This is a genomic window from Desulfoluna butyratoxydans (assembly GCF_900699765.1).
GTDB lineage: Bacteria > Desulfobacterota > Desulfobacteria > Desulfobacterales > Desulfolunaceae > Desulfoluna > Desulfoluna butyratoxydans.
This window is the reverse complement of the sequence record NZ_CAADHO010000009.1, coordinates 1-57,671: the sequence shown is the minus strand read 5'-3', so window position 1 is coordinate 57,671 and position 57,671 is coordinate 1. Positions and strand designations below refer to the sequence as shown.

Here is a 57,671-nt window from a genome sequence, read left to right as displayed (position 1 = left end):
ACGCCGCACGGCGCACCACAGGAGAAGCAGCACCGCTGCCAGGGAAAACCGATAGGTCACCGACACCATGGGGTCGATGCGCCCCAGCTGAAAGGTAATGGCCAGCCAGGTGGAGCCCCAGATCAGAATCGTCATCACATAAAACATTACATTTCGCATAGCATCCATCACGTTGTTGGTCGTAAAAATCGAAAAAAAAGGCCTCCGGCGGCCCTGCCGGGGGCTAAACTTTTAAAAAGTTTAACAAACAGGTTTTAAAAAACCGATATAACTTCGAGGTTATAAAGCAGCTAACATAAACCATCAGCGTTTATGTCGGGCGCAGCCCGAGCCGAAGGCCATTGCGCTTTGCCCTGAGGAACGAAGGGCAAAGCGCAATGGCTATAAGCTTTCGAGGTGGCTCACCTCGCCGCCGGAGGCACGCTTTTTGAGTCCATTACACCAGCGCATGGGCAGCGTCCCCAACGGCCTTGAGGGCCCAGCGGGTCTCCGGTGTAAAGGCGGCGGCGTTGAGGCGCAGGTAGTGCTGGTAGGTGTCGCCGAGGGAAAAAAGGGCGCCCGGGGCCACGGTGATACCCAGGGGCTCCACTGCGGCATAGAGTTTCAGGGAGTCCACGGCCTGGGGCATCTCCACCCAGAGGGTAAAGCCGCCCCAGGGCCGGGTGACCCGGGTGCCTTTGGGGAAGGTCTCCCCCACCATCTCGCCCATGGCGGCCACCCGCTGGGCGCAGGTACGCCTGAGGCCCCGCAGGTGGTGTTCGTAGCCCCCGTTGGCCAGAAACTCTGCCACGGCCAGCTGGGGAGGCAGGGCCGTGGCCAGGGAGGAGACCATCTTGAGGCGCTGCATGCGCTCCTGAAACCTGCCCGAAACCATCCACCCCACCCGGTAACCCGGGGCCAGGGTCTTGGAAAAAGAGGAGCAGAGGATCACCATACCGCTCTTATCGTAGGCCTTGCACACCCCGGGGCGACGGCCCTCAAAGGCGATGTCGCCGTTGATGTCATCTTCCACCAGGGGCACCTGGTACCGTGCCAGAAGAGCCACCAGGGCTTTTTTCTTCTCTTCGGAAAGGGACACCCCTAAGGGGTTGTTAAAGTTGGTCACCTGGAGACAGGCGCTCACCCGGTTTCGGGAGAGGGCGCGCTCCAGGGCGTCCAGATGGATCCCGTCCACGGGGGATGAGGGAATCTCAAGGACCTTGAGACCCAGCTCGCGGAAGAGCTGCAAAAAGTTGAAATAGACCGGGGCACCTGTGACCACGGTGTCCCCGGGTCGGCAGAGGACCTTCATGGCCAGGGAGACCCCTTCCGAGGCCCCGGAGGTGATGAGGATCTCGTCCGGAGACAGGGTCACCCCTGCATTGAGCATATGCCGGGCGATCTGGTGCCTCAGCTTTGGAAGGCCGCTGCCCATGGCGTAGTCGGTGCCGTGGCCCTTGGTGCGCCGCACCTCGGCCGCCATGATCCGTCCCAGTTTTTCAGACGGCAGAATGGCCGGATCAGGGATGGCTGCCCCGAACTGCACCCGCTTTGGGTCGTTGACATCCCGCATGATGCGGGAGACCATCTCTCCGGCCTCCACGGCTGCGGCATTGAGAATGGGACGCCGCACATCCGGCTCCCGGGGAATCTCGGGAAGCCGTGCGCACACGTAGTAACCGGACTGGGGGCGTGCTTCGATGACCCGCCGGTCCTCCAGCAGGCCGTAGGCGGTCTTCACGGTGTTGATGCTCACCTTCAGCCGCTGGCTCATGGCCCGGATGGAGGGCACCTTCTCACCGGGCAGGAACGTGCCCTCCCTCACCATGAGGGCCAGGCGCCCGGCCACCTCCTCGTAGAGGGGCTGCTCCCCCTTTTTCTCTGCAACGTTCGCTTTCATGACGATACCCTACCCCACTTGGCCTGAAGGCCTAAAGATACAGTTGGTTTCATTTTCAATGGATACAGTTTTTCATATCATTCATTGGAAGGACACAGATAAATACCAGGGCCAACGCATTTAAAAATTCAGTTGCCTCCGGCGGGTCGCTTTTTGAAAAAAGCTCCGCAAAAACGTTCCGGTAATCAAGGCAAAGCCTGTTTGTCAAACTTTTCAAAAGTTTGGCCCCCAGAAGGGCCGCCGGAGGCAAAATCTAAATGCGTTTGCCCTGAGATAAATGCACGCCCATCTTGACCGCCGGCCCGTTCTGATCCATCGTAGGCAGGGGGTAGCAAAGCCCCCCGGCCTTCGCGTGTGGCGCAGTAGCCCTGAATGGTGACACACAGCCACGGGTACAGGCGGATCTCATCTGCTGGCGACGGCCTGCTTGACCTGAACAGTGACCAAAAGGAAAAACATGAAAGAGCACCTCTCCAACACGGCATTCAGGCTCATGACGGTGGCCTTCCGGGTCAAGGACCTGTTCAGCAGGCGTACGGATATCCTGGCGGAATTCGAGATCATGGAGGGGATGCATGTGGTGGATTACGGGTGCGGTCCGGGCTCTTACCTCAAAGCCGCTTCCCGGCTGGTGGGGGATACAGGGCTGGTGACGGCCGTGGACATCCACCCCCTGGCCATCCAGGCCGTCAACGAAAAGGCCTTTCGCATGGGGCTCACCAACGTCATGGGGCTGCTCACCCGGGGGTACGACACCCCCCTGGACGATCACAGCGTCCACATCGTCTATGCCATGGACATGTTCCACATGGTCAAGGACCCCACGGCCATGCTCACGGACATCCGGCGCATCCTGGTGCCGGAAGGGGTGCTCTATATGGAAAGCGGCCACCAGCCCATGGAAACGGCGAAGCAGAAGATCCTCGACTCAGGGCAATTTGTCATCCAGAGATCCACGGACCGCTACGTTCAATGCCGCCCCGAGGCCTGATCTGCACCATGTAACCGTTGCCTCCGGCGGCCCTGCCGGGGGCTAAACTTTTAAAAAGTTTAACAAACAGGTTTTAACCAAAAGTCACACAGGGAGTTGTACCATGTCAGACGTCTTGATCACCCGCCTCGACCACGAAGGAGAGGCCGCCGATTTTCTCGCCCTTTTCACCGAATACACCCGCAGCCTGGGAACAGCCGGGACCCCCAGCGATGTCCCGATCCCCGAAAACCTTGTGGAGGCGATCCAAAAACGAAACGACGTGGTGGTCTTCCTCGCCTATGAAGAGAAGCAGCCCGCGGGTTTTGCCGTCACCGTGGAAGGGTTTTCCACCTTTCGGGCCATGCCCTCACTCAACATCCACGACTTAGGGGTAAGCAGCCGATTCCGCGGCCATGGGGTGGGCAAGACCCTGCTGAACGCCGTCCGCGACGAAGCCGAAAAGAGAGGGTGCTGCAAGCTCACCCTGGAGGTGTACGAAAACAACACCAGGGCCTTTTCCCTTTACCAATCCATGGGGTTTTCCACCCTGTCGGGCAACGACGACACCGAGCAGACCCTGTTTATGGCAAGCCCCCTGTAAGGGCTATGCCCTAAAATAATAATATATAACGATACTCCGCCTTAAATTCGTTATGTGTCGACGCAACGTTCAAAACATCATGCTGAGGACTTATGGGATGATCCCGTCATGTGTAATTTATTCTTGGCATGGCCCTAAGAAGAAAGGTCAGGGGCACATGGACCCGTTTGCCCCAGGAGGTGGCCGAGTGGTCGTGGCCTTTCCAGACACGGTTCATGCAGCTTTCCCCTTCCCGGTACCCTTTTCGGGCCAGGATGTCCCGGACGCGGCTGTGGTAGGGAATGTACTTGGCGTCCAGGGCTTCGGTGCTGATATCGAAGTAAAACCGGTGAGACGCGGGGTCGGGCAGGGTATCTGCCATGTAAGGAAGGGTGGAGCCCTCGTAAAGGGGCCAGTGGGAAGAGAGGCATCCGGCCCCGCAAAACAGGTCCGGGTGCTCGCACACCGCGTACAGGGAGATGATACCCCCTAAGCTGGAGCCCATGGCAAACCGCGCTTCGGGGCGAGTGATAAGGGGATAGGCCGACTCCATGTGGGGTATCAGCTCTTCGGTAAGAAATCTCAGGTAACGATCCGAGGTGGGGCATTTGCCCCGCCGCCGGATGGACGCTTTCTCCTTCTCGGAGACATACCGTTCCACGGGCTTTTTGGGAACGTACTCCCGCCAGCGATCCGGTGTGTTCCAGATGTTGGCCAGGATCACCGGGGGAATCACCCCGTCCTCGATGAGCCCCCTGGCCGTATCGCAGAGCCCCCAGCCCATGAGGTTGCTTGCGGGCAGGCAGTTGTACTGCCCGTCCTGCAGGTAGATCACGGGGTACCGGGCCCCTCCCCCCTTGTCATAGCCCGGCGGCAGCCACACGTCCACATGGCGCGGCGCCACAAACCGGGAGTCGAACGTGTCGATTCGCTCCAGCATCCTTCCTCCTGCTCACACCTCAACCCATGGGTCGGCACCTCCAAAAAAACGGTGCCTTATCCGGTTACACGATAACATCTCAGGAATAGATGGAGGTAGCAAAGAAGGAAGGACAATTCAAGGCAATCCGTGATAATACATTCAATTTCCAGCAAAATCCACAGCAAGCAAGGAAATTGTCAACCACCGATAAGAAGAGGCCCCAAAGACGGACACCCCGAGGCTTTGCCGCAAAACAAAAGCGCCGCACTGGCGTGCGGCGCTCCATAAAAAAGTAGCCATGATGGCCCGTGTTGCTTATCTCACCACGAGGTTGTCCACCACGCGCTTGACGCCCACGAGGCGATCGGCCAGGCGAACGGCTTCATCGCGCATGGCTGCGCTCTTCAGCACACCGGTGAGGGTCACCACCCCGTTGTTGACGTCCACATCGATGTGAAGGGCATCCACGTCCGGAGAGGCGATGAGCTCCGACTTCACCTTGATGCCCACCACCTTGTCGTCCAGGGCCTGCCCGATGCTGGTGGTACCCAGCTGAAGAAGGTTGTTGACGCCCTTTACCCCGGAGACCTTGCGGACCACGGCCTCCACATTACGCACCACCCCCTCGTTGTCCACGATGCCCGTAAGGGTCACCACCCCTTCGATGGTGTCCACGTCCACGGAGAAGGTGGGCACCTCCCGGCATTCGGCAAGGGCGGTCTTGACCCGGGCAGTGAGGGTGGCGTCGTCCACCTGGTTGCCAAAGGTACGTTCATCCGAAGCGCTTTTATAAACGCCTGTGGCGCCGGTTCCCACCACAACCGGGGCGCACCCCGCACACAAGAGAAAAAGAGATACCGCAATCCATCGCATCGGCATACAGCCAAACCCTCCAAAACAAGACACTGCCCGCCGACGGAAGGTCCGGAGCGGACCGACCCACAAGCGTATCGACAGGCGATTCAAACATTCCATCCATACCATGGTGCCTGGATCGTCCCCTGTGACGGAGATCACGCCTGTGGGAACAACCCACCATGTCAGCCCGACGATAGCCCACTTTTCAAAAAGCGGCAAGGACGAGGCTACTCATCCCCGAAGGCCCGGTTGTGCTGCTCCATGACCCGGATAAAGGTGGTGCGTTTGGAGAGCTCTTTAAGTTTGGCCGCGCCCACGTAGGTGCAGGTGGATCGAAGGCCCCCCAGGATGTCCAGGAGGGTGTCTTCCACCGGCCCCCGGTACGGAACCGTCACGGATTTGCCCTCGGAGGCGCGGTAGTCGGCCACCCCGCCGCTGTGCTTTTCCATGGCGTCCCGGGAGCTCATGCCGTAGAAGGTCACCACCTTTTCCCCGTTCTCCTCGAGGATCTCCCCGCCGGATTCGTCGTGGCCCGCCAGCATCCCCCCAAGCATGGTAAAATCGGTGCCCGCCCCAAAGGCCTTGGCAATGTCCCCGGCACAGGTGCACCCGCCGTCGGCAACAATGAGCCCCTTGAGACCGTGTGCAGCGTCCGCACACTCGATGATGGCCGAAAGCTGGGGATACCCCACCCCGGTTTTCACGCGGGTGGTGCAGACCGACCCCGGGCCGATGCCCACTTTGACCACGTCGGCCCCGGAGAGGATCAGCTCTTCCACCATCTCCCCTGTCACCACATTGCCCGCCACGATCACCTTGTCCGGAAAAAGGTCCCGCACCCTTCGGACAACGTCCACGAAGTTTTCCGTGTACCCGTTGGCCACGTCGATACAGATGAACTTCAGCAGCGGCAGCACATGAACGATCTGTTTCAAACGCTCCAGATCCGCATCCAGGGTCCCGGTGCTCACCATGATGTGATCAAAGATGGAATCGTCCTGGCGCGCCAGGAAGTTTTTGAGGTCCTCCGGCGAGTAGTACTTGTGAAGGGCTGTCATGGCCCCGTGTTTTGCCAGGGCCTGGGCCATGGCCAGGGTGCCCACCGTGTCCATGTTGGCGGCGATGATGGGCACGCCGGACCAGGTGGTCTGGCTGTGCCGGAACAGGTAGGTGCGGTTCATCTCCACCTGGGACCTGCTCTTCAGAGTGGAACGTTTCGGCCGGATCAGCACATCCTTGAACCCGAGCTTGACTTCGTTGTCGATTCGCATGGCACACCTCATTCTTCGTGTAAGGGTTAGGCGACATGGCAGGATGCCACACACAGCATGGGCTGGCGCAGCACGAGCAAAACCATCTGAAACAACGATCAAAACCAGTCTATCCAAAAACAGGAACTCTGCCAACCGGATGCGCCGGGCCGGACAAAGGGGAAAAGGATGCGGCGCCGAGGGCCATGGAAGATGGGATACGGCAGGCCAGTGCAAGGAAGGGTGTTGAGGGGGGCCTGCCGGAAAAGTCAGATAGGGAGGTGCGGCATGTTTTCATGCCGCCGGACCTCCCCGGCCAAAGAAAGCCTCAGCGGTTGTCCGATGCGGAGGCAACCTGCTTTAAAAGGGCGTCGGGAATATCCCAGCCCTCGGGGTTGTCCTGCACCTTCCAGCGCCTGTGGAACCACCACCACTGGTTGGGGGCTTCCCGAATCCACTCTTCTGCGATGCGGTTCAGGCGCTCGGTGTTGTGGCGGATGTTCTCCTCCATGTCCTCATGGGGCGTCTCCAGGTGGAAGGCCGGGGAAACCTTGACGTGGTGGTGGCCGTCCTTGGCTTTCCGGTTGATGACCGCCGGGATGATGGTGGCGCCGGTCTCAAAGGCAAATCGGGCAGGAGCAGGGGTCGTTGCCGCAAGCTCTCCGAAAAAGTCGCACACAATGGATCGGTGCTTGGCAAGGTGCTGGTCGATGACCAGGGTAACGATCTTGTTTTCCGCCAGAAGCTCCTTGATGTAATTCTTGGTGCCTTTGCGGTTGATGATGATAACGCCGGTGTTCTTGCGCACGCTCGATATGAACTGCTCTGCGGCCTTGCTCATCTCTTTGACCACCACGGCAATGGGAGCCCCCCGCATGGCCATGGAGCAGCCACCCAGGTCCACGTTATCAAGGTGCGTGGCCACCAGGATCACCCCTTTGCCACGGGCACGGGCGGCGTCCACGTGTTCCCAGCCGTCGATCTGGACCAGCTTTCTGTTCTCCTCAAGGCTCATATGGGGAATGCGGAGTATCTCCACGATGTACATGGCAAAATGGGCAAAGAGCTCCCGAATGGCGATTCGCTGCTCGTCCCTTGTGAGTTCCCTGCCCATGGCTCGGTTGATGTTGTGCAGGGCCTCTTTTCGTCGAATCGGGATAAGGTAATACCAGATCCATCCGAGGCAGCGGCCAAAGGCCATGGCCACGGGTAAGGGCAGGCGTGAGATAAATCGACTGAATACATTCAACATGTGGTGTGCCTTCTTCACTTAAAAATAGAGACTATCGTATGTGCTGCGTGTCCCCTGCGGGCACGGCCCGCAGGGGCAAAAAAAATGTGCCCCGAACATCAGGGCACATTCCGTGCGAAAATGCGGTGTAAAAAAAACTGAGGACTTATGGGATGATCCCGTCATGTGCTGTTTATTCTTGGCATGACCCAGAGCATCACGCCAGCTCTTCAAGGAGCATGCGCATGTGCTCTTTTTCGGCTGCGGCCACCGAGTAAAAAATCTCGGCGCCCTCTCCTTCCATGGTGTCGGCCAGGTTGCGGTACATCTCATAGGCAGCCACCTCCACCTCCAGGGCCACCTCAAAGAGAGCCCGCCATCCCAGGGTGCCGTCCTTCATGCGCTCAAAGAGCTGGCTCAGGTTCTCCCCGCCTTCCACAACGGAACCGGGCAGGGTGTTCACCAGGGTCACACAATCCGGGGCATGGGGGTCCAGGCGCTTTAAGTAGGCGTGGATGAGGTTGATGTGGGAAATCTCCACGGCGGCCAGTTTCCTCACCACCCCCACGGGCCCTTTGCCTTCCATGAGCTTTTCCAGGCGCTGATAAAACCGCCAGGCGCCCTTTTCCAGGTCCATGGCCGCCATGAGCATCCGCGGAAGGTCTTCGTGCTGGCGGATCACCCGGATCTTCGGCAGGCCGTAGGCCAGGCGCCCCAGGTAGGCATCCAGGCCCCCGACAAGGTTGAAGACCTCGCCCTCCGGCGCAACGTTCGTCTCGTAGATCAGCGCCACGGCAAGGGACTTGGCCCCGCGCTCGCAGACAAAAACCGTGGTGCGTTTCGGATCCAGCTCCCCTGCCCGTTTGTTGATGGCAAGGGCCGGAATACACACGGATCCGGGTATGTGTTCCTGCTCAAAATCCTCCTCGCGACGCACGTCCACGAGGGTTACCTCCCCTTCAGGGTGCCGGTCCAGAAAGGCGTCCAGCTCCTCTGGCCATAACTGCTTCATCGTCTTTTCCTCGGTATGCAGGTCGCCTCGCCTAAAAATTGAGGCCATAAAAAAACAATAGATTTACATCGTATCACTTGTTTTTTCAATGCACCCGCCAAAAAAACAATATTTCGCCGCGTGCACCCTGCTCACAGGCAAACCGGAAACGGCCCCTGAAGGACCTGCCGAGGGGCCGCTTTTTGCTCAGATAAACTGGGTCATGAGCTGGGTGATCACCTCGTCCACGTTGTCGGGGGTGATGGCGTACTGCCTGCAGGTGGCCTCCACCTGTTTCATGTGGGCCGAGCCCTTCATGCCCCCGATGCCGTGGAACAGGCCAAGGCGCCGCCCCACCTGATAGTGCATCTTCTCCACGGGATCCATGGCAAGAAACGCGCGGATCTTATCGCACATCGCCTCCCTGTCAACAGGAAAGCTTCCCTCCACGTCCTGAAAGAGGTTCAGGATGTGGTCGCTTGTGAGGGTGCTGGTGATATCCCCCAGGGATTCCAGAAAAAGGAGAATCTCTTCTGCGGCCTCCACATCGGTGATCTTCTCGAACCGTCCTTCCTTCCAGTCGGTATAGAGCTCGGTGTGCCCGGGGATGGCCAGGGTGCGGAGCCGGATGAAGTCCGGGTTGATCTGGGTCAGGGCGTCGGCGGTCTCCAGGGCGTGATCGCGGGACAATTCCTTTCCCCCCAGGCCGGGCATCACGTACTCGGAGAGCTCCATGCCCGCCTTCTTCACCTTCAGGCCGCCCTGAATGTGCATGGCCTTGGTGGAGCCCTTTTTCACCCGTTTGAGTACGGCGTCGGAGCCGGATTCCATGCCGATGTGGATCCGGTTCAACCCGGCTTCGGCCATGCGGGCCAGGTGCTCGTCGCTGATCCGGGCCACGGTGTGGGACCTGGCATAGGAGGTGATCCGATAGTTCCAGAGAAAGACGGAACGCATGTACTCCAAAACGCGGATCAGGTCCTCGGGTTTGACGATAAGGCTGTTGGCGTCCTGGAGGAACACCGAGGTCATCCGTCCCCGGGCCCAGTTGGCCGCCGCCTGGAAGGCATGGATCTCTCCCCCCCTGACCGTGGCCTGAACCGCCTCAAGGTCGGCACGCGTCACCCGGCCATTTGTCTCGATCACCCCATGGAGGGGGATCGCATACCGGGCCACCGCGTCGATGTCCCGCATCACGTCCTCCACAGGCCTCAGGGAAAACGTCTCCCCCTTGTAGACCGGACAGAAGGTGCATCGGTTCCACGGGCAGTTACGCGACACGCGAATCAACAGGCTCGCCGCTTCGCTGGGAGGCCGGATGGGCCCCTGCTCAAATCCTTCATACTCACGGACTGTCTTCATGGTATCCTCGCTTTTCAATCCATCCCGGAAATTTCATGAGAAAACGGCGTCACCAGAACATCTACTCGATTTTCTCAGCTTTACGGGCGAGCCGCATGCACCATCTGCAGTTCTGATCCCTTGTATATGGGTGCACTCGACGTGTGAAATGGTTGCCAGAGTCATTGTCAGTATTTCAAAAGTAGACATCCCTGACGGGAATGCAATGCGCAGGGCCTATAATTTACACCGATACCGCCAAAAGATGGGCCCGGCTTCCCTTTCCGTACAAGGCTCGTTTTGACAAACACACGGGCCTGACATATGATCGCCCTGGTAGGTCATTGCCTTGGGAATACCGGCAATACCATGGTTTGAATCAAACAATCGGGTACCCATGACGGAAACACACGCTAACCTTCGCAGGTTAAAGCTCATCTGGCCCCTTCTCCTTCTGGTGTTCATCCTTGTGGTGGGTACCGGCGGGACGGCAATTCATCTCTCCCGGTTTTACCGCACCCCACAGGGTGATCCGGCCACAACGCTCATCTACACCATCAAGCGCGGCCAGAGTTTCAACACCACCGCCCGCCAGCTGGTGAAGGCCGGACTCTGCTCTTCCGAGACCAAGTTGAGGTTCATGGCCACCGTCTACGGCCTCGACAAGAAAATCAAGGCCGGCGAATACCGCCTGTCCGGAGCCATGACACCCGAGGAGATCCTCACCGTTCTCACCAGCGGCAAGGTCCACCTGCGCAGGCTCACCATCCCGGAAGGGTACACGGTCAGGCAGATTGCCGATGTGGTGGAACAAAGCGGTCTTGGCGAGGCGGCCCTTATCATGGACCTCTGCTTTTCCGAGCCCTTTACCCGGCGCATGGAGCTGCCCGGGGAGGCCCCTTCCCTTGAAGGCTACCTCTTCCCGGAAACCTATCTTTTTGAAAAGGGCACCTCCGAAGAGGCCATTCTCGCCGCCATGGTCGGACGCTTCAAGGCGGTCTTCACAGAAGAGCTGCAGCAGGAGGGCAAAGCCCTCGGGCTTTCCCCCAACCAGGTGGTGACCCTGGCCTCCATCATCGAAAAAGAGACCGGCGCCCCATCCGAGCGCCCCATCATCTCATCGGTCTTCCACAACCGACTCAAAAAACGGATGCGCCTGGAGACCGATCCCACGGTTATCTACGGCATCAAAGACTTTAACGGCAACATCACCCGAAAAGACCTCCGGCGCAGGACCCCGTACAACACCTACGTCATCAAGGGACTGCCCCCCGGACCCATCGCCAGCCCGGGCCTTGCAGCCCTTACGGCAGCCGTCCGGCCCGAGGACACAGGGTACCTCTACTTTGTCTCCAAAAAAGACGGGTCCCATCACTTTTCCAGGACCTTCAAGGAGCACTCCCGAGCTGTACGCAAGTACCAGCTAAACAGATAGTGACACACCCCAGGACACGCACATGGCACAGATTTCCGATATGACACTGGACGAACAGGTGGGCCAGCGGCTCATCGTGGGTTTTGACGGCACCGACCTCACCGATGACCTGAAGTACCTCATCGACACCCTCAAGGTGGGAGGGGTGATCCTCTTTTCCCCCAACATCGACTCACCGGCCCAGGTGGCCGACCTGTGCCATGCCATGCAGGCGTACGCGGCCCACTGCGGCCTGCCGCCCCTGTTCATCTCCGTGGACCAGGAAGGGGGCCAGGTGGCCCGCATGAAAGAGCCCCTCACCCTCTTCCCCGAAGGCGCCCCGGCCCTGGGCACCCCTGAGGCGGCCCGTCACTTCGGGCGCACCACGGGAAAAGAACTCTTTGAGGTGGGATACAACATGGACATGGCCCCGGTGCTGGACGTCCAGCCCGAGGGGTTTTCAGGCATCATGGCAAAAAGGGTGTTCCCGGGTTCGCCCCAGGAAGTGGGCGCCCTGGGGGTCGAGGTCATGGAGGCCCTGGAGACCGAAGGGGTCCTGGCCGTGGTCAAGCACTTCCCGGGCATCGGCCGCACCACCCTGGACTCCCACCTCACCCTGCCCCTGCTGGACACGCCCCTTGAGGTGCTGTCCCGCACCGACCTGGTACCCTTTGAGATTGCCTTTGCAGCCGGAGCCTCGGCCGTGATGCTCTCCCACATCAAGTACACGGACATCGACGACCAGTGGCCCGCCAGCCTCTCCCCTGAGGTGGTCAAAGGGGTCTTGCGGGGCCGCATGGGCTTCAACGGCGTCACCATGACCGACGACCTCGACATGAAGGCCGTCACCTGCGATATGGAGACCGCCGCCCGGCAGATCTTCACCGCAGACGTGGACATCGCCCTGATCTGCCACCGAAGCGACCGCTACGAGACCCTGGCCAAGACCTTCAAAACCATGGCAACTCGCTTTCCCGGCGCCCACGCCCTGGCCGTGGGGCGCATCCTGGCCTTAAAAGAGATCATGACCCGAAAGGCCCCCAACTGATGGCGGGCCTGGCCTATCGCCTGACCCGGGGATACCTGACCTGGATCTCTCCGGCCACTCCCCGGGCCGTGAGGCTGAGAAACGCCCTGTGCTTTCTGCTCCTCATTGCCTGGGCCCCCTTCGGCCTGGCCGTTCTCTTTCTCTTTGACGCGCCCGGCTCCGAATCAGACCCCATCGCCTGGATCATGGCCGGGTTTGTCTGGCTCTACCCCCTGCTTTTCCTCATCTCCCTGCCCCTCACCTGGCTGGCCCTGCGCGCCAGAAACATCCCCCGAGCCGCCAAACGCTCAACCCTCCCCTTGTGGTACGCCAAGGCCATGGTCATGACCGGGGTGGGGTTTTACCTGGCCTTAAACAAATAGCGCCATCCAGCGCATCTTGCCCTCAAGAGGCCTCCGGCGGCCTTGCCGGGGGCCAAACTTTTAAAAAGTTTGACAAACAGTTCTTAAGCAAGCCTTTCCAGGCTCCGCCGAAATAATTTCCACTTTTTCACATTAGAAACGTTTTTTGCGGAGCTTTTTTTCAAAAAAGCGACCCGCCGGAGGCATGTTTTTGCTTTGATGTTTCCTTGCCCCCTCACCCGAACGTGGATGAGACAGACGAAGGCCCCAAATCACCTCACGGAAAATTTTTTCCCAACAGCATGGACTCCATCTTGAATTTCCACCAGCGGTTCGCTCCCCAGTCTCCGTACTGCGCGTCCAGAAACGGGGGAATATCCGTCACACCGTGGACGGCTTTCATGTACCCCCTCACCACGGAATCCACCGGGATCTCGCCATAAAAGCCCAGAAGGGTCATGAGATGAATCCGGGCGTACTCCCCGAATCCTTTGAACTTAGAGATCTGTGCCCCGGCTTCGCCGTGGCTTAGCCTCCCACCCGACAAAAGGGTTTCGAGCCCTGGGTTTGCCACAAAACAGTGGGCCAATGCCTTGAGGTAGACACTCCGGTAGCCCACGGGGGCAAGGGTTTTAAGCTCCTCGGCGCTGAAACGGTTCACCTCGGCAGGGGCGGGAAAGGGGCACCTGCCTGATGGGGCGGGCTCGGTAAAGGCCGTGCTGCACAGGGCCTCGGCCATCTTCCGGGTCAGGACCCAGGAGCAGTTGGTGGTCAAAAGGGTTTTGGCGGCGTTTTCCCAGGCCGTGGGAGCCGTGAGCAGCCGCCCGGCACCCTGGGCCACCAGGGTTGCGTGGGCCTCCGAGGTCTTATGGGCCAGGCGTTTGATGGTGGCGGTCTCCCTGTCCAGGGCCAGCATGGTGGTCAGGGCCGTTTTTAAAGCGGCCCTCTCTTCTTCGGCCAGGGGGCTGTCCCCGGTCACCTCAACGGCAAGGGTGTCACCTGCCTGGGAGATTAGCAGGTCCACGGACCGTGCCCCGGTGTGGAGCACATACCGGAGGAACCCGGCGTCCTCCTCCCAGTGGAAGGGACGAAGCTGGCGCCAGCCGTGGGTGAGGCAGAGGGTTTCAAGGGAATAGTCGTCGGGGCAGGTCAGGGAAAGGGTCGTTGTTGTCATGGGACTCCGGGCAATGGGTTAAGGGGCAGGGCCCCGGTTACGTGAAAGGCGGCTGCATCAAAGCAGACAATGCCCCCCGGGGCAAGCCCCTGAAATGCGTTGGCCCTGTTCCGCCGATTGATTTGCCCGGTAAACTGTGCTGTATATAGAAACGGAAAGGGAACATCGAAAAAGAAGGCCGCACTGAAGTCGCCCAAGCTGGTCACAAAACGCCAACCGGGCCACCGTGAAGACTGCCGGAGCCCTCGTCAAAGGGGATTTTCATTATGGGTCAGAAACATTCTCTTCACACCTTTGTCCACCGTACCCTGATTATCCGCCTTGTGGCCTTGGGGATCGGGCTCTCCCTGGTCATGGGCGCCGGGGTCCTTCTCATGGAGCGCGACCGGGTCAGCCGTGAAGCCATTGCCGTGGCCGTGGATCGCCTCGCCCTGTTCTCCGGACGCAACGAAGCCCTCCTGGCCGATCCCGACCAGCTGGATGCCGACGCTCTGCACCAGGCCGTCCTCGACTTCAGCGCCACCCGCACCCCCATCCAGTCCGGGGCCTTTGCCTTCATCGGTATTTACGATCTGAAAGGCGCCAAGGTCATCGATTTTTACAACGAAACCCACGACCGCTTAAGCGCCGTCAAGGAAGCCCAGCAAGCCTCTCCCCTGTTGATACCCGACCGGGGTGCCCCCCGGTACGAGATTGTCCGCATTGCCGGTCGCCCCTATCTCAAAAGCGCCCTTCCCCTGTCCAACAGCAGCGGCCAGAACGTGGGAATCATCAACGGATTTTTCGCCTTTTCCCCGGAGACCATCAAGGCCTTTCGCATGCGGGGGCTCAGGGCCATGATCGGGGCCATGCTCATTGTCCTTATTACCACGGCCGTGATCTATCCGGTGGTCTTGAAGCTTACAAAGCGCATCACCCGGTTTTCCGTCCGCCTCCTGGAGGCCAACTTAGACACCCTGGAGACCCTGGGCAGCGCCATTGCCCAGCGGGACAGCGACACCAACGCCCACAACTACCGGGTCACCATCTACGCGGCCCGCCTGGGCGAGGAGCTGAACCTTCCCGCCCAGACCATGCGCACCCTCATCAAGGGGGCCTTTCTCCATGATGTGGGCAAAATCGGTGTTCCCGATGAGGTACTCCTCAAGCCCGGTCGCCTGGACGACGATGAATATGAGATCATGAAGACACACGTGGACCACGGATGCGACATCATCGAACGGTCCACATGGCTCAACGACGCGTTGGAGGTGATCCGGTCCCACCACGAAAAGATGACGGGCAAGGGCTACCCCATGGGCCTTGAAGGAGACGGGATCCCCATCACGGCACGGGTCTTTGCCATTGCCGACGTGTTCGACGCCCTCACCTCCAGGCGTCCCTACAAAACGGCTTGGACCTTTGACGAGGCCATGGAGATCCTGGAGGAGGGCCGGGGCACCCACTTCGACCCGCACCTTCTGGACACCTTCAGCCACATCGCAAAGCCCCTTTACGATCAATACGGGGGCAAGGAGAAGATCTTTCGAGAGGAGCTCGACGAGATCCTCAAAACCTATTTTCATGAAGGCATGGACAGCCTGGACTACTGACACACACTGGAGACTCACATGAATTGCCCGAAGTGCACCACCACGAAACTGAAACAGACCGGTTACAACTCACCCTACTTCTGCGAGGCCTGCGGCGGTATGTGGCTTCTGCCGGGGAGCCGCGCCGAAGTGGCCGACATGACCGTCACAGAGGCAGACGGGGAACAGGCCCCGGAGGGCCAGGACAGCAAGACTGGCCTGTGCCCCTCCGGCCACGGCATCATGATCCGGGCTAAAATCGAGCTCGACGAGCCCTTTTTCCTGGAAAAATGCACGGCCTGCGGCGGGATCTGGTTTGACAAGGGAGAGTGGCAACGCATTGCCGAGACCAACCTGGCCGACAACTTAAGCGTTCTCTGGTCCTCCTCCTGGCAGCGAAAACAGAGCCGGGAGAAAAACCGGGAGAGCTTCCTTGCCATGAACCAGAACCTTTTGGGGGAGTCCGTCTTTGACGCCATCATGGAACTGGCAGAGCGCCTGAAAGATCACCCCGACCAGGATCGCGCCCTGGCCCTGCTCCGGCAGGAACTCACCCACCCGTAAAACACGGTGCGGGGTGCCGCCACAGGGCCGGTCAGTGTCCTGCGGTTCCCCGCACCAGTGTATCCTGGATCACGATCTCCACAGCATCCACCGGGCACACCGTGTAGCAGTCTCCGCAGACATCGCACCGTGACGGATCGATGACACACCGGTCCCCTTCCCTGCCAATGGCCGTAAAGGAGCACCTCTCCAGGCAGGCCCCGCACCCCATGCACACATCGGTGATGCGCATGCCCTGGAACGGCACCTGTTGCCCCCCGAAACAAAACCGGGTCCGCTCCAGCTTGTGGGGCCGGTTCTCCTTCTCGAAATCAAAATCAAACACCTCTCCCCAGGCCCGGTGCAGGCAAAACGTCGTCATGGCCGGGTATTTCTCGATGTCCTTGACACCCAGCATGAACATCTCATTCCCCTGAGCCTTTGCTTTGAGGGCCTCCAGGGGGATCTCCCTGACCTCTCCGGTGGCGCGGATGGTGTACCCGGGCTCAAAGGAAGGCATGCCCTCATCGTCATGGGCAATGGTGGTGGTGGGGTACATGCCGCAGATGGACACCAGCTCTGTGTCGTTGAGCTGCTTGTAAAACGCCTTGGTGACCATGGTCCTGAAGTAGAGACCCTCGTCGTCAAAGGCAAACAAATGGGCAATCCGGGTCTGGGGAACGCCCTTGTCCACGGTGGCAAACACAAGGCTGCCGATGGCATCGAATTTTTCATACACGTCTGCACGTTTCATCTTCATATATCCTTATTAATTTGGAGTTTCGGTGTAACCAATGACACCGTCCCAAAAGGCCCACAGCCCGTAGGGTGCCCTCTGTGCAGGTCACGGTTCAAACGATGATCAAGGCCACCGGAGTTCTTCCGGTTACAGGAAAAACCCCAGGGCCAGAAACATGAGAAAACTGATCACACCGCCGGTCAGGGCAAAGGGCATCTGGGCCCTGACATGATCCATGCCGTCCACCCCCGCCACCTTGGCCGACAGGATGGTGGTATCGGAGAGGGGGGAGCAGTGATCGCCAAAAACAGCCCCGGACCCGCAGGCCCCTAAAATCAGGGGGACACTGAGGCCCAAGGCCGCAGCCAGGGGGATGGCGATGGGAACGAGGATGGAGAGAGTCCCGCCGCCGGTTCCGCTCATAAAGGAGATCAGAGCCCCGCTCACAAACACCATGGCCGGTACAAGGGCCGGGTGGACATGGTGGCCGAATCCGGCCAGGTAGGCCCCGGTCCCCAACTGGTTCAACAGGTTGCTCAAGGCAAAGGAGAGGGTGAGGACCAGGGCGATCTCAAGGTAGGACGCCATGCCCTGGACGCACCAGGCAATGTACCCCTGGGTATCCACGACACCCCGGATCCTGTAGAAGACGCCGGTCACCGCCAGGGTCAGCAGGATGCCCGTAAAGATGGAGGTGGACCCGTCGCCTGTCAGCACCACAAGGCCGAAGACTCCCACGATAAAAAGCCCCAGGGGCAACAGCATGTTCACGGCGGCTGACGCCGGAGCGTCCGGGCTCCCCTCAGCATGGGGCACGGCACCTCTGCCCGGCTCAGCGGCCCCTGCCGCAGCCACCTTTCTTCTGCCGACAATCACCCCCCCTGCGATGACGATGGAGACCATGGGGTAGACCTGGAACGGCACGGCCCGAAGCACCAGGCTGAACGGGTCTCCGCCTATCACCCCCGTTGAAATCTGGACCCCGAGCAAGGCGGCAAGAAACGCCCCTGCAGCGGTGGCCGGAGACAAAAACGCAACGGATGCGGAGGTGGAATCGATGATGTAGGACAAGGTCTCCCGATTGCCTTTGTGGGTATCGTACAGGGGCCGTATGGCCACCCCACGGACCACAATGGAGACGGTGGTATCCACAAACAGCACCATGCCGAGCAGATAGGCCAGCACCTCCGCCCCAAAGGCGCTCTTCACCGCCCTTTGTCTGACCGTCAAAAGCCGCACAAAGCCCTTGACCCCGCCGGACTGCTCAATCACCTGGACCAGAGAGCCTGTCATCAGCACAAAGAGAATGGCCTTTGCGGACCAGCTGCTTTCAAACACAGCCGCGATGCCGTTGATCCCGGCAAAGAGCGTGCCTTGGGCGGAGTCCAGGAGAATCCCCCCGGCAAACACCCCGGCAAAAAGGGCCAGGATGATGTTGCGGGAGTAAAAGGTCAGAAGCAGGGTGAGGGTCACCGGTGCCAATGAAACAATGCCAGGATTCATGGGTGCCACCTTCTTGGGTTGCCTCGGGCCTTGGCCCGGAGCGCCGCTTATAAGGTTTGATATCAAACCATTTGATCAAAAAAAAACGTAACTAGTCAGCTTGCCTCCGGCGGGTCGCTTTTTTGAAAAAAAGCTCCGCAAAAAACTTTCCGGCAGAAAGATCAGAACAGTCAAAATCGCTGAAATTCATGTCAAAGCTGTCAAGACCTGTTTGTCAAACCCAAAGCATCTAATTGGCAAAAGTTTGGCCCCCGGCAGGGCCGCCGGAGGCAAAGACAAGCTGAATAGTTACAAAAAAAACCGCATACCAATGCGGGAACGTGCGCTCGCCTTTCAGGGGAAATTACCGTGAATCCGCTCCAGAAGCCCCACCACCTGCTCTTTTTCCTCCTGGGAGAATCCCCTGAAGGTGGTGGACATCAGCTTGGCTGAAACGTACTCGAAGTCCGGCTTCAGCTCCTCCCCTTCCCGGGTGAGTGCGATAAGGGTCACGCGGCTGTCGCCGGCGTCCTTGCGCTTTTCCACGTACCCGAGCTTGATGAGCTTGTTGATAAGGGCCGTTATTGTCGATTTGTCCCGACCGATCCTTTCGGCCAGCTCTTTCATGGGCAGCGGAGAGCTTTGGAACAGGTTGACAAGGATATCCCCGTGGGAGGGGGCAAGCCCCTCAATACCCAACTCCTTCAGCTTTGCGAGGATAAATGCGTTGGCTTTCTCCCGGGTCCTGCCGATGAGGGCAATGATGTGGTCGGTTTTCACGCGATCCTCCGTAGCAGTGGGTTGATGGCCGGCAATATAGTTGGACATCAAACCTATGTCAAGTTATTTTCTACACCGTCATGCCCGGCCCTCCATGAAACGTCGGGCATGTGCCCTGCTGCGCTTCAGTCCCCCCGCCGGTAAGGGCCACGCTCAGCTGGAAAGGAAATTCCAAGTTTTTTCATGCGGCTTCGCAAGGTATTGGGGTTCATGTTCAAAAGCTCCGCAGCACCTCCGGGACCGGCGATTCTGCCGCGGGTCTTTCCAAGGACAAAGCGGATATGCCCTTTTATAGCGGCATCCATGGCAAGGTCCTGGGGACTCCACGCCCCTGCCAGGGACGATGGACTCCCCTGGTGGGAAGGGGTCAGGACAGGAAATCTCAGGGGCCCCCCTTTAAAAAGAATAAGGGCCCGCTCCACAAGGTTCTGCAACTCACGGACATTGCCCGGCCAGTCGTAGGCCAGAAGTGCTTCCATTTCCCCTTCGGCGGGTGCCGGGGGCTCTCCCAGATTCATCTCCCGCGCCCTGGAGCGGATAAAATGCTCAACAAGCAGGGGGATGTCGTCTTTTCGGTCACGCAGGGGCGGAATCTCCACGGGAAAGATATTGAGGCGGTACCAGAGATCCTGCCTAAAACGCCCCGCTTCGACCATCTCGGGCAGTTTGCGATGGGTGGCTGCGATAATCCGTACGTTTGTCCGCAGGGTCTTCCCACCCCCAACCCGTTCAAACTCCCCGCTTTGGAGCACCCGCAGCAATTTCACCTGGGCGGAAAGCGGAAGTTCCCCTATTTCGTCCAGAAAAAGGGTCCCCCCATTGGCCCTCTCAAAGCGCCCCGGCTTTGTCTCGATGGCCCCTGTGAACGCGCCCTTTTCATGGCCGAAAAGTTCCGAGTCCACCAGGGAATCCGCAATGGCACCACAGTTGAGACGCACCAGGGGCTCAGCGGAGCGGCTGGAGAGCTTATGAACCTCTGCGGCCACCACCTCCTTGCCCGTGCCGGTCTCTCCCAGCAGCAGAACTGGCGTGTCCGTCGGGGCAACCTGGGACACAAGCGAGCGCACCTCCCGCAGCCCGGTGTCGCCCCCCACCATCACCTCCTCCACCGTGTTCTCCCGCTGGAGAGCCTTGTGGTCCTGTACCAGGTCCATGTACCGCAGGGCATTGGAGAGGGCGATGGCAAACGGTTCCTTCACTTCGGTGACAATCTCGGCGTGGCGGGCGTGGTAGAGCTCCTTGCCTTCGGCTGCAAAGGTCAAATTGCCGATGAGCGTGTGATCCACGGTGAGGCCACAGGTCATGGAAGAAAAAATGCCGGTATTCAGAAGGCGAAGGCCTGACATCCCGCCATGGACAAGGCGGAAAATCTCACGGTTGATGGGGTGGGTGTGGTCCCGGATCCAGGGGGTGGTGGCGGAACGGGACTCCCGCTGCCAGGCTGAGATGGACTCCCATGCGGCATTTGACAAGGGAAAGGCCTCGTCCACGAGAAAGCCACCGTCTGCGTATGCCAGGGCAATGAGACGCGCCCGCTTTCGCTCCGTCTCATAGCGGGTGATGACAAGGGCGTCCAGGGTAAGCTCATCCCTCAAGAATTGGAATACATCGAACAGGGCTTTGTCGAGATCAAGGCTGCCGCAGATGCGACGAACCACTTCCCGGTACCGATCCACTTTCATAAGCACGCCATTTCGTTTTCAAAACGATATAACACGTTTAAATCACGATATATCATTTTAGCAAAAACCACCATTGTTCAATCCATTGAATTTATAACTTTTTATCTTTCGGCACGATTATTGATACCTCTTTCTTCATTCATTTGCAAACCCAAAGTCTTAAAAAGGAGAGTACTCATGAGCTGGAAAAAAATCTACGAGAAGCGCCTGATGTCCCCTGAAGCCATTGCAGCTGCCCTGCCGAAGGAGGCCACCATCTTTGCCTCACCCGCGGCCAGTTTTCCCCTGGAGCTGATCAACGCCATCACCGCCGCACCTACCACGGAAGCCGTCACGATGTACTCGGCCATGATCATGACCCAGCCGGATTTTCTCTCACCGGAGCAGCGGGGACGGCTCCACTACCGGTGCTGCTTTATGGGGCCCCTTGAGCGCATGCTCCTTGACCGAAAAGATGACATCACCCCCTTCAGTGTCACGTTCAGCCGCATCCACGAGCTGGTTCGCCATATAGGCTTTGATGCGACTATCCTGGAGGTCTCCCCTCCAGACGAGCACGGCTACATGAGCCTCGGCCCCAGCGGTACCCTCCTTGGCCACCCTGCCCTCGCCGCATCGGAAAAAATATATTGTCAGGTCAATGACCAGACGCCGTATATCTTCGGTTCCCAGGCGCACATCCATGTGTCGGATGTGGCGGGGCTCTGTGAGGTCAGCCGTCCCTGCGCTGAACTCCCCGCCACTGAGCCGGATGCCGTTGATGAAACCATTGCCGACCTCATTACGGCCCGTATTCCCGACGGTGCAACGCTCCAGCTCGGCATCGGGAAACTCGCCGACGCCATCGGGGACCGCCTCACGGATAAAAAAGACCTGGGTATCCATACGGAGCTGCTCACCCCCTCCATGGTCAGGCTCCATGACATGGGGGTCATCACCGGCGCCAGAAAAGAGCTGCATCCGGGCAAAATCATCTCTGCCTTCGGCATGGGGGCCGCCAGGGACTACCGGTTTATGCACAAGAACCCCGTGTTTGAAATGTACCCGGCCCATTACGTCAACGATCCCGCCATCATCGGGGCCCACAGCAACTTCGTTTCCATCAACAACGCCCTTGCCGTGGACCTCACCGGCCAGGTTTCAAGCGAGTCCATCGGGTTTCAGCAGCACAGCGCCACGGGCGGTCAGCTCGATTTTGTTCGCGGTGCCCGCCTTTCAAAGGGTGGCCAGAGCTTCATTGCCATGAAATCCACCTCCGGCTCTGGAGACCGCCGCTTCTCCCGCATCCAGACCTGCCTCTTGCCCGGCACCGCTGTCACCACGCCCCGGAGTGATGTCCAGTCCATCGTCACGGAATACGGCATCGCCGAGTTGGACCACAAAACCATTCCGGAGCGGGTCACCGCCCTTATTGCCATTGCCCACCCCGACTTCCGGGAAGAGCTCGCCCGGGATGCCGTACAGGCCGGGCTGATCAGCGCAGAGGCCCTGAAAGACTCGCAACTGGCTGCATAAACAGCTCCCCCAGTTTTCAAACAAAAAGCCCCCGCTGAGCCATGCTCAACGGGGGCTTTTTGATGTCACTCGATGCCGCCGACAATGCCGCCGGGCAAAACGAATGCGCGGGCTATCCGAGAACCTTGATCAGCTCCACGGTGAAGCACAGGGTGGCGTTGGGACCGATGGCGTCCCCTGCGCCCTGGGCGCCGTAGCCGATGGAGGCGGGGATGACCAGCTCGTACTTGGCCCCTTCCTTCATGAGCTGGAGGGCTTCCTGCCATCCTTCAATGACCCCGTTCACCGGGAAGGTGGCGGGCTGCTCGCGCTTGTAGGAGCTGTCGAAGATGGAACCGTCAAGGAGACGCCCTTCGTAATGAACTGTGACCTGGTCCTTGGCGCTGGGGGTCTTGCCGGTGCCCTCTTCCACCACGGTGTACTGAAGACCGGACTCGGTGACCACCACGCCCTCTTTTTTGGCGTTTTCGCCGAGGAATGCACGGCCTTCGGCGCGGTTTTTCTCGCCGACTTCGTCCTTGGCCTTCTGCATCTCTTCCTGCATGTGCTGCTGGAAGGCCATCATCACCTGCTGCATCTCACCGGCAGGCATGGTGGGCTGCTCGCCTTTCATGGCTGCTTTAAAGGAATCGCAGAAAATATCCGCGTCGATGTCGAAGCCCTTGCGCCTGAAATCGCCGCCGATGCTCTGGGCAAGGATGTAGCTCACTTTTTTGAAATCTACGACCATGGGTCTACCACCTTCTGTCTTGTCTTTGGGTTGAGGCCGATTCCTTCGGCCGACATATCGGACCACACACAACCGCATCCGAAGAAAAGCCCTGTCACCCTCGTGAAAGGCCACCCATCCTGGGAAAACACGTTGCATGTCGACGACATAAAAAAAGGGCTGGGATCGAACTCGTCAATCCCAGCCGTGCCGGACAATATCACAGATTTTTTCTTATTGCACGTTGCCCGGAAGAACTCCGGCAGCCACGGCCTGAAACCCTATAAATGCTAAAAACCCAGATCCGCGTTGATGAGGATCACCTTCACCCGGCCCTTGGGAAAGGACTTTTCGGTGATGGTCCAGGTGTTGCAGATGCGGGCCGGGCTCTTGCAGTCCTGGCACACACCGGTTTTGGCGCAGGGGGTTTTCATGTCCAGGCGCATGGCGTTCACCGGGGCCGCGTAGTTTTTGACGCGGTCCATGGCGGATTCAAGGTCGGGAACGATCTTGTTGCGCCCCACAAGGATCACCACCTCCCTGGGCCCGAAGGTAAGGGCTGCGATGCGGTTGCCGACCATGTCCAGATTGACAAGGTAACCGTCTTCGGCCACGGCGTTGGTGCCCGTCACATATATATCGGAGAGAAGGGACTGCCTGCGGCGCTCCCCCACCTCCTCCGGTGTAAAGCCTTTCTTGTCGTAGGTGTCGAGGACATCCAGGTCGTCCCGGTTTTTCAGCATCTCATACACCCCGGTGGACACGTGGGTGAGGGAACCGCCCCAGGAGATGCTCTTGGCGTCGGACTTGGCCAGGATCTCTTCTTCCACGATGGTTTTGGCGTCTTCAGGTGCATCGGCGATAAAGACCGTGAAGTTGTTGGCCTCCAGGCGCTCCTTCACGGATTCCAGGCGCAGTCGCCAGTAGGCGTCGATGGGATCTTTCATTTGGGTGTCTCCTTTGCTGTTGTCGGTATCTCGGCGGGTCGTTGCCCGGGGATATCCCATTAGCTATCAGGGAGAAGCGCCCCCTGCAAGAAGAAGACGCCTTCCCGGCCCGTAAGATATGCTTTGTTTATCGATCATTGATTGGTCCGGAGACCATTTTTACCACAACCTAAAAAGTGCTTGACCTCGTTTCGAGCCGTTGGGTAAGTATAGTTTCTTATGCTTCCGCCGCGGTTCACGGCTGTTTTGAGGGCCCCGGAGCATATCCGTAAGTAATGGCAGTACCCTGGGAGCGGCGGTGGCCGATGCCCGCAGAAGGTGAGGAGTGTGTTATGTGCAAGGACATCAGGTTTTATTCGTTGGAGGTGGCGGTATGACCCGTGAAGCAAGCCGCCCGTTACGCATCTGTATGATCAGTTACCGCAGCAATCCCCATTGCGGCGGCCAGGGTGTCTATGTGAGGAACCTCGCACGGGCCCTCACCGAACTGGGTCACCACGTGGAGGTGGTGGCCGGGCCCCCGGATCCCCTCCTGGATTCCAAGGCCAAGCTCACCATGCTGGACTGCCTGGACCTGTACAACGCGGAAAATCCCTTTCGAACCCCCACGGTGGGAGAGCTGAAGAATCCCATCAACCTCATGGAATGGCTGAGCATCTCCACCATGGGGTACCCGGAGCCCGAAACCTTCGGGTACAGGGCGTACAACCACCTGAAGCACAGGGTCCACGAATTCGACATCATCCACGACAACCAGAGCCTCTCCTACGGCATCCTGGCCCTGAGCCGCCTGGTTCCCACCGTGGCCACCATCCACCACCCCATCACCCGGGACCGCCAGATCGCGGTACGCAGTGTACGAAGTTTCTGGAAAAAAGTGAAACACCTCAGGTGGTACTCTTTCATCGGCATGCAGAAGCGGGTGGTCAGGCGCCTTCCCAAGTTCATCACCGTCTCGGAATTTTCCAAGACCGACATCCACGCAGAGTTCGACGTCCCGGCAGAGCGCTTCCACGTGGTGCCCAACGGCATCAACACCGAACTCTTCTACCCGCTGCCCCACATCCAGCGCGAGCCCAACCGGCTCATCGTGACCAACAGCGCGGACCAGCCGTTAAAGGGTCTCTACTACCTCCTCCAGGCCGTGCACGCCATCAGCAAGCACCGGGACATCAGGCTCACCGTCATCGGCACCCCCAAGGAGGGAGGCGGCATTGAAAAGCTGGTGAAAAAGCTGGATATGGGTCACCTCATCGACTTTACAGGCCGGGTCTCCAACGAGGAGTTCCGGGAGCATTACGCCAAGGCGTCCATCGCCGTTGTCCCTTCCGTGTACGAAGGGTTCGGCCTGCCCGTGGGCGAGGCCATGGCCAGCGGGATCCCGGTGATCAGCACCACCGGCGGTGCCCTGCCCGAGGTGGCAGGGGACGCGGCCATGCTGGTGCCGCCTGAAAACCCCGAGGTCCTTGCAGAGGCCATCTGCGATCTGCTGGACAACCCCGACAAGGCAAAGGAGCTGGGCGAAGCAGGCTACAAGCGCGTTCAGGAACAGTTTACATGGAAAAACGCCGCCGAGCAGACCGTGGCAGCGTACAGGGAGGCCATCCGTGATCACCGTAAAATTTAACATACTGGACGTCAAACCCGGCTACCGGATCCTGGACATCGGCTGCGGCCCGGGCCGCCACATCAGCGCCGCCTACGAATACGAGAAGGTCACGGCCATCGGCGCCGACCTCTCCCACGAAGACCTGCAGCAGGGCGTCAAGCGGCTCCAGTTCCACGACCACCTGGGCGCCCACAAAGGGGGCTCCTGGGCCTTTACCATGGCCGACATCACCAACCTGCCCTTTGCCGACGACAGCTTCGACATCGTTCTCTGCTCGGAGGTGATGGAGCACATCCCCAACGACGGCGCCGCGGCCAAAGAGATCTTAAGGGTGCTGAAACCCGGCCACAACCTGGTGGTGACCGTCCCCCGATTCTGGCCCGAGAAGATCTGCTGGCTCCTCTCCGACGAGTACTTCAACGCCAACATGGGCCATGTGCGCATCTACAAGAAAAAGCCCCTGGTGAGCCTCATCGAAAAACAGGGGGCCTCCTACTGGAACGCCCACCACGCCCACAGCATCCACGCCCCCTACTGGTGGCTGAAATGCCTCGTGGGGCCCACCCGCACCGACCACTGGGCCGTGAATCTTTACAAACGGTTCCTGGAGTGGGACATCCTCTCCCAGCCCAAGATCACCAAGTTCATGGACAGGCTCCTCAACCCGGTCATGGGCAAGAGCCTGGTGCTCTACTTTACCAAGGACAAATAACGGCGCCACCGGACAAAAAACACACAAAGGGCGTGATTCCTGGGAATCACGCCCTTTTTTGTAACCACCCAGCTGGCCTCCGGCAGGGCCGCCGGAGGCTTTTTTGAGCTTTTACCCCAGCTCCAGGGAGGTCAGGCCGTAGATGCCTGAAAGGGGCAGCGAGGGAGGGTCGCCGGAGTACATGCGCACGGTTTTTTTGACGGGTTCCATGCCAAAGGATTCGGCCAGCTCCATGGCGTTGGGGTTGGCGTCGGGGATGTCCATGTAGACCGGGCCTTCGCCGCCGTAGGCTTTCAGGGCGGTGTAGAGCCGGTGGGCATGGGAGGGGTTCAGGGCAAACAGGGGCCCGATGCGGAAGCCGTCCCAGGCCTGGCGCAGCACGCCGTATCCGGCAAGGTGGCCGTCCTGGAGGATCCCTAAAGCAATGACTCCGGGGCGCGTGATCCAGGAGGCGAGGAAGGCCTCGCGGCTGGAGAAGAAGAAGGTGGTGTCAAAGGCCACGACCCGGTCAAAGGGGATATCGGTGAGGGGAAGCAGGTAAGGATCGGCCTGGAGCACGCCCCCTGCGCCCCCGCGATAGCGGATCACGTGGTGGGCGGTTTGAAAGCCCATCTTTTGGTACTTGGCCTCGCAGGAAGCGGCGGTGTTGAGCCCCACGGTGCAGCCTTCCAGGGAATCCATGCCCTGGCGCCACACCACGCGCCCCACGCCCATGCCCCGGCAGTCCGGCCTCACAAGGTAAAAGCCCAGGAACCCGAGACGGGCCGCGTACCGAACAGATGAGAGGAGCGCCACGGGCTCGCCGTCCACCTCGGCAATCCAGAAGCCTTCGGGGTCGCAGGCGTAAAAACAGGCCCCGTCGTGAATTCCGGGGTTCCACCCCTCCTGGCCCGCCCATGCAATGGCAATGGCCAAATCTTCCTGATCCATCCGGCGTATGGTTGCCTGTTCCTGACTCATCATGCTCCCTCCGATCTCATCGACAGACCCGGTGCCCTGGGTCCGTTCCATGCCCGAAGCGACGTGAAACCAGCCACGCTTCCATTGCCTTTCAGTCTATCCCATTTCACCTCACATGATCAATCGCATTATACACAACGCTTGCACAGCGTGACTCCCGGAGGAACTCCAGTGAGCCGATAAAAATCAGGGTGTATCCGAGGAGTTCGGTGCCCTCCTCCACCGCGGTTTTCACCACCGGCATGTACCCGTCCCCCATGATGCCCCGCCAGAGCACCTGGCGCCCGAAGAGCCGGGAAAAGACAAACACGGTGACAAACCCGCCCACCATGAGCCCGAAGCTGGGCTTGCCCGCAAACCCATGGAGAGAGTCCAGAAGCGTTTCCCGGTCTCGATACACGGAAGCGGCCGTGAGTAGCGCGGTAAAGCACACAAGCACCTGCCAGCCGCCGTCAAAGAGATACCGGTCCAGGCAGAAATCAAACTCGCGTATCCCGGCCATGGCGGCCGCCCCCACCAGCATGGTGGCCACCGGGTTCGGGGACGGATCCCGATGGCCTGCGGTCCAGGCACACACCATGGTAAAAAAAAGGGCCGCCACCTGCAGGGCCTCCAGCAGCGAGTCCTCTCCGAAGAGATAGGCAGAAGGCGTGTTCAGGGCTTCCCAGGTGATGCACAGGGCCATGGCCCCGGCAAGGAACGCGTAAAAAAAATAGCGGGCAAAGGTGCCGCTCAACGAAGTCAACGAACAAGGGGATTCCATACTCTGACGCTCACCATTCATATGCACAACAATTCGACTCGCCTTGGGCGGGTCGCGTTTTTCAATGACTCCATGGAAATCAGGACGCGAAAAGCAGGGAGGAGCCCAACCGCGCTCCTCCCTGCACGCCAAGGAGACTTACTTTCCGAAAGGGTGTTCAGGCCTTTCGAAACCGGATGACGGAGCCGTAAAGGCCCCGTCGTATCGTTACGATGCCCCAAAAGGGGTCTTGCCACGGCACAGGCCGTGTCGTTTCGGTGGTTACTTCCCGACCCCGGCAGAGAGGTACCCATCCCCGTTCATACCGGAGCTGTTTTCCCCTGCCGCCGGTCGCACCACGGGTTTTCCCGTGGCGTAATCCAACACGGCCAGGGCATCCATGTAGGCATAGAGGGCCTGGTAGTAGTTGGAATCGGCGGAGGTGAGATAGGTCCGGGCGTCGATGACGTCGGTGGATGTGGCCACCTGCTGGTCGTACTGCACCCGGGTAATCCGCCAGTTCTCCCGGGCCTGGGCCCGGGACTGTTCGGCGGTGGTGATGTTCTTCAGGGCCACGGCCCGATCCAGAAGCGCGTTTTGCACATCCTGTTTCACCGCGGCTTCGGCATCGGCCAGGGAGGCCTGCACAGAACGCCTGCGCTGGGCCTGCTCTGCTGCGTTGGCACCGGTCTTGCCCCAGTTCCAGAGGGTCCAGGATGCCTGCAGGGTGATGCTGGCCGAATCCGAATGGGTAAAGACGTTGTCATCGGGAATGGGACCGTCCCCGGCCTTTGCGTAGCGCCCCACCAGGTCGACCCTGGGATAATAGGCACTCTTGGCCGCCGTCTCCCCCAGGGTGGCCTGGCGGATCCCCAGGCGCAGAAGGGCCACCAGCGGTCGCCGCGTCACGGCCAGGGCTTCGAGTTCCGCACTGCTCTGGGCCCAGATGGGGGGCGCATGCCGGTCGGCAATGGCAAGGGGCTCAAAGGGGTCGCGATGAAGCAACCTGTTGACCGAAATACGGGCTTTGTCCGTCTCCGACTCGGCCAGGTTGCGGTTCTGAACCGCCTCGGCAAGGGCCACCTCCGCTTTTAAGAGATCGTTCAGGGGGATCAGACCCTGGTCGTGGTTTACCACAGCCACGCGCCGGTGGGATGTGAGGGAGATCACCTCGTCCTCGGCCACGGTCTGGAGCCGCTTGGCAAGGAGCAGGCGATGGCAGGCCTGCCGCACGCTGAGGGCCAGCTGCTGGAGGGTCTCCCGGCGGTTCAGCTCTTCGGTGTCCACCCCGAGCCGGGCCAGGTCATGGGCCGTCTTCAGGGCGTAGCCCGAAAACAGGGGCTGCACGAGCTGTACATCCCAACCGGCTTCCTCCTTGTAGCCTGCGGGAAAGGTTCCCCACGCGCTCTTCTGGATCGGCTCCCGGTTATGGTTTGTCCAGTAGTACCCGGCCGACAGGGTGGGCAGTCGATCGGCCCGGGCGCTGGTGAGGGCTTCCCTGGAGGCCGCCACCTCGGCGTCGGCACCGGTCACGGCCGGGTTGCTTCGCAGGGCTTCGGCCACGGCCTCCTCGATGCTCATCTGTTCCGCGGCTCCGGCAGGCCCGGCCGCGCACAGCGCGACACAGGCCGCCCCTAAAAAGAATCCCACAATCCGTTTTGCCATCATGCTGCCACCTCCCCTGCGGTCCTGTCCGTCCGGATCCTGAAAAAAAGTGTGTAGAGCACCGGAATCACCACCAGGGTAAGCACCGTTGCAAAGGCCAGCCCCACCATGATGGTCACCGCCATGGAGACGAACATCACGTCGAAAATCAGGGGGATCATCCCGAATATCGTGGTTACGGAAGCCATCATCACCGGCCGCATACGGTTCAGGGATGCCTCTTTTACGGCTGTCAGTGGGTCTTTGCCGCCCTTGATGTCTTCATCGATGAGGTCGATGAGCACCACGGCGTTTTTGATCATCATGCCGATGAGGCTGTATGCCCCCAGCATGGCCAGAAAGCCGAAGGGCTGGCCGAAAATCAGCAGGCCCGCAGACATGCCCACCAGGGCAAGGGGCAAAATAGTGATGATCATCAGCGGCTGGCGGACCCCGTTAAAAAGCCACACCAGGATCATCACCATGGCCACGAGGCTCACGGGCAGAAAGGCACTGACCCCTTCGTTGCTGTCCTTGGAGAGTTCGTACTCCCCTTCCCACTCCAGGGTGTACCCGGCGGGCAGGGGGATGGCCTCCACCCGGGGCCGGATCTGCTGAAGCAGGGTATCGGAGGTCATGGTCCCCGCAGGGTCGCACTGGGCGCGGATCACGCGGCGGCGATTGTACCTGCGGATCACGGGATCTTCCCAGAAAAAGTCGCTGCCTTCGGTGACCTGGGCCACGGGGACCCCGGCGTCGGAGACACCCCACACCGGAAGGGCCGCAAGGTCGGTCTGATCCGGTGAGGAGTAGACCACCTTCACCGGGATAAGTTCGTCATGCTCCCGGTAGCTGGTCACGGTCACCCCGTCGGTGCCCCCCAGGAGATCCCGGGCCAGATCCGTTCGCTCTACTCCGGCACGGCGACCCTTGTTCTGGACATACAGGGCCTCCCAGACCAGGGAGCGCTCCCGCCAGTCGTCCGTGATGTTGATGGCGTTGGGGGTGTCGGCCATCACCTCCCGGGCCTGTTCGGCCAGGGAACGCAGCACCGCGGGGTCGGGGCCGGTGAACCGCGCCTCCACCCGGTAATCGGCCTTGGGCCCGCTGATGTACTTGGTGATGTGGGGCTCACCCTCGGGAAGATACTCGGCAAACCACCGGGCCAGCTCCTCCATCATCCCGCTGATCTCCCGATAATCCTCCACGTTGATAATCAGCTGACCGTAGTTGGCCATCTTGGGCTCGGGGTTGACGGCGTTCATGAACCGGGGGGGCCCCTGGCCCACGCAGGTGGCCACGCCCGTGACGCCCTCCATCTCCATGGCAAAGGCTTCGGCGAGTTTCAGGTCCTCGGAGACCATGTCGATGCGGGAGCCTTCAGGGCGTCGGTAGTCCACCACGAACTGGGCGGTGTCGGCATCGGCAAAGAACCGTTTCTCTACGATCCCCATACCGGCCCCGGCCAGAACCAGCAACCCGACCATCAGTCCCAGGGTCACCAGGCGATGGCGAAGGGCCGTGTTCAGCAGCCGCTTGTAGATACGGTAGGTGGCTCCGCTGTGGAGATCCTCACTGCCCTTGCCTTCGGGAACGGTGAGAAACCGGTAGCAGAACACCGGAGTCTGGGACATGGCCAGGAACCAGCTGAACATCAGGGCAATGGCCACCACCTGAAAGAGGCTGGCACAGAACTCCCCGGTGTTGGTGGGGGCCATGTAGATGGGGAAAAAGGCCAGACAGGCGATGATGGTGGCTCCCAAAAGGGGCACGGCGCTCTGGCGGGTGGGTTCGGCAATGGCGTCAAGACGCGTCATCCCCTTTTGCAGGTTCACCAACCCGGCGTCCGCCACCACAATGGCGTTGTCCACGATCATGCCCATCACAAGGATAAGGGCGGCCAGGGAGATCTTCTGCAGGTCGATGCCCCAGACCAGCATCACAACAAAGGTCCCCATGATGGACAGGACCAGGTTGGCGGCGATGATGAGCCCGCTGCGCAGCCCCATGGTCACGAGAAGCACCCCGATGACAATGGCCACGGACTCGGCCAGGTTGAGCATGAACCCCTTGATCTTGTCCTTGACGAAGTCGGACTGGTAGTAAACCTTGTGGAGCTCAATGCCCACGGGCAGGCCCTCCATGAGCTCGGTGAGGCGCGCGTTCACCGCCTCCCCCATGGTGACCACGTTGGCGCCGTCCGAAGCCGAGGCGGCAATGCCGATGGCCGGGTTGCCGTTAAACCGCATGAGGGGTTCGGCAGGATCCAGGTACTCCCGGGTGATGGTGGCCAGGTCCTTCAAGAGCACCTGCTCCTCACCCTGCCCCTGGATCACCAGTTCCCCGATCTCATCCACCGACCCAAAGGCCCCGGAGGGCTGGATACGCACCCGAAGACTTCCCACGTCCATGGCCCCGGCCGGGGCCATGGTGTTCTGGGCCTGGAGCATGGACGCAATGCGGGACGGAGGGATCCCCAGGGAGGCGCATTTGGCCCGGGAGACATCCACGGTCACCACCTCTGGCTGGATGCCGTAAAAGGTGATCCGCTCCACATCGGGCACCAGCATGAGCTCGCGGCGGATGTAGTCGGCGTACTCTTTGAGCTCAGCCAGGGAGTACCCGTCAGCGGACAGGGCCATGAACAGCCCGTACACATCCCCGTAGTCGTCCATCACCTCCGACGGCAGGGCGCCGTCCGGAAGCTGGGGCTGGACGGCGGTGACCTTGCGCCTCAACATGTCCCAGAGCTGCTGGAGGTCGTCGGAACGAATCCACTCGTTCAAGTCCACATAGACCAGGGAGAGCCCGGCACGGGACTCGGAGCGCACCTTGTCCACCTCGTCGGCGCCCTGCACCGCCTCCTCGATAAGCCGGGTCACCTGCTGTTCCACCTCATGGGGAGAGGCCCCGGGATACACGGTCATCACCATGGCCGTCTTCACCGTGAAGACCGGGTCTTCCAGCTTGCCCAGGCGAAAATAGCCCCAGATGCCCCCCAGGAGCAGGAGCACCATGGCAAACATCACGGTGGTTTGATTACGTAACGAAAAATCGGGCAACGTCATCCCTTCTTTCCTTTTTTTAGATCAAAACGTGCCTCCGGCGACCAGCCGGGAGCCAAACGTTTGAAAAGTTCGACCAACAGGTTGTTGTGCATCGCAAGCCGCCTCCAGTCCCAAGGGCGAATCCGGCGTTGATGCCAAAGGGCCTGTTCTTACAGCTCGCCACCCACGTTGGTGGAGCTCACCTCGGGCAGGACCTTTACCTTGCGACCGTCGGAAAGCCCCCGCACACCGGCGGCGATCACCTGCATCCCCTCTTCCAGGGGGCCGTCGATACGCAGGCCTTTGCGGTCCGCGCCCAGGAGTTCCACCGACACCTGCCGTGCCGCCATCTCCTTTTCATCCACCACCCAGACAAAGCTGCCATCCTCCACGGTGTTCACCACGGCAGTCTCCGGCACCGCAAACCCGGCCTCCAGGTCCCTGGCGGTGAGGGTCACCTCCGAGGCCATGCCCGGGCGGATGCGGTGCCCCGCATTCTCATTGAGGGTGAGGTAAAGGGGGTAAGAACGGTTGGAAGGGTTGGGGTTCTTGGAGAGTTCCTTGACCGTTGCGGTCAGGGTCTCACCGGGCAGGGCGTCAAACCGGCAGGCGATGCCGCCGATGCGTTTGACGATGGGAAGCATCCCTTCGGGGATGGCCACCTCCACCTCCATGTGATCCAGGTCCACGATGGAGATGACGGGCTGGCCCTGGGCCACGGTCTCGTGGTTTTCGATGAATTTTTCGTGCACATATCCGTCAAAGGGGGCGATAAGCACTGTATCGTCCAGGCTGTTCTTCGCCTCTTCCAGGCGTTTTTCCGCCGCGTCCACACTGGCCCCTGCCACCTCATAGGTGGCGGTGATGCTGTCGAAGGTGGCCTGGGCCGCGGCGCTCTCCGCGCGCAGGGTCTTGTAGCGCCGGTACTGGAGTTCCGCCTCTTTCAGCTGGGCCCTGGACACGGCCAGGTTGGCGGTGAGGGTGGCCACCGCCACCTCGAAATCCCGGGGATCGATGCGGGCGATGACGTCCCCTTTCTGCACCTTTTCTCCCCTGTCCACGGCCAGGGTCACCACAGGACCACCCACCCGAAAGGAGAGATCCACGTCCCTCAAGGATCGGACCGTACCGGGAAAACGCCACGCGGTATTCTCCCCGGGCCGGCACAATGTCACCGCCTTGACGGGACGAATCGTCTTGTTCTCCTGCATCTTGTTGGCCTGGCTCTCCGAGCATCCGGCCGAAACCAGGGCCAACATCAGCCCTGCCACAAGGGCCGCCGCTCCCCGTATGTTTATCTGTCCTGTTCGTTTCATCATTCCATCGTTCCTGTTTTTGATTGTGAAGGGGCGAGAGTCCCCTAACCCGGATATTTCACAATAACCGACCGCCATAGCACTGCGGCCACCTTGAGCCGATCGGTTTCCAAAAAAATCTCCGGGTTAGCCCTTTGCCTTCCAAAACGAGACATGCACATGCCCCAAATCCTCCAGGGCCCAGACCAGAAGATCCCGCTGGGCCGCTACACCCTCGGGATCCCGGACCTGAGACCATTCGATGGCCACGGCCCAGTCGTTTTCAATGCGCTCGTTGCGGTAAAGCCTGCAGGCACGTCCGGCCACATGGCAAAATCGTGTAAACAGGGCAGACACCTTGTGATCGCTGCCCAAGTCCGTCAACCTCACCGTGATCTCTTCCCTGCAATTCATAGTCTGCTCCATTTACCGGGCGAGCGAGTCGGCTCGCCGTTGATCATCCGTATGCGTAGGCATGATGTATCCGGGAAAACACCTTGCCCGCCCTTTGGGCCGACCGCCCTGAAGATGGGGGGGGATCATTGCGACCGGCGCGCTGGAACAGGTGTCGATGTTTTCCCGGACTCCCTGACGGGAACCACCCGAAGGTGACAGGGGGCCGTTACCAAGCCATCCCCCTCCGCCGGGATTCACGTCTTTACCCTGCCAAAAGCGTGCCATATTTTTTACTCATGTATATTCAGCATATTATGCACAGGCAAAATCAAAAATGTCATATACAACATTTTCATATGTTGCATACGGCACCCTCTTTCGGTACATATCGTATATGACACTTTTTCTGCCGCACCTTCCCATTGCGGCGGACCTTATGGGTGAATTCCGCCTTTTCATTGGAGTAACGCCATGCCCAGAACCGACGACATCAGCTTTTTCCACCAGGGCACCCTGGCCATCTGCGGAAGCATCGACATCGGCGAAGCCCTTCAGGAGTGCCTGGTCTTTCTGCAACGCTATATGCCGGCCGAAAACATCACCATGGACTACCTGGATCCCGCCATCCCCGGCATCTGTTCCGTGGCCCAGGCCGGCTTTTCTATGCTGCCCGCGGGGACCGTGGTGGAGCTCTCGGAACGCGAGGTGGCTTACATCGAATCCCAATTAAGCCAGACCACCCTGAGCAACCGCCCGGAAGACAACCCCGTGGCCCAGCGGGTGGCGGCCCACGTGGGCATCGACTCCGTCTTCTCCTCGGCTGTCCTTCACCTCATGACCAAAAACCAGCACCTGGGGGTGGTGGCGGTGAGCGCCCTGAAGGAGGGGCAGTTCACCGAAGAACACGCCCGGCTCCTCTCCCTGCTCCACGACCCCTTTGCCGTGGCCATGAGCAACGCCTTGAGGTATCAGGAGGTGCTTCGACTTCAGGAGATGCTCAAGGACGACAACCGGTTTTTGACAAACGAACTCCACCGCATGAGCGGGGACACCATCATCGGGGAACATTTCGGGCTGAGGGAGGTGATGGAAAAGGTGCGGCAGGTGGCGCCCCTGGACAGCCAGGTGCTTCTTCTGGGGGAAACCGGGGTGGGAAAGGAGGTCATCGCCAACGCGATTCATTACAACTCATCGCGGTCAAAGGGCCCCTTCATCAAGGTCAACTGCGGGGCCATTCCCGAGAGCCTTCTGGACAGCGAGCTCTTCGGCCATGAAAAGGGAGCCTTCACCGGCGCCCTCTCCCGGAAACGGGGACGATTCGAGCGGGCCCACGGCGGGACCCTGTTCTTAGATGAGATCGGGGAGTTGCCCCAGGCAGCCCAGGTGAGGCTGCTGCGGGTGCTTCAGACCAAGGAGTTTGAACGGGTGGGGGGCACGGAGCCCATCAAGGCGGATGTGCGGATCATCGCCGCCACCCACCGGAGGCTGGAGAGCATGGTCAAGGAGAACACCTTTCGGAAAGACCTCTGGTTCCGGCTCAACGTCTTTCCCCTGACCATCCCCCCCTTAAGGGAGAGAAAGGCCGACATTCCGGCCCTGGTAAACCATTTTATCGAAAAAAAGAGTCATGAGATGAAGCTGCCCTACCGCCCGGTGCCCGCCCCCGGAGCCCTTGAGCGGCTGCAACGGCATCACTGGCCCGGCAATGTCCGGGAGCTGGAGAACATCGTGGAACGGGAGATCATCCGCAACTACTCCGGGGACCGCGACACCCCGCTGCTCTTTGCCGAGGTGGCGGCTCCCGAAGGCCTTGTCCGCGAACCGGCAGCCCTCCCGGCCGAGGAAGGGCCCACCAATCTGGATGCGGTGATCAGCCGGCACCTGAGCCACATGATGACCCGAACCGGCGGAAAAATCCAAGGGGAAGACGGGGCGGCCGCCCTGTTGGGCATCCACCCCAGCACCCTGCGCCACAGGCTGAGAAAGCTGGGAATTCCCTTCGGGCGCGGGGCGTTCTGACAGAACTCTTACGCTTCGGCCTGCATGAGGGCCAGGGTGGTGTCCAGCATGCGGTTGGCGTAGCCCCACTCGTTGTCGAACCAGGCCAGGACACTCACGGTGTGGCCGGAGACGCGGGTCTGGGTGCCGTCCACCACGGAGGAGCGGGGGTCGTGGTTGTAGTCACAGGAGACCAGGGGCACCTCGGTGTAGCCCAGGATGCCGTTCATTCCGTTGTGGGCCGCTTTGTACAGGGCCTCGTTCACGGCCTTGGCATCGGTCTTCTCCCGCACCTGGGCGGTGAGCTGCATGGCCGAAACGTTGAGGGTCGGCACCCTCAGGGCCAGGGCTTCAAAGCGCCCCTCAAGGTGGGGGAGGATGCGATCCAGCCCCTTGGCAAGCCCCGTGTTCACGGGGATGATGGAGTGGCTGGAGCTCCGGGTCTTGCGGAGGTCCTGGTCATGGTAAGCGTCGATGACCGGCTGATCGTTCATCATGGAGTGAACCGTGGTGATGACCCCGCTTTCAATGCCGAAGGACTCGTCCAGGGTCTTGATCACCGGCACAATGCAGTTGGTGGTGCACGAGGCGTTGGAGATAACGGTGTGCTCTTTTTTCAGGGTGTCGTGGTTGGTGCCGTACACAATGGTGGCGTCCACGTCCGGTTCGGCCGGACAGGAGTAGACCACCTTTTTCGCCCCGGCCTCGATGTGCTTCTCGGCCATGGCGCGCCGGGTAAAACACCCGGTGCACTCCAGCACCACGTCCACGTCCAGCCTGTCCCAGGCCAGGCGTGAGAGCTCTTTCTGGTAGGTAACGGCAATGGGATCTCCGTTGACCACCAGGGTGTGCCCCTCGCAGGAGACCTCCCCGTCAAACCGCCCGTGGGTGGAATCGTACTTCGTCAGGTGGGCGATGGACTCGATATCGGAAAGCTCGTTGATCCCCACGATCACCAGGTCGTCCCGGTGACCCGACTCGTAAAGGGCCCGTAAAATACATCGCCCGATACGACCATATCCGTTGATTGCAACTCTGTATGTCATGAAAACCAATCCATAAAAACCTGCCTGCGCCTAGCGCCTTTTCGAAAGCCCCCTTCCGGGCGCCCTGCGCAAACCGTTTTTTTCTTCCGTCACCCCTGATGCCGGCTGTTGTGATGCGTTCGTTACGAAGCGCTTCCCCTTTGCATAAAAACACTGGGGAAAACGCCTTGACAGTTCCGGGTCCGGCCCCGACGGTTTTGTCACGTCCGGGCCGGAAAGGGCTGTACTATACCAAAGTCCCGACCTCAAGTGTAGGGATATATCCCGGGCAGGCACGCCCCCAAGGCCTCACCCCTCCATGGCGCCGGAGACCACCGCCATAAGGTCGGCATGGGTATAGGGTTTGACGATGGCCGCGCAGAACCCGTGGGCCATGTAATCGGCCATCACCGGGTCGTTCGAGTAGCCGCTGGAGACCACCACCCGGGCATCGGGATCCCACTGCAGGATGATGCCCGCGGCTTCCAGGCCGCCCATGGCCCCGGCCACGGTCAGGTCCGTGATCACCACGTCCACAGGCTCCGGCCCGCCGTGGCGCTCCCTGTAGACCGCCACCGCCTCTTCGCCGCTGGCGGTGAGCAGCACCTCATAGCCCATGGACACCAGAAGGCCCTCCACCACCTCCCTGACCATCTCTTCATCATCCATCACCAGAATCCGGCCCCGCCCCATGGCCTGGGGCCGGGGCTGCGCCTCAAGGGGCTCTATCAGGGCTTCCTCCGAGGCGGGCAGGTAGAGGGTGAAGCAGGTTCCCCGACCGGGGGTCGACGCCACCTCGATATGCCCGTCGTGCTTGTACACAATAGAATGGGTGGTGGCAAGGCCGAGCCCGCTCCCGGTTTTCTTGGTGGTGAAAAAGGGATCGAAGACCCGGTCCCTGATCTCCTCGGGGATGCCGGGACCCTCGTCGCAAAAGGTGAGCTTCACATACCGGTCGCCCTTGAGGGGAAGGAGCCCCACCTGATCTGTCTTGATGGGATGGTTCTCCGCGGCGATGGTGATGACCCCGCCCCGGGGCATGGCCTGCACCGCGTTGAGGATCAGGTTCTGGGCCACCTGGCTTATCTGGCCCGCATCGATCTCTGCGGGCCACAGGTCCTCGGCAAAATGGGTTTCGCAGCGCACCCGGCTGCCCCGGAGCACAAACCCGGCAGACTCCCGCACCACATCCACCACCGAGGCCACACGGATAACGGGCGCCCCGCCCTTGGAGAAGGTCAAGAGCTGCTGGGTGAGGTCCTTGGCACGATCACAGGCCTTGAGCACATCTGTCAGGAGCCGGTGGGTCTCGGAGGTCTCCTGGCAACGGGTCCGCGCAAGGCTCACCCCGCCCAGTACCGCTGTGAGAATGTTGTTGAAGTCGTGGGCGATGCCCCCGGCAAGCACCCCCACAGACTCAAGTTTCCGGACCTTGAGGAGTTCTTCTTCCATGCGGTTTTCGTCGGTGACGTCCCGGAACACCAGGACCACCCCCACAATGGTGCTGGTGCGATCCATGATGGGCGCCCCGCTGTCTGCGATGCTGCGCTCGGTGCCGTCCTTTGCGATGAGGGCCGTATGATTTGCCAGGGTGATGATGTTGCCCGTGGACAGAACCTTGTCCACGGGGTTTTCGCACGGCTTGCGGGTCTTCTCGTTGATGATGCGGAACACCTCGGCCATGGGGCGCCCCACCGCCTCGTTCTGGGTCCAGCCCGTAAGCTTTTCTGCCACCTTGTTCATCAGGACCACATGCCCGGAGACATCACTGGTGATCACCCCGTCCCCGATGCTCCGCAGGGTCACGGCCAGGCGCTCTTTTTCCTCGGAAAGTTTCTCTTCGGCCTCTTTCCTGGCGCTGATATCCCGTCCCACGGACACCACACAGGCCTGATCCGTAAGGTGGGCAACCTTCAGGGAGACCTCCACCCAGAAAGCCGTTCCGTCCTTTCGCCGCCCCTGCCACTGGACCACCCGGGGGTCTCCCAGGGCCACCTGCCGAAACAGGACCATGGCCTTGTCCCCGGTGGAGTCCCCCTCCCCGGAGAGAAGGGTTTCAAAGCCCGCCCCCAGGATCTCGTCGCGCCCATACCCCAGCATGGCAAGGCCGGGCTTGTTGATGTCCACCACCGCACCGGTTTCGGCGTCATGGAGGATAATGGCGTCATTGGGGGTATTGAAAATCTCCCGGTAGCGCCGCTCACTTTCCCGAAAGGCCCGTTCCGCCTGAAGTCTTTCGTCGATCTGGCGACTCAGGATATCGTTGGCCATGGAGAGTTCCTCGGTACGTCGGGCCACCTTCCGTTTCAACGCCCAGCTCCACAGCAGAAACAAAAGGGCCACAGCCACCAGGGGGCCACCCACCATGGCCATATGGATCAGAAGCTCCTTCCCGTTAAACTCCTTGGGCCGGTAAGCGCCGAACCACTTTGCATGAATCTCGTCGTACTGACCCGAGGCCTTGATGGCGCTGAGCCCTTCGTTGAGCAGAGAGAGCAGCCGCTCATCCCCTTTTCTCACGGCAAAGCAGAAGGCACGCTGTAAAATAGGAGGGCCCACGGCCCGGATGGCATCCAGGCCTTCGTCCTTGATGATCATGAGCCCCTGGAGCCGGGAGACAAGGGCCGCATCCCCCTCCCCTGCCGCCAGGGCCTTGAGCACCTCGTGCATGTTCTCCCGCACCACGATCTCCACGGGTTCGCCCCTCTGGATCAGGTAATCGTGCCCGATGTCACCCTTCTGAACGATGACCCGCCTGTCCCGTGTATCGTCAAGATCCCCGATGGGGCTGCCCTCGGTGACAAACACGGCGTAGGACGCCACGTTATGGGGCGTGCTGAAGGAAAAGTGCCTCAAGCGCTCCGGGGACCTGAACATGCCCATGAGCACATCCACCTCCCCGACCTGAAGGGCGCTGCGGGCCTCATGCCAGGGCATGAGCCTCAGGCTGGTGAGGATCCCCATTTCCCGGGCCACGGCCCGGGTGATATCCACGTCAAAGCCCGTGGGTGTGCCCTGCCCGTCAAGGTACTCGTACGGCGGGTAACTGTTGTCTCCCCCGAAGATCAGATAGGTTGTTCCCTCAGCCCACCCGGTCCCAGGCAACAGTCCCACCACACACATCACACCGACAACAAGCCGTACCACACAGATCCGGAAGTAAAAACCCAGCACCGCTCCCCCCTGTTTCGTATATCACCATGCAGACATGGCTCTCACGTCATCGACACACAGAGCACCCGAGGCCCCGTCCGCACAACCCGGAACAGCCTCCGAACGGCCCGGAACAAGCCGAGACACCCGGAGGAACAAATCGCATGTTTACGCTTTGAATTACTGATCGCACGATTAAGAAAAAAACTGAAGGATTTAAAACAGAAAAATTCTTTGGAGGGAGGTATTGCCTCACCCTATCCCAAGGGTTTTTCATGCACATCGCCCGCAGGGTGGGCAACGGAAGACGCACGGTGCTCCCCGCCCCGGCAGCAGACAGGGTGCTCTCCCCAGGGAAAGGGGACGAGGAAAAGCCCCCCGAAAAGAAACAGGGCAAGGACCAGGCCACACACCAGGGCACCATGAAGCGCATCCGAAAACAAACCGGACCCCAGGGAGAGCATGACAAGGGCCCCACCGTATGCGAGGCGGCCCAGCAGGCTCTGGAGGGAGAAGTAGGTGCTCCGCTCGTGGCGCCCCAGCAAAGGGGCAAGTTCAGCGTTCACCAGGGGCGTAGACACCGCGCGGGAAGCGGTTCGGCCCACCAGCATCAGGGCCACCAGCGGATGCACCACAAGGGCCATGGCCCCGATGAGCACCACCTGGAGCAGGGCACAGGCAAGCAAGGTCCGCCGCACCACACACCGATGATGAATCCGACCGGCAAAGCGCGTCATAAAGGCCCCCAGGACCATGGTCAGGGCCAGGTGCATACCGGAAAGGGGCGGTACCAGGGACGGCCCCACCCCGGACCACGCCAGGGCCTGCTTCAGGTAGGGTTGGTAAAACTCATAGGGAATATGGAGAAGCACGGTCATGGCAAGGGCGTAAAGGGTAAAAAAGCGAAGGCGGGGCCCCCGGGCTTTCCTCAGGACATGGCGAAGCTGGGGACCGAAGGGCGCCGCCACCTTCCCTTTGGCCCCTTCGGGTTCCGTCATTGTCATCACGATCCCCAGCGAGATCATTGCCGTGGCACACGACAACCCGTACACCCACCTCAGGTGACCAGCGGCGGCCAGCCCACCCAGAAGTGCCGCGCCGCCACCGGCCAGGAGGCTGTATTTAAGGGCCCGCCCCTCCAGGGAAGCGTACTGGGCCTCTCGGCCCAAGTCCTTGAGACTCTCGTAGTGAAGGGCCGTGTCCGTTCCCGAAGCCGACGCAAACCCTGCGGCCAGAAAAAGCTGGGCCGCGGCAAACTGCCAGAAGGTGTGGCCGGTCAAAAAAAGAAGGTAGGCCAGGCCCAGGCAGCCGGAGGAACACATCAGGGTTCGCCTTCGCCCGAAGCGATCGGCAAGATATCCCGAAGGGACTTCGGCCGCGGCAACGGTTACATAATAGACAGCTTCCAGGTGCAGGGCCTCGGACAGGCTGAGCACCGAAGAAAAATAGAGAAAAAAGACCGGCCCCCAGAAGTAGCCATCCCTGAAAAAAAGATACCAGGGATATCGCGCAATGTTTGCCGTCAATGCCTCGTTTCGCTCTGTCATAGCCGTCTCACAGATATTTCGATATTTCTGCCAGCTCAGCCTTGATGTCACCGGCTGAGCGTTCTTTCAACGCGTGATCGTCCAGGCAGTGGTCGATATGATCGCGCACCAGGGCCTGCTTGGCGTTGCCCACGGCCCTGTAAACCGCCTGGAGCTGCCTGGCCACCTCCACACAGGGCGCCTCGCCCTCAATCATGGCCACCACCTTGGCCAGGTGCCCCCCGGCCCGTCTCAGCCGCTTGGCGATTTCATCATGATTTTTATGACGTGATGCGTCAGCCATTTGGCCCTCCTGTCATGGCGTCCGTGGTTCATAACCTATCCCCGGGGTGGGGATACATATACAACTACTTATTTTTCATATTCATTGCAAGAAGCAAAACACAGAGCATTAGCATGCGTTACCTGTAAAGCAACAGAAAAACCCGCGTTCACGGGAAAAGCCTTTCGTTCTTTTGGCCAAAAAGGGTACAATACCAACACGTAAGGCCAAGCCGTAACAACCGACGCCATAACGCCAACCCGGACAAAACATCCCCTTAAGACCTGAGTCCCTGACGGCACTCCGGGATCAAGCCATACCTCGACCGCTTCGCTTCAGCCCTGCAAAAAAACTTATGTACGCTTTCAGGAGCACCCTCTCCCCTCGCCCTTTTTGTTCCCACCCCTGCTCTTCCTGCTCCTTGCCTGAAACAAACACGCCCGCCCACAGGAGGCTTTCATGAACCCACGTTTTGTTTCAATCCTTGCGGCCCTTGTCTTCCTGGCCCTGGCAGGTTGCAGCTCCAGCTCCGATTCGTCGGACGCCAATTTCGGTGACCTCACCGTCCAGCTCACCGATGCCCCCTCCCCGGACTACAAAGCCGTCTACATCAGCGTCAATCAGGTGGAGGTCAACCGATCCGCCACCGATGAAAATGGGTGGCAGGTGGTGGACATCGTCAACGAAACCATCAACCTTCTGGATTATACCGGGGGGCTCTTGAAGTCCCTCGGCACACGGGAGATGCCTGCCGGAGTGTACAATCAGGTGCGCCTGGTCCTGGCCAGCGCCCCGGATGAGCAGACGAACATCCTTGGATCACTCCACCCCTTTGCACACTACGTGGTGGAGCTCGACGACTCCATTCACCAGCTCACCGTCCCCAGTGAGGACAGCAGCGGTGTCACGCGGACCAAACAATTCATCATCGACACAAACGCCAACGTCGAGCTGATCCTGGACTTTGATGTCATGAGATCCGTGGTACAGGGGGGCGACACCGGGCAATGGTTCTTGAAATCGATCCTTGAGGTGCTGGATACCCGGGAGATTGCACTCATATCCGGCTCCGTCACCGACAGCCCCACACCGGGAACGGCCCTGCAGGGCACCCGGGTGTCGGTGCAGACCTACGACGGCTTTGCCACCGACCCCAAAAACAGAGTCATCACCATTGGCTCCACCCTCACCGATGCGGCGGGCTCCTATACCCTCAGGGTCCCGGAGAGCACGTACAACCTCGTTGCCTACAATGACAACGAATTCAGCCCATTGTGCCGCCGCATCACCGCCCTTACGTGCACCCCCCTCACCGAGGATTTTGCATTGACCGGGACCAATCCCGCAGGCACATTAACCGTTAGAATCACGGGATTTAACGCCGGGAATGAAGAGTCTATAACGGTGAGCGTACGCAGGGACGCCCCCTGTGGAACCGGCTTGCCCAATTTCATCGAACTGCTGTCCGAATCCTACTCTGCCGATGGTGACTACAACATCACCCTACCCCCAAACAACTACACGGTGGTGGCCTTCGGTGACCCCATCTCCTCGACCATAAGCAATACCTGGGAGATCACATCGGGGGGCACCAGAATTTTCGTAATAAACCTGTAACCCCCGAATTGTCAGACACTCAGCTCCCGCTCCAGCTCGTCCAGAAATAACTCCATAACGCCATGGCGACGTTCCGCTTCCCGCCGGGCCGCGCCGGTATGCAGTGTATCTTTGAGGGTCAGGAGCTTGGCGTAAAAATGGTCCACGGCATAGGCCCGATCGTCCAGCTCCCGGTGCCTGCCAAAGGGGTCCTCCGGATGAAACATGGCCGAGTCCATGGCCCCGCCCGTTAAAAAGCAGCGGGCTATGCCCAGGGCCCCAATGGCATCCAGGCGGTCAGCGTCCTGGACCACCCGGGCCTCCAGGGTCTCCGGTGGTTTTCCCAGGCTGAAGCTGTGGGCGTGGATGGCGTGGTGCACTGCGGCAAGCGTGTCCCCGGAAACCCCGAGCCCTTTTAAAAACCGCACCGCCTCATCCGCCGCCAGGCGGGACGCAAAAGCCCTGTCCGGCGAATTCTTGGGCACGCTCACACAATCATGGAGCCACGCCGCAGGCACCACCACACCAAGATCCGCCCCTTCCGCTTCCCCGATGCGCCGAGCCATGGACACCACCCGCTTCACATGGCCCAGGTCGTGGGCCCCGTCCTGAACAGCCCGCCCTTTAAGAAACGCTTCACACGCTTTTTCCATCATCTTCTCCTTAAAAATGTCCCACACGTGCACAGGTTCAAACACATGCGTATGAGAGCGCCCCCTTATGTGAGTGTGACGCGTTACCAACGATGTAGGGAATATGAGGTAGATACTGTCAAAGTCACGCATTATGTAGTGAATGGTCAAAAGGCGTTTGGTTTTTTAAAATACCAAATGCAACATGGATTAACTTTCTCATCATAGCAGTGATGATTACCTTTGGTGCCTTGCCAGATGCAAGGAGTCGCTCTTTGAACCAGCCACCCCACTCTGTTCTGTAAATGGCAACCATTGCAGGCATATATAAGGCTTTTCTAATTGATTTATGGCCGACTTTCGAAATCCGTTGCTTCATCTTAACACTGGAACCAGATTCATGGTGACGTGGGTCTAACCCAACAAAAGCAGCAACTTGTCGAGCTGTTTTGAAGTTGTGTGCTCCAGCAAGAATGGAGAGAAGAACAGGCACTGTGACTTTCCCAAGTCCCGGTATTGAATCCAAAAGGTCTTTTTTTGCCTTGAGATCTGGATCATCATCAATGACCTGTTTTATCTTCTTTTCAATCTCTTTAAGCTCAGTCTTGAGATGGAGAATAACAGACTCAATGCTGCTTTTTACGGCAGCGTTAGCAACATGCAATCGGTTGTTTTCCTGTGAAATCATGGAGATAAGGGCCTCACGCCTTGCAATGAGAGCACGTACTTTTTTGACGGAAAGGGGAGGAGGCGTCCATAATACTGGGTTTTGATTGGCGCAAAACTCGGCAATAATTCGAGAATCCACAGCATCAGTCTTTGTCCGAATCAACATTGAAGTTGCATATGATTTAATTTGCAACGGATTCATGACAGAAACAGGATGCCCCTTCTGGTGTAGGTAATCAGCAAGATCCTCCCAGTAAACGCCGGTGGCCTCCATGCAAACATGTGGCAATAGCTCAGATTTTTGACGAGCTATCCATGTGCTGAGTTGTTTGAAACCACTGGCATCATTTTTGACAACTTTACTTCGAAATTTACCGTTGGAAAGGCGTAGGGCAACATCCAACTTGGCCTTGGAAACGTCAATACCTATAGCTGTTTTCAAAGAATCCTCCCTGCGTGATCAACCTTGTGAGTGCGGGCTGTCGGTTATACCGAGCCAAAGATACTGTTCGATCTTTCGCTGGAGAAGAAAATCGCTGCATAATCTACGTCACGGGCTTGTGCCCAAGGGTGCGCACGGCATGCGATTTTCTGGATTATTACCGAGTTAAATGTGGCACGACATACATTGCCATAAGTTGCCTGGGGGCCTGGCTGCACCGGAGGTGCCCAGCGTCACCCCATGGTGCCAACTCCAGTCGCCCTTCGGGCTCCTTTCGTTGGCACCATGGGGTGACGCTGAAAGGCCCTGGCCGAATTACCTCTGAAGCATAGAATGACATAAACGCTAACACAAGGGTGCGCTTGCGCACCGCCGATAAATCGTAACGGTCATGCCTCCATATCCGGCTAACCTTCACACAGCATCAAAATATCAGAAGGCGTCGGTTTTTCGAACACTTGGTGCGCAAGCACACCCTACAGGTGATCGCATACCAGGCTGTTAAAGTCACGCGAACCTCCCCCCTTCATCGGGTTCCAGATACCCCCACCTTGCCGCCGAAGACTGCTTTGTTTTTTTATGGCGCCCAACAAAAAACCCGCGACTCGGCATGAGTCGCGGGTTTGTTTTTTCATCTGGCGTCAGGGTGGCCCTGACTTAGCCGAGATACTCGAACAGGGAGTTCAGGGCCTCGTCCAGGTGTTCCGGCTTGGAGCCGCCGGCCTGGGCCATGTCGGGACGGCCGCCACCGCCGCCGCCAACTATGGCTGCGGCTTTCTTGACGATGTCACCGGCTTTGTAGGTTTTGGTGAGGTCTTTGGTCACCAGGGCAAGCAGAAGGGCTTTTCCGCCGGACTCGGTGCCGAGGAGAACAACGCCGGAGCCGATCTTGTCGCGGAAACGGTCGGCCAGCTCGCGGAGCTGGGCCGGGTTTTCCACGGAGACCTTCTTGGCCACGGCGCGGACTCCGTTCACCTCTTTGATGTCGTCATCGAGGCTTTCGGCGGCTTTGCCTGCCATCTGCATCTTGAGCTGCTTGAGCTCTTTTTCAAGGGCCTTGTTGTCGGCCAGGATCTTTTCCAGGCGCTCGGAGAGGTTCTCCGGTGCGCTCTTGACCATGGCTGATGCCTCGGCAAGGGTGTGGAGGCTCTTCTGGGTGCTTTCGATGGCCGAAGCACCGGTGAGGGCCTCGATACGCCGCACGCCCGAAGCGATGCCGGAGTCCGAAAGAATACGGAAGGCGCCGATGTCACCGGAGGCTGCCGTGTGGGTGCCCCCGCAGAACTCTTTGGAGAAATCCCCCATGGAGACCACGCGGACCCGGTCCCCGTACTTTTCGTCGAACAGGGCGGTGGCGCCGGTCTTCATGGCCTCTTCGGCGTCCATCTCCTCGACGCCCACGGGCACGTTCATGCGGATGCAGTCGTTGACGCGGGCTTCGATGGCATCCAGGGTGGCGCGGTCCACCGGGGCAAAGTGGGTAAAGTCAAACCGGAGGCGATCCGGGCCCACCAGGGAGCCTGCCTGCTTGACGTGCTCGCCGAGCACCGAGCGAAGGGCAGCATGAAGGATGTGGGTGGCGCTGTGGTTCAGGGCGGTGGCGGCGCGTTTATCGCAATCCACGGCCAGAGTCGCCATGAGACCTGCCTTCACCGCTCCGTTCTCCACGCGGCACTTGTGGATAAAAAGGCCTGTGGGGTCCTTGATGGTATCCAGGACGGTCAGCTGAAAGCCTTCCCCTGAGAGGGTCCCGCAGTCGCCCATCTGGCCACCGGACTCCCCGTAGAACGGCGTGGCTTCCACCACAACCTCCACGTCGGTGCCCGCAGCCGGAGCTTCCACCTCTTCACCGTCCACGGCCACCACCAGGATTTTGGACTCTCCGGTAAGGCCTGCGTACCCGGTGAACTCGGTTTTCACACCCGCTGCAGAGAGCTTGCGGAAGGCTTCCCCGCTCCGGGTAAAGGCAACGCTGCTGCGGGATTTTTCCCGCTGGGCTTCCATGGCCTTGTCAAACCCTTCCAGGTCCAGGGTGATGGTGTCGTCGGTGATGACGTCACGAATGATGTCCACGGGAAAGCCGTAGGTATCGTAAAGCTTGAAGATCACATCCCCGGAGAGGACTTTCGCCTCGGACGCCTTCACGTCCTCCAAGGCCTCTTCCAGAAGCCTCAGGCCGTTGTCGAGGGTCACGGAGAAGCTCTCTTCCTCGTTTTTGATCACGCTGGTGATAAAGGCTTCGCTCTCCTTGAGTTCGGGATAGGCGTCGGCCATCATCTCCATAACCACGCGGCTGGTGGTGTGGAGGAAGGGCTCGGTGAGCCCGATGAAACGACCGTACCGGATGGCGCGGCGCATGATGCGGCGCAGCACGTAGCCCCGGCCTTCGTTTGCGGGCATCACCCCGTCGCTGATGAGGAAGGTGGCGGCGCGGCTGTGGTCGGAGATGACCTTCATGGCGATGGCGGTGTCGTTGCAGTCCGTCATCTTCTTGCCGGAGAGCTCTTCCACCTTGCCGATGATGGGGGTAAAGAGGTCGGTGTCGTAGTTGGTGTCCGCGTTCTGCATGATGCTGGTGATGCGCTCAAGGCCCATGCCGGTGTCGATGCAGGGGTTGGGAAGGGGGGTAAGGGTCCCCTCTTCGTCCCGCTCGTACTGCATGAACACGAGGTTCCAGATCTCCAGGTAGCGGTCGCAGTCGCAGCCCACGGCGCAGTTGGGGTTGTCGCAGCCGAAGCGCTCCCCACGGTCGATGTGGATCTCGGTGCAGGGGCCGCAGGGGCCGGTGTCGCCCATGGCCCAGAAGTTATCGGCTTCGCCCAGGCGGACGATGCGGTCTTCGGGCACGCCGATCTTCTTGTTCCAGATTTCAAAGGCTTCGTCGTCATCCAGGTAGATGGAGACCCAGAGCTTGTCCACGGGAAGCTTGTACCCGTTGGTGAGAAGGTCCCAGGCAAAGGTGATGGCCTGCTCCTTGAAATAGTCGCCGAAGGAGAAGTTGCCGAGCATCTCGAAAAAGGTGTGGTGGCGAGCCGTGTACCCGACATTTTCCAGGTCGTTGTGCTTGCCCCCGGCGCGAACGCACTTCTGGCTCGTCACGGCCGTTGTGTAGTCCCTCTTCTCTTCGCCGATGAAGGTACGCTTGAACTGCACCATGCCCGCGTTGGTAAAAAGGAGAGTGGGGTCATCCGACGGCACAAGAGACGAGCTCCTGACGTTCCGGTGGTTGTGCTTCTTAAAGTAGTCGATAAAGAGTTTTCGCGCTTCGCTGCCTTTCATCACCTTGCTCCATGGCAGGGCCCTTGGCCCCGGGTTGGACCGTTACGGTCCCTTGTGGTAAATGGTCAAAATCGACGTTCTCGAAAAATAGGGTTCCCTGGGATCGACCCGCCTGGGAGGGTCGCCGGGCTTTTTCGAGGCCACCAAAAATAATATACACAAATAAACAGCAAAAGGGCCTGCGCCTGATCAGGCGCAGCGCCCTTTTTTCAGTTTATCAAATGATTCCTTGCAGAACCACCCTATTATGCGTCTGCCGCCTCTTCTGCGGGGGCTTCGGCAATGCCCAGGGCTTCTTTGACCTTGCCCAGAACTTCGTCGTACAGCTCGGTGTTTTCGGCAAAGAATTTCTTGGCGTTTTCACGGCCCTGGCCCACGCGCTCTCCGTTGTAGGAGTACCACGCGCCGCTCTTCTCCACGATACCGGCTTCCACACCGATGTCGATGAGCTCTCCGGTCTTGGAGATGCCTTCGCCGTACATGAGGTCGAACTCCGCCTCTTTGAAGGGAGGCGCCATCTTGTTCTTGACCACCTTCACGCGGGTACGGTTACCCATGACCTCGGTGCCGTCCTTGATGGCGGACGAACGACGGATCTCCATGCGCACGGAGGAGTAGAACTTCAGGGCGTTGCCACCGGTGGTGGTTTCGGGGTTGCCGAAGACCACGCCGATCTTCATACGAATCTGGTTGATGAAGATTACGGTGGTGTTGGTGCGACCGATGGTGGCGGTGAGCTTACGAAGGGCCTGGCTCATGAGGCGGGCCTGGAGGCCCATGTGGGCGTCGCCCATCTCCCCTTCGATCTCGGCGCGGGGCACCAGGGCCGCCACGGAGTCCACCACGAGCACATCAACAGCGCCGCTTCGGACCAGCATGTCGGCGATCTCAAGGGCCTGCTCACCGGTGTCGGGCTGGGACACGAGCAGGTCGTCGCAATTGACCCCCAGCTTCTGGGCGTACACAACATCCAGGGCGTGCTCGGCATCGATGAAAGCTGCAATGCCCCCGCGTTTCTGGGACTCAGCCACAATATGAAGGGTCAGGGTGGTTTTCCCGGATGATTCGGGGCCGTAGATCTCAATGACGCGACCCTTGGGCACACCACCTACTCCCAGGGCCTTGTCCAGGGCGATGGAACCGGTGGGAATAACGGGCACTGACGCCACTTCCCGGTTCCCAAGCTTCATGATGGCCCCTTTACCGAACTGGCGTTCAATCTGACCCATGGCCGTTTCAACGGCCTTATCCCTGTCAAAGGACGTGCCCATGCGCTCCTCCTTGGTCCTCTTTTCGGTCCGCTGCAGACAACCGAAAGTCTAAGGTATAATATCTATCTTGATTTACTGATTTTTTTACATAACTGAGACGAAAAGACATTTTTCGAATTTCTATCGATATATCACTCTTTGATCCATTATGCGAGCCCTGAAATAAACCGCCACCCCCTCCCGATTCCAGGGCTCCGCCCCCCGGCCCTGAGATTTGGTATTGATAAATCAGAACCCTTACTATAAACTTACGAAATAAATACCTTTTACACCCAAAATCTAACCCAGGGCATTGCCATGCCATCCATGCCCGCCGACCTCATCACACCCTGCCTGTTCACCACAAATAAAACCAAGGAGACCCTCCAAAATGAGCACAAAAATCGCAGCCTATGCCGTGGCTATTTTTGTTTCAACCGCACTTCTGGGGTGCCAGCCCGGCAGCCAGGGAAGCAAAACCTACAAACCCGGCCAGGCCCAGCAGGCCATGTCCGTTTATTATGGCACAGTCCTCAATGTGGCCGATGTGCAGATCCAGCATGAAGAGAGCGGCGCAGGAGCCGTGGGAGGTGCCGTGGTAGGCGGGATTGTGGGCTCCACCATCGGCGGAGGCAGCGGCAGCACCCTGGCCACCACCGCCGGAGCCCTGGGCGGAGCTGCCGCGGGAAGCGCAGCCGAACGCTCACGGGCCATGCGCCCCGGGGTTGAGATCGAGCTGGAACTCGACGACGGACGCATCATGGTGGTTGTCCAGGAGAAAGACGACGAATACGTCGTGGGGGACAGGGTCCGTCTCATCGAAAGCGGGGACGGCACGATGCGCGTCCGACAGTAACGTCAACGGCAAGCCTTGGATACCGCCAGAAACATCAAGGGCCCTGCAGCATCAATTGCAGGGCCCTTTTGCGCTCTCAAACAAAAACAGGAAGGGACACCGCCTCCGTCAAAAAGCACTGGGCACCCAGCCAAAAAGTCCCGAAACAGCCCCCACATAACGAGCAACAACCACACTGTGCGCAGGTACATTAAAAACAAGACCGAGAATCCCTGAAAAATAAAGATGCATCACAACGCCTTCAGGCGCATACCGGATGCCTTGCCTCCAGAATCGAACCGGCACCACAACACCGGCAAAAACAAGCCCCCAGAACAGCGCCGTTTCACAAACCGACACCACAGGAACAGCCAGCAACACCCGGGTCATATCCACCATGCCCCGAATATCAAAAAACAGATATATTGCGCCGTACATACACTGGGACATGACATACGCCAGGAGCCCCACCTCAACAGCGTAAGATATAGTGGTACGTACAAGGCCCGCAGCGCTTAACAGCAGCACGCCCACCGCCCCCGCGGAAGCCACCACAGCGCCCCAGAACACCACCCAACCGGCGAGTTCTGCCCATGTCACCGACGCAAAGACCGAAGCCTTACCGAAAAAAAAGGCTCCAACACCAACGCCTCCCATGGATACAACGTACAGCATCGGGACCATAACCAGGATCAAGGTGTTCAAAGGGTTCAGGACGTAGCCTCTTGAGTCCTCGGAGCCCGCATAATAAGCGAAAGTCACCCACACGCTGCATGCCAGGGGCCTGAAGAACCCTGCGTAGAGAAACCCGGCAATCAGAAACCACAGAACAGTCGCCCTTCCCCCTGAAGCGCTACCCCTCAGCACCTCGTCGCCCAGGCTCATAATGTCCGGGTGCTTGAGCACATAATAAGCGGCACCAAGGGAGACTGCACCCGAGGCCCCAAAAAGGCAGCGTCCCACCAGACTCTTCCCTGCCCCAAACACAGCCTCGGCCCTGTCCAGGCGTGCCTCGCCGAACCGCGCAGCAAACCCCGCAATAAAGACTCCATACATAAACACACGCGGGCCCCTGACCGAATAGTGAAAGAGGCTCAGCAGATAACCACTGGCGGCATACGCCACGCCCCCCACAAGAAAAAGCGACAAAAACGCAAGGCCCGGCGGCACGGATCCATGGCCGCTCTTAGTTGAAACGTCACCAACATCCCCCGCCATGCCCCTTTCCTCACATCGAGACGCGCCCCCCAAACCAGTACCGAGCAGCACCATGATCTTGTAGATGATGCCCATGGCGACATCTATTGCCGACCAAAAAGGCACACAGGAAAGGTGCCCATGTCGTATCTTCCTCAGCGTATCCACCGTGTATCCCCTCATCCAAAAAATAACCGACGGTTCTTGCTCACCACAACGGCGATAATCAGTTGTTACGGAACATCCGGGCTTAACGCCTTTGCAAGTTGTTGACAAGGAAATTTTACCTCAACACACGGAGGACGATGCGGCACTCGGCTCGTCCAAAGGGGGAGAAAATCGAGTAGAAAACAGTGAATCACATTTTATATCTTTGAAATGTCTAATTTTCCAACACGCCAACCAACTGTTATAATTTTCTATTGTTACAACCGGACCATTTTCCCATGGAATGCCCGGGCTAAATTTCAATGGGACTATTCCACAGTTCTGTGCTTAATTGAGAGGGCCCCTCTCAACCAGCAGCGTTAGCTGAAAATAAAACATGCTGCTATGTGATTTGGTAACAGGAAGGGTCCATCATTTTGGGGAATAACGAGTCTTACAGAGGAGTAATCATGGATTTTACTGCCGCAGCCTCAACGCATACCAAATTCAACTGGAGGGTCCGTTCCCTGGCTTCCGATTTCATACTCGAGGATACCTGGGAGTTTCCATATGAATTCAGCGCAAAGGACGGGGTCGATTTACATTTGTTCCAGAAATCCGCCATTGAGCCCATGATGAAGGACATTTACGATGTCTCCTTAGCGGGAATGCTCTTCAGGGTACGAAAGGTTGTAGGCGCGTTATTTCGTATCGATAACAACTTGAACAATCACCCCATTCCGGGCTGCAGAGAAAAGAGCCTTCGGGATCGTTTGCAGGATAGGGACCTTGAAAAAAACACTCCGCAGCGCGCGATGGACATCTCAACGCGCGACTATATGGACTTCAGGCCAGTGTATACCTTCGAGGACGAAACGCTCCATGAGCTCTCCAATTCCACCGAGCATGCGTTGATGCACTATGCCTGGTCTCCCTCGGGAGACGGAAAGTGGAAGGTCCGCCTTGCGGTGTACATCAAGTACAGGAGCAGTTTCAGCGCGCTTTACATGAGATGTATCCGACCATTCCGCCACTACGTGGTCTACCCCCACATTTTCAGGAAGTGCATGGAACACTGGGAAAGGCGATCCGATGAAGGGGCCGCGCCACCCTGCGGATAAATGGGGTTCCTGTCTCGTTTCGGTACATTGCCACTCGTCCCTCAACATACCACCGAGCAGAAGCAAGAGGCCTCACCGCCCTCTCGAATGGTTTTGTCCGAATTTTTGCCGCAATAATCCATAAGCCGAGAAAGGCATCACGTCTTGACATTGGCCCCTTCATTTTCAAATTGACGCGCCTTTTTGTTTTTCAACCAACATACCCATGCTGGAGCGCCACAAGATATTAAGCGAAAGACTGTTTTGTGGAAGCCGTCATTCCGCAACAGGCGGGTAAGGCATTGTTGCCAGAGCATTCTGTGCCCGTTCCATGGCCGCTTCATGGCGTTCCGGTATCCCCTGATTCCACGCATTCAACCTGGCCCCGCCTTTCAGGCTGGAGTATGAGCTCGCGCCCCCCTGTACCGTGGAACTTCCCACGTTCCTGGCAGAATCAACAGTAACAATAACCGTACCCGACGTAGAATCCGTGAACCCAGATTTTATTTGTTCTTTGTCCCAGGTTACGACTCCGGCACCAACACCACGGGCACCTTTTAGAATACTTTTGCCTATATTCAGGGCAGCACTGCCCAGCCCCTTTGTCACCTCGACACCTCCGGAAGCAATGTCAGCCCCCGCATGAATGCTATCTTTTCCCAGCCTGAAAATGCCACCGGATAAACGGCCAACAACCCCAAGCAGAATTTTATCCATTTGCACTTTGGGAGCATTGAGGGGGCCCGTAATCTTGATGGTATTATACTTCACATTTCTGTCGGTCAATATCGAGGAGTTAAGGTGCAGCGACTCTGTGTTGACCGCAAGCCCGATGTCGGCATCAAGGCCGGTGGCTCCTATAGCCTTCCGTGTTGCCGATGGAACCATGGCACCCAATGTGTCCAGCTTGAAACCTGTCACCCGAACCTGGGCGTTTATCAGGGGGAAACCGACCCCAACATGGCCAATTGCCCCTAAAAGGCCCAGGTATGCCGTTGGATGATCTTCAGGCTGGCTAAGCGCAAATGATCCCGAGACAGAGGCCGGTGGACTCTCTTCCCTGGTGTCAAACAAGCGCAGCCCACTGACGTTGAGTTCAATGTCTTTTATCGGTAAAGCGATGCCTTTTTTGGGCAGGGAATCATTCTGGTACGTCAGAGCCCCGTCTTCCAGCCGGGCTTTTTTAAACATGATAACCGGCCGTTTGGTTTCGGCGGAGGGCTCGCTGGGCGCCACTTCCGTAATCTGTTCATCCGCTTTGCCCCTCCGCCCCTTCAACATGCCGATCAATCGTTTGAGTATGCCGGGTTTCTCTTTTGGCGGCTCAACGATGTCCGGTTCTTCCACCGGCCCGCCAAAGAGCTGCCCCAGGCGCTGCCAATTGGATGCGCCGTCTTCCTGGACAATCAGGGATAACGAAGGCCCCTTTACCCGGACACTCTCAATCACCATTTCCGGTGCCCCAAAATCCAGCCCGTCACTGTGAATCTCCAACCTGTCCAGGCCGGCAAACGGCTCCATATCAAAGCCGGGTGGTTGGTCCACCCTGAGCCCACTCAAGGCAAACATGATCTTGCCGCAAAGGATATCCCCCTGCATCACATCACGCAGTTGCAGGTCATCCACAGCCAGATCAAGTTGCAATTCAGAGGACCATTGCTGCTTCGAAAGGCCATCGATAAGTGAAATGCGGATATTTTCAAGACGTATGGTGTCTATGCCAATAGAGGGAATGGACACCCCACTCCCATCAGGATCCACAGGGGGTTCGGTATCAGGTTCTGCATCTGCTTTACCTGGCATCACGATATTCTGAACACTCACGTTTCCCTCGTCATCACGTATGACGACGATGGACAGGTCTTTCAGCACGAGCTCTTCTGCAGTAAGAGATCCAACAAGCAGCGAGATCAGCTTGACGTCCAGCACCAACGTCTCAAGATGCAGAAGCGGTGTTGATCCGAACTGTTGTTGGGAATTGATGGTAAGCCCCTTGGCTTCCACTCTCCCCTCTGCCAACTCAACATCGATGGCATCAAGGGACCCGCCACCTGCCAGGTAGGTATTCAGGAGTTTATGGATCTGGGTGTGCGCAATTGAATTGATGTTCATATTCAGGATGCTCAACGCAATGATCACAACCAGCGTTAAGCCTGTCAACGCTACCCACCACCACTTAAATCGGTAATTTTTTTTGTTGTGTGCGCTCATCACAGGCAGTCCCATAGGGTCGGCATAGACAACACCTGTCATCATCCGACCATTCCCGACTTATTGAGGTTTGATTAACTGAAGGCTGGTTATTTTCTGGCAGCAGCAGAACAAATCACACAAAATCCAGGTTCTGTCTCAGAACACACTGGATTCGTGCAGGGGCGAAGCGACGTGCAAGTGACCCGATGTTCTCCGTTCATTTCATAAACGCAAGCCACACGGGTTGGGTTGATATGAGCTTATGCCCATTTTTCCTATTATAGCGCCACGACATGCCTTTTACCATTGGAAAACAAGCCGTTAAAACAGATCCTGTAACGACAAATGCCCCTGCGGAGATTAAGCATAGTTCTATTGGGAAAGACGTCAGAAAGGCTCTGTAAAGAAAGAAGGACGCTGTCAGATCTGTGGTGCAGAGCATGGCAAAATCTGATCAGGAAGACGTGGAATCTGTTCTCCCCTACCCCGGGACCACATGATCCCGGGGCGGGTTGGAGGGGGCTTCCGGCTGGAGCCCTCAATTAGAAATGATGCACGTAACGCACATTGTATCGGTTGCCTTCCGTTCGGTTTTCAGCGCCCGATTCAAAGTAAACGTTGACGAGAAGGTTATCATCCTTGCCCAGATGAAGCACACCGCCAGGACCGATGGCAAAGACCTTCTCGGCAGTGCCGTCGATACGTTTGCCATCATATTCTGTATCTTGATACTGGTTGAGGTAATATCCGTTCAGCCCGAGCCGGAGCCGACCGGGAATCACTTCATATGCCGTTGTAAAGTTCGCATGGAAGGCATCCCCGGCCCGGGTCTCCGTCACACCAGTCAATCCATCGTTGGGGTCATCATTTTTAAAGTTATAAAGATAGTGAAGCCGAGCTGAAACGGTGAGCTTTGGCGTCAGAAAGGCGGTAAATGCCCAATAGGGGTTGAATGTATAGGTGTTGGAGCCTGGGTTCAGTTCCTTGTCAGAATCATATTTTCCCGTGGGAAAGGTAACCTGAAGCTCAATCCGATGCATGAATCTTGGCCCATTGGCCCCCATGATGGGATCCCACTGAATAAACGGCCCCACAAGAACATCTCCGAGCCCGGTGCCATTGTCTTCAGGAAAGGGCGCATCCATGGCGTAAGACATATCCAGCCCCACCACCGGGATCATCACATTCACACCCCATTTGCCCCCCAGGAAAACAGGCTGATCCGACTGATAAATAAACTGAGACATGGATATCCAGATATCAAGATTCTCATCGGCACCGTCCGGCAATGCCGCATCCCCCTGGGCATTTTTCAGTGAATCAGACTCGTAGTATTGCACATACTGAGAGTAATAAAACCCCGGCCCCGATGGCGGGCCCCCGTCCAGAAAGCTTGTGAATCCCAAGTTCACACTTGGCATATCATACGCCATGGAACCACCAACGGTTGCGAGCAGCCCCACAACCATCCCCACGAACCCTACCAACAATTTACCTCGCACAACCCCTCCTCAATCCCAAAATATGAGTCACATAGACCACGGAGCGCCAACCGCCCTCAAAAACACGTCCGAGCAAAAGATACTGCCCACTTGTTTCTATACACAGAAACAAAGAGCCCATTTTGTAGCAAGACTTTCGCATAATCGCAAGCTCGATTTTTCATTCCACGAACAAAGATCGGGCGAGCCCACGTAGCGGACTATAGTTTTGAAACAACTTGAGTAAAAAGAGTGGAGTTCTCTAATGGCGGGTGGACAGGACCGGGGCAAGCACGTCCCAAACCGGATATTTTATGCAAGGGCAAGGCATCAGATGAGCACGCTCCGCTTTGCCGATCATACGCGTATAGGGCAGCCCTTTCAAGGTGGTAAATATAACTATACCTAAAGGCCCAAAATGACGTGATAAAATCTAGACAAACCACTCTTTAAAGGTTATGGTAAAGTTAAACAATAACCTATTATGGAG

At 58.8% G+C, this 57,671-nt stretch carries 46 protein-coding genes (1 of these 46 running past the window's edge); 14 read left to right on the top strand and 32 right to left on the bottom strand.

Features of this window, described 5'->3' with window-relative positions; all coding sequences use genetic code 11:
• Nucleotides 1-135: the beginning of a DMT family transporter gene (locus tag MSL71_RS20485; protein WP_246317840.1), read on the bottom strand. Its footprint begins 783 nt before the window's first position; only the first 135 of its 918 coding nucleotides appear in the window; its start codon is at nt 133-135; its stop codon lies off the left edge, out of view.
• A 301-nt stretch (nt 136-436) separates the two neighbouring features.
• Nucleotides 437-1,879 (bottom strand): aminotransferase-like domain-containing protein, encoded by a 1,443-nt coding sequence (locus MSL71_RS20480; RefSeq protein WP_180144086.1) that lies wholly within the window; start codon nt 1,877-1,879, stop codon nt 437-439.
• A gap of 457 nt (nt 1,880-2,336) precedes the next feature.
• Here MSL71_RS20480 and MSL71_RS20475 point away from each other — a divergent pair, with 457 nt between their 5' ends.
• Nucleotides 2,337-2,870 (top strand): class I SAM-dependent methyltransferase, encoded by a 534-nt coding sequence (locus tag MSL71_RS20475; protein WP_180144084.1) that lies wholly within the window; start codon nt 2,337-2,339, stop codon nt 2,868-2,870.
• Nucleotides 2,871-2,973: 103 nt separating this feature from the next.
• The gene (locus MSL71_RS20470; protein ID WP_180144082.1) at nt 2,974-3,453 is read left to right on the top strand and encodes a GNAT family N-acetyltransferase; all 480 of its coding nucleotides are present in this window, start codon (nt 2,974-2,976) and stop codon (nt 3,451-3,453) included.
• Between the two features lie 106 nt (nt 3,454-3,559).
• Here the strand turns inward: MSL71_RS20470 and MSL71_RS20465 are convergent, their stop codons facing one another.
• From MSL71_RS20465 to MSL71_RS20440, 6 genes are all read right to left on the bottom strand, one after another.
• Nucleotides 3,560-4,372, bottom strand: coding sequence for an alpha/beta hydrolase (locus MSL71_RS20465; protein WP_180144080.1), 813 nt, complete (start codon nt 4,370-4,372; stop codon nt 3,560-3,562).
• A gap of 297 nt (nt 4,373-4,669) precedes the next feature.
• Nucleotides 4,670-5,233: a BON domain-containing protein gene (locus tag MSL71_RS20460; protein ID WP_180144078.1), complete on the bottom strand. Its 564-nt coding sequence runs from the start codon at nt 5,231-5,233 to the stop codon at nt 4,670-4,672.
• Between the two features lie 206 nt (nt 5,234-5,439).
• The gene (locus MSL71_RS20455) at nt 5,440-6,483 is read right to left on the bottom strand and encodes a GMP reductase (RefSeq protein WP_180144076.1); all 1,044 of its coding nucleotides are present in this window, start codon (nt 6,481-6,483) and stop codon (nt 5,440-5,442) included.
• 307 nt (nt 6,484-6,790) lie between these two features.
• A complete protein-coding gene (locus MSL71_RS20450) occupies nt 6,791-7,714 on the bottom strand; it encodes a lysophospholipid acyltransferase family protein (protein WP_180144074.1) in 924 nt (307 codons plus the stop codon).
• Between the two features lie 196 nt (nt 7,715-7,910).
• Complete coding sequence (locus tag MSL71_RS20445) at nt 7,911-8,705, bottom strand: rhodanese-like domain-containing protein (protein WP_180144072.1); 795 nt, start codon at nt 8,703-8,705, stop codon at nt 7,911-7,913.
• Between the two features lie 186 nt (nt 8,706-8,891).
• Complete coding sequence (locus MSL71_RS20440) at nt 8,892-10,046, bottom strand: radical SAM protein (RefSeq protein WP_180144070.1); 1,155 nt, start codon at nt 10,044-10,046, stop codon at nt 8,892-8,894.
• A gap of 376 nt (nt 10,047-10,422) precedes the next feature.
• Between MSL71_RS20440 and mltG the strand changes: the two genes are divergently transcribed.
• From mltG to MSL71_RS20425, 3 genes are read left to right on the top strand one after another with little or no spacing between them, the layout of a single operon-like run.
• A complete protein-coding gene (gene mltG / locus MSL71_RS20435) occupies nt 10,423-11,460 on the top strand; it encodes an endolytic transglycosylase MltG (RefSeq protein ID WP_180144068.1) in 1,038 nt (345 codons plus the stop codon).
• Between the two features lie 22 nt (nt 11,461-11,482).
• Entirely contained in the window at nt 11,483-12,487 is a 1,005-nt protein-coding gene (locus MSL71_RS20430; RefSeq protein WP_180144066.1) for a glycoside hydrolase family 3 N-terminal domain-containing protein, read from the top strand.
• Nucleotides 12,487-12,849, top strand: coding sequence for a hypothetical protein (locus MSL71_RS20425; RefSeq protein WP_180144063.1), 363 nt, complete (start codon nt 12,487-12,489; stop codon nt 12,847-12,849). Before MSL71_RS20430 ends, MSL71_RS20425 begins: the two co-directional genes overlap by 1 nt.
• A 256-nt stretch (nt 12,850-13,105) precedes the next feature.
• Here the strand turns inward: MSL71_RS20425 and MSL71_RS20420 are convergent, their stop codons facing one another.
• Entirely contained in the window at nt 13,106-14,002 is an 897-nt protein-coding gene (locus MSL71_RS20420; protein ID WP_180144061.1) for a DNA glycosylase family protein, read from the bottom strand.
• Nucleotides 14,003-14,268: 266 nt separating this feature from the next.
• Here MSL71_RS20420 and MSL71_RS20415 point away from each other — a divergent pair, with 266 nt between their 5' ends.
• Both MSL71_RS20415 and MSL71_RS20410 read left to right on the top strand, forming a co-directional pair.
• Nucleotides 14,269-15,594, top strand: coding sequence for an HD-GYP domain-containing protein (locus tag MSL71_RS20415; protein WP_180144059.1), 1,326 nt, complete (start codon nt 14,269-14,271; stop codon nt 15,592-15,594).
• 18 nt (nt 15,595-15,612) lie between these two features.
• Nucleotides 15,613-16,137: a TFIIB-type zinc ribbon-containing protein gene (locus MSL71_RS20410; protein WP_180144057.1), complete on the top strand. Its 525-nt coding sequence runs from the start codon at nt 15,613-15,615 to the stop codon at nt 16,135-16,137.
• A gap of 31 nt (nt 16,138-16,168) precedes the next feature.
• On the opposite strand, the gene MSL71_RS20405 is transcribed toward MSL71_RS20410, so the two are convergent.
• The 4 genes from MSL71_RS20405 to MSL71_RS20390 form a co-directional block, all read right to left on the bottom strand.
• Entirely contained in the window at nt 16,169-16,870 is a 702-nt protein-coding gene (locus MSL71_RS20405) for a 4Fe-4S binding protein (protein ID WP_180144055.1), read from the bottom strand.
• A 132-nt stretch (nt 16,871-17,002) separates the two neighbouring features.
• Entirely contained in the window at nt 17,003-18,358 is a 1,356-nt protein-coding gene (locus tag MSL71_RS20400; protein ID WP_180144054.1) for a Na+/H+ antiporter NhaC family protein, read from the bottom strand.
• Between the two features lie 333 nt (nt 18,359-18,691).
• Entirely contained in the window at nt 18,692-19,117 is a 426-nt protein-coding gene (locus tag MSL71_RS20395; protein WP_180144052.1) for a MarR family winged helix-turn-helix transcriptional regulator, read from the bottom strand.
• Nucleotides 19,118-19,242: 125 nt separating this feature from the next.
• Entirely contained in the window at nt 19,243-20,799 is a 1,557-nt protein-coding gene (locus tag MSL71_RS20390; protein WP_180144050.1) for a sigma-54 interaction domain-containing protein, read from the bottom strand.
• A gap of 177 nt (nt 20,800-20,976) precedes the next feature.
• On the opposite strand from MSL71_RS20390, the gene MSL71_RS20385 reads away from it, so the two are divergent.
• Nucleotides 20,977-22,314, top strand: coding sequence for an acetyl-CoA hydrolase/transferase family protein (locus tag MSL71_RS20385; protein WP_180144048.1), 1,338 nt, complete (start codon nt 20,977-20,979; stop codon nt 22,312-22,314).
• A 112-nt stretch (nt 22,315-22,426) separates the two neighbouring features.
• On the opposite strand, the gene bamJ is transcribed toward MSL71_RS20385, so the two are convergent.
• Together bamJ and MSL71_RS20375 are read right to left on the bottom strand one after the other, a co-directional pair.
• Nucleotides 22,427-23,044, bottom strand: a complete 618-nt coding sequence (bamJ, locus tag MSL71_RS20380; protein ID WP_180144046.1) for a BamJ family beta-barrel-assembly machinery protein — start codon at nt 23,042-23,044, stop codon at nt 22,427-22,429.
• A 269-nt stretch (nt 23,045-23,313) separates the two neighbouring features.
• Complete coding sequence (locus MSL71_RS20375; protein WP_180144044.1) at nt 23,314-23,970, bottom strand: lactate utilization protein; 657 nt, start codon at nt 23,968-23,970, stop codon at nt 23,314-23,316.
• A gap of 373 nt (nt 23,971-24,343) precedes the next feature.
• On the opposite strand from MSL71_RS20375, the gene MSL71_RS20370 reads away from it, so the two are divergent.
• Together MSL71_RS20370 and MSL71_RS20365 are read left to right on the top strand one after the other, a co-directional pair.
• Nucleotides 24,344-25,597, top strand: a complete 1,254-nt coding sequence (locus tag MSL71_RS20370; protein ID WP_180144042.1) for a glycosyltransferase family 4 protein — start codon at nt 24,344-24,346, stop codon at nt 25,595-25,597.
• A complete protein-coding gene (locus MSL71_RS20365) occupies nt 25,578-26,291 on the top strand; it encodes a class I SAM-dependent methyltransferase (protein ID WP_180144040.1) in 714 nt (237 codons plus the stop codon). Before MSL71_RS20370 ends, MSL71_RS20365 begins: the two co-directional genes overlap by 20 nt.
• Before the next feature lie 111 nt (nt 26,292-26,402).
• Here the strand turns inward: MSL71_RS20365 and MSL71_RS20360 are convergent, their stop codons facing one another.
• From MSL71_RS20360 to MSL71_RS20335, 6 genes are all read right to left on the bottom strand, one after another.
• Nucleotides 26,403-27,254 carry a GNAT family N-acetyltransferase gene (locus MSL71_RS20360; RefSeq protein WP_180144038.1) on the bottom strand — a complete coding sequence of 284 codons (852 nt, stop codon included), beginning with the start codon at nt 27,252-27,254 and terminating at the stop codon, nt 26,403-26,405.
• A gap of 103 nt (nt 27,255-27,357) precedes the next feature.
• Nucleotides 27,358-28,014 (bottom strand): hypothetical protein, encoded by a 657-nt coding sequence (locus tag MSL71_RS20355; protein WP_180144036.1) that lies wholly within the window; start codon nt 28,012-28,014, stop codon nt 27,358-27,360.
• Nucleotides 28,015-28,275: 261 nt separating this feature from the next.
• Entirely contained in the window at nt 28,276-29,661 is a 1,386-nt protein-coding gene (locus MSL71_RS20350) for a TolC family protein (protein WP_180144034.1), read from the bottom strand.
• Nucleotides 29,658-32,705: an efflux RND transporter permease subunit gene (locus MSL71_RS20345; protein ID WP_180144032.1), complete on the bottom strand. Its 3,048-nt coding sequence runs from the start codon at nt 32,703-32,705 to the stop codon at nt 29,658-29,660. Before MSL71_RS20345 ends, MSL71_RS20350 begins: the two co-directional genes overlap by 4 nt.
• A 149-nt stretch (nt 32,706-32,854) precedes the next feature.
• The gene (locus MSL71_RS20340; protein ID WP_180144030.1) at nt 32,855-34,003 is read right to left on the bottom strand and encodes an efflux RND transporter periplasmic adaptor subunit; all 1,149 of its coding nucleotides are present in this window, start codon (nt 34,001-34,003) and stop codon (nt 32,855-32,857) included.
• A 123-nt stretch (nt 34,004-34,126) separates the two neighbouring features.
• Nucleotides 34,127-34,393 (bottom strand): hypothetical protein, encoded by a 267-nt coding sequence (locus tag MSL71_RS20335; RefSeq protein WP_180144028.1) that lies wholly within the window; start codon nt 34,391-34,393, stop codon nt 34,127-34,129.
• 453 nt (nt 34,394-34,846) lie between these two features.
• Between MSL71_RS20335 and MSL71_RS20330 the strand changes: the two genes are divergently transcribed.
• Nucleotides 34,847-36,394: a sigma-54-dependent Fis family transcriptional regulator gene (locus MSL71_RS20330; RefSeq protein WP_180144026.1), complete on the top strand. Its 1,548-nt coding sequence runs from the start codon at nt 34,847-34,849 to the stop codon at nt 36,392-36,394.
• 8 nt (nt 36,395-36,402) lie between these two features.
• Here the strand turns inward: MSL71_RS20330 and gap are convergent, their stop codons facing one another.
• From gap to MSL71_RS20310, 4 genes are all read right to left on the bottom strand, one after another.
• On the bottom strand, nt 36,403-37,419 hold the full coding sequence (gene gap, locus MSL71_RS20325; RefSeq protein ID WP_180144024.1) for a type I glyceraldehyde-3-phosphate dehydrogenase: 1,017 nt from the start codon (nt 37,417-37,419) through the stop codon (nt 36,403-36,405).
• Nucleotides 37,420-37,707: 288 nt separating this feature from the next.
• The gene (locus MSL71_RS20320; RefSeq protein WP_180144017.1) at nt 37,708-40,572 is read right to left on the bottom strand and encodes a PAS domain S-box protein; all 2,865 of its coding nucleotides are present in this window, start codon (nt 40,570-40,572) and stop codon (nt 37,708-37,710) included.
• Between the two features lie 236 nt (nt 40,573-40,808).
• Nucleotides 40,809-42,098 carry an MFS transporter gene (locus MSL71_RS20315; RefSeq protein WP_180144015.1) on the bottom strand — a complete coding sequence of 430 codons (1,290 nt, stop codon included), beginning with the start codon at nt 42,096-42,098 and terminating at the stop codon, nt 40,809-40,811.
• 7 nt (nt 42,099-42,105) lie between these two features.
• On the bottom strand, nt 42,106-42,381 hold the full coding sequence (locus tag MSL71_RS20310; RefSeq protein ID WP_180144013.1) for a metal-sensing transcriptional repressor: 276 nt from the start codon (nt 42,379-42,381) through the stop codon (nt 42,106-42,108).
• A 438-nt stretch (nt 42,382-42,819) separates the two neighbouring features.
• Here MSL71_RS20310 and MSL71_RS20305 point away from each other — a divergent pair, with 438 nt between their 5' ends.
• Nucleotides 42,820-43,977 (top strand): DUF4382 domain-containing protein, encoded by a 1,158-nt coding sequence (locus tag MSL71_RS20305; RefSeq protein ID WP_180144004.1) that lies wholly within the window; start codon nt 42,820-42,822, stop codon nt 43,975-43,977.
• Between the two features lie 11 nt (nt 43,978-43,988).
• Here MSL71_RS20305 and MSL71_RS20300 read toward each other — a convergent pair whose 3' ends face one another.
• The 4 genes from MSL71_RS20300 to recA all read right to left on the bottom strand — a co-directional run bounded on the left by MSL71_RS20300 (nt 43,989) and on the right by recA (nt 50,249).
• Entirely contained in the window at nt 43,989-44,609 is a 621-nt protein-coding gene (locus tag MSL71_RS20300) for an HD domain-containing protein (RefSeq protein WP_218951092.1), read from the bottom strand.
• A gap of 124 nt (nt 44,610-44,733) precedes the next feature.
• A complete protein-coding gene (locus tag MSL71_RS20295) occupies nt 44,734-45,699 on the bottom strand; it encodes an IS110 family RNA-guided transposase (protein ID WP_180144000.1) in 966 nt (321 codons plus the stop codon).
• Between the two features lie 657 nt (nt 45,700-46,356).
• Nucleotides 46,357-48,978, bottom strand: a complete 2,622-nt coding sequence (gene alaS, locus MSL71_RS20290; RefSeq protein ID WP_180143998.1) for an alanine--tRNA ligase — start codon at nt 48,976-48,978, stop codon at nt 46,357-46,359.
• Between the two features lie 245 nt (nt 48,979-49,223).
• A complete protein-coding gene (gene recA, locus MSL71_RS20285) occupies nt 49,224-50,249 on the bottom strand; it encodes a recombinase RecA (protein WP_180143996.1) in 1,026 nt (341 codons plus the stop codon).
• 370 nt (nt 50,250-50,619) lie between these two features.
• Here recA and MSL71_RS20280 point away from each other — a divergent pair, with 370 nt between their 5' ends.
• Nucleotides 50,620-51,084, top strand: coding sequence for a glycine zipper 2TM domain-containing protein (locus MSL71_RS20280; protein ID WP_180143993.1), 465 nt, complete (start codon nt 50,620-50,622; stop codon nt 51,082-51,084).
• A 108-nt stretch (nt 51,085-51,192) separates the two neighbouring features.
• On the opposite strand, the gene MSL71_RS20275 is transcribed toward MSL71_RS20280, so the two are convergent.
• Nucleotides 51,193-52,356 carry a hypothetical protein gene (locus tag MSL71_RS20275; RefSeq protein ID WP_180143991.1) on the bottom strand — a complete coding sequence of 388 codons (1,164 nt, stop codon included), beginning with the start codon at nt 52,354-52,356 and terminating at the stop codon, nt 51,193-51,195.
• Between the two features lie 521 nt (nt 52,357-52,877).
• On the opposite strand from MSL71_RS20275, the gene MSL71_RS20270 reads away from it, so the two are divergent.
• A complete protein-coding gene (locus MSL71_RS20270; RefSeq protein ID WP_180143989.1) occupies nt 52,878-53,528 on the top strand; it encodes a DUF2867 domain-containing protein in 651 nt (216 codons plus the stop codon).
• 255 nt (nt 53,529-53,783) lie between these two features.
• Here the strand turns inward: MSL71_RS20270 and MSL71_RS20265 are convergent, their stop codons facing one another.
• Together MSL71_RS20265 and MSL71_RS20260 are read right to left on the bottom strand one after the other, a co-directional pair.
• Nucleotides 53,784-55,763: a DUF748 domain-containing protein gene (locus MSL71_RS20265; protein ID WP_180143987.1), complete on the bottom strand. Its 1,980-nt coding sequence runs from the start codon at nt 55,761-55,763 to the stop codon at nt 53,784-53,786.
• A gap of 479 nt (nt 55,764-56,242) precedes the next feature.
• A complete protein-coding gene (locus tag MSL71_RS20260; protein ID WP_218951091.1) occupies nt 56,243-57,202 on the bottom strand; it encodes a SphA family protein in 960 nt (319 codons plus the stop codon).
• Nucleotides 57,203-57,671 lie beyond the last annotated feature (469 nt).

What these genes read in the sequence shown, in the direction of transcription:
- gap (WP_180144024.1), bottom strand. Translation starts at nt 37,419, where the DNA reads ATGACATACAGAGTTGCAATCAACGGATATGGTCGTATCGGGCGATGT.
- MSL71_RS20430 (WP_180144066.1), top strand. Translation starts at nt 11,483, where the DNA reads ATGGCACAGATTTCCGATATGACACTGGACGAACAGGTGGGCCAGCGG.
- MSL71_RS20385 (WP_180144048.1), top strand. Translation starts at nt 20,977, where the DNA reads ATGAGCTGGAAAAAAATCTACGAGAAGCGCCTGATGTCCCCTGAAGCC.
- MSL71_RS20340 (WP_180144030.1), bottom strand. Translation starts at nt 34,003, where the DNA reads ATGATGAAACGAACAGGACAGATAAACATACGGGGAGCGGCGGCCCTT.
- MSL71_RS20475 (WP_180144084.1), top strand. Translation starts at nt 2,337, where the DNA reads ATGAAAGAGCACCTCTCCAACACGGCATTCAGGCTCATGACGGTGGCC.
- MSL71_RS20300 (WP_218951092.1), bottom strand. Translation starts at nt 44,609, where the DNA reads ATGGAAAAAGCGTGTGAAGCGTTTCTTAAAGGGCGGGCTGTTCAGGAC.
- MSL71_RS20370 (WP_180144042.1), top strand. Translation starts at nt 24,344, where the DNA reads ATGACCCGTGAAGCAAGCCGCCCGTTACGCATCTGTATGATCAGTTAC.
- MSL71_RS20305 (WP_180144004.1), top strand. Translation starts at nt 42,820, where the DNA reads ATGAACCCACGTTTTGTTTCAATCCTTGCGGCCCTTGTCTTCCTGGCC.
- MSL71_RS20355 (WP_180144036.1), bottom strand. Translation starts at nt 28,014, where the DNA reads ATGGAATCCCCTTGTTCGTTGACTTCGTTGAGCGGCACCTTTGCCCGC.
- MSL71_RS20445 (WP_180144072.1), bottom strand. Translation starts at nt 8,705, where the DNA reads ATGAAGCAGTTATGGCCAGAGGAGCTGGACGCCTTTCTGGACCGGCAC.
- MSL71_RS20465 (WP_180144080.1), bottom strand. Translation starts at nt 4,372, where the DNA reads ATGCTGGAGCGAATCGACACGTTCGACTCCCGGTTTGTGGCGCCGCGC.
- recA (WP_180143996.1), bottom strand. Translation starts at nt 50,249, where the DNA reads ATGGGCACGTCCTTTGACAGGGATAAGGCCGTTGAAACGGCCATGGGT.
- MSL71_RS20335 (WP_180144028.1), bottom strand. Translation starts at nt 34,393, where the DNA reads ATGAATTGCAGGGAAGAGATCACGGTGAGGTTGACGGACTTGGGCAGC.
- MSL71_RS20390 (WP_180144050.1), bottom strand. Translation starts at nt 20,799, where the DNA reads ATGAAAGTGGATCGGTACCGGGAAGTGGTTCGTCGCATCTGCGGCAGC.
- MSL71_RS20450 (WP_180144074.1), bottom strand. Translation starts at nt 7,714, where the DNA reads ATGTTGAATGTATTCAGTCGATTTATCTCACGCCTGCCCTTACCCGTG.
- MSL71_RS20310 (WP_180144013.1), bottom strand. Translation starts at nt 42,381, where the DNA reads ATGGCTGACGCATCACGTCATAAAAATCATGATGAAATCGCCAAGCGG.
- MSL71_RS20275 (WP_180143991.1), bottom strand. Translation starts at nt 52,356, where the DNA reads ATGGGCATCATCTACAAGATCATGGTGCTGCTCGGTACTGGTTTGGGG.
- MSL71_RS20265 (WP_180143987.1), bottom strand. Translation starts at nt 55,763, where the DNA reads ATGATGACAGGTGTTGTCTATGCCGACCCTATGGGACTGCCTGTGATG.
- MSL71_RS20405 (WP_180144055.1), bottom strand. Translation starts at nt 16,870, where the DNA reads ATGAAACGTGCAGACGTGTATGAAAAATTCGATGCCATCGGCAGCCTT.
- MSL71_RS20415 (WP_180144059.1), top strand. Translation starts at nt 14,269, where the DNA reads ATGGGTCAGAAACATTCTCTTCACACCTTTGTCCACCGTACCCTGATT.
- mltG (WP_180144068.1), top strand. Translation starts at nt 10,423, where the DNA reads ATGACGGAAACACACGCTAACCTTCGCAGGTTAAAGCTCATCTGGCCC.
- MSL71_RS20280 (WP_180143993.1), top strand. Translation starts at nt 50,620, where the DNA reads ATGAGCACAAAAATCGCAGCCTATGCCGTGGCTATTTTTGTTTCAACC.
- bamJ (WP_180144046.1), bottom strand. Translation starts at nt 23,044, where the DNA reads ATGGTCGTAGATTTCAAAAAAGTGAGCTACATCCTTGCCCAGAGCATC.
- MSL71_RS20345 (WP_180144032.1), bottom strand. Translation starts at nt 32,705, where the DNA reads ATGACGTTGCCCGATTTTTCGTTACGTAATCAAACCACCGTGATGTTT.
- MSL71_RS20375 (WP_180144044.1), bottom strand. Translation starts at nt 23,970, where the DNA reads ATGAAAGATCCCATCGACGCCTACTGGCGACTGCGCCTGGAATCCGTG.
- MSL71_RS20440 (WP_180144070.1), bottom strand. Translation starts at nt 10,046, where the DNA reads ATGAAGACAGTCCGTGAGTATGAAGGATTTGAGCAGGGGCCCATCCGG.
- alaS (WP_180143998.1), bottom strand. Translation starts at nt 48,978, where the DNA reads ATGAAAGGCAGCGAAGCGCGAAAACTCTTTATCGACTACTTTAAGAAG.
- MSL71_RS20330 (WP_180144026.1), top strand. Translation starts at nt 34,847, where the DNA reads ATGCCCAGAACCGACGACATCAGCTTTTTCCACCAGGGCACCCTGGCC.
- MSL71_RS20420 (WP_180144061.1), bottom strand. Translation starts at nt 14,002, where the DNA reads ATGACAACAACGACCCTTTCCCTGACCTGCCCCGACGACTATTCCCTT.
- MSL71_RS20360 (WP_180144038.1), bottom strand. Translation starts at nt 27,254, where the DNA reads ATGATGAGTCAGGAACAGGCAACCATACGCCGGATGGATCAGGAAGAT.
- MSL71_RS20455 (WP_180144076.1), bottom strand. Translation starts at nt 6,483, where the DNA reads ATGCGAATCGACAACGAAGTCAAGCTCGGGTTCAAGGATGTGCTGATC.
- MSL71_RS20470 (WP_180144082.1), top strand. Translation starts at nt 2,974, where the DNA reads ATGTCAGACGTCTTGATCACCCGCCTCGACCACGAAGGAGAGGCCGCC.
- MSL71_RS20425 (WP_180144063.1), top strand. Translation starts at nt 12,487, where the DNA reads ATGGCGGGCCTGGCCTATCGCCTGACCCGGGGATACCTGACCTGGATC.
- MSL71_RS20460 (WP_180144078.1), bottom strand. Translation starts at nt 5,233, where the DNA reads ATGCCGATGCGATGGATTGCGGTATCTCTTTTTCTCTTGTGTGCGGGG.
- MSL71_RS20480 (WP_180144086.1), bottom strand. Translation starts at nt 1,879, where the DNA reads ATGAAAGCGAACGTTGCAGAGAAAAAGGGGGAGCAGCCCCTCTACGAG.
- MSL71_RS20270 (WP_180143989.1), top strand. Translation starts at nt 52,878, where the DNA reads ATGGATTTTACTGCCGCAGCCTCAACGCATACCAAATTCAACTGGAGG.
- MSL71_RS20400 (WP_180144054.1), bottom strand. Translation starts at nt 18,358, where the DNA reads ATGAATCCTGGCATTGTTTCATTGGCACCGGTGACCCTCACCCTGCTT.
- MSL71_RS20350 (WP_180144034.1), bottom strand. Translation starts at nt 29,661, where the DNA reads ATGATGGCAAAACGGATTGTGGGATTCTTTTTAGGGGCGGCCTGTGTC.
- MSL71_RS20315 (WP_180144015.1), bottom strand. Translation starts at nt 42,098, where the DNA reads ATGACAGAGCGAAACGAGGCATTGACGGCAAACATTGCGCGATATCCC.
- MSL71_RS20410 (WP_180144057.1), top strand. Translation starts at nt 15,613, where the DNA reads ATGAATTGCCCGAAGTGCACCACCACGAAACTGAAACAGACCGGTTAC.